Below are 57,671 nucleotides of genomic sequence, written 5' to 3'. Positions count from 1 at the left end.
ACTGATATGCTTTTTCGCTGACTAAGTCGATAAACCCGATGAGTTGTTCACCCTGCATTATCGGATATTGATGTGCTACGAGGGGACGGCTGGAAACAGCTTTAATTGCGTGCAGGGTATCTAGAACATTGATATTAGCCCGATCCATTTTATTCACAAAGACGATATGAGGAATTTCCCAATCGTCTAGGAATTTAAACAAGGGCGCTAAAGTGAGAACGCGCTCTGTAATGGGTTCGCAAACTACAATTGCTGCATCAACGCCTATGAGAGCGTTGTACGTTTCTTGGGAAAATTCCACACTTCCTGGACAGTCAATGAATGTGAAGCGAATGCCGTTATATTCGGTGCTAGCACTGCTGACTTCTACACTCATGTGGCGATCGCGCGATTCGATAGCGCTATCTCCGACTGTATTGTTATCTTTAGTACTGCCTTTGCGAGATATCGCTCCTGTCACAAATAACAAACTTTCCAGTAAGGTGGTTTTTCCACTTAAGTATGGACCTACAATTGCAACATTTCGCAAACCCAATTGTACTTTTTCGTTCATAAAACCTCCCTTGCGGTTGGTAAACCCTAACCGCATTGTCCTAAATTTATTAAGGGATAAAAATTGATTCCGATAATTGTCCCCTCTTTGTCTTGAGATTATCCCTCTTTTTAAGGGATCGCCAAACAATCGTATCTTGTTGTAAGATTTAGTTAAAAAAATTTTGCTAACTACAAAAATTAGTATATAAAATTAAACTTTTATGAATTAAAGATCCTAGTGTAACAAAATATTTGTGAAATAAATCGAACAAAAAAATGTTTCTTAACAGAAAATCCAAATTAAAAATTCACAGGGAACAGGAAAATCCAGTCTTTAAATCGTCGAAGAAAAAAAATAACTTTGTTTTCCTAGCACAAGCCAGTCTCAAAAAACAAACCCACTATTTTAAGCAGGCGCTACTCCCACAACTAAAGTTTTTTAACTCCCTGCTCCCCCGCTCAAGAGCTCCCCTGCTCCTCTGCTCCTCTGCTCCCCTGCTCCTCTTCTCCCCTGCTCAAGAGTTCCTCTCCGCAAGATCTCTACAACCGCCGCTGGTTCTAGCACAATATGCTGGTAAAAGTGCTACAGACTTTTTAAATGAAGGGTTACAAGCAATCACTTCGGGCAAAGTGCAAGATGGCATCGTTGCCTTTCGCAAAGCCACTGAACTTGATCCTAATTTAGCAGCAGCACACTATAATCTAGGGCTAGCACTGCGACAAACCGGGCAATTGCAACCAGCAGCCAATGCATTTTATAAAGCAACACAAGCGGATCCTGAGTTTGCCCTAGCTTTTGCTAATTTAGGTGGAGCTTTATTAGAAGGAAATAATTTACGACAGGCAAATGATTACTTGCAAAGGGCGTTAGAAATTGACCCACAATTGGGAGTTGCTCACTATAATTTAGGGCTCCTTCGAGAGCAGGAGCGAAAATGGGAGCAAGCGATCGCATCTTTTAAAAAAGCAATACAATACAGCCAAAATGCACCAGAACCAGCTTACCACCTAGGACTCTGTTATATCCAAGTAGGTAAACTAGATAAAGCAAAAGATGCATTTAATCAAGCACTAAAAATCAATCCTAGATATCCAGAAGCTTACTACAACCTAGGAACCATTTCATTTAATCAAGGGAAGTATCAAGAAGCCTTAGAAGCTTTTAGAAAATCAGCACAAGCTAACTCTAACTACCCCAACGCCTATTATGGTGCTGGGCTAGCTTTTATACAGCTACAAAATTATCGACAAGCAGCACAGGTATTACAGTATGCGAGAGCATTATACGATGCTCAGGGAAATCCTCAATGGGCGCGGAGTGCAGAAAATCTATTGCAACGATTACCAAAATGAATAGGTTGCTCATCTTGATTGTTACCAGCATCTCATTAGATTCATAGTTTCCAAGAGTTAAGCAAGGGTGGCATAATTAGAAGGAAGCCTGTGGTAGTGTTTAATTATCCGTTATGATTTTAACGTTTGTCCTAACCACAACGAAATCATAAGCTAGAGGAATGCCAAGATAGGTAGCACAAGCGTATTAAAAGTCCTATGCCAGAACTACGCCAATCCATAGCTCAGCACTACCACGAACGTACTAAGTACGACCCTCAAAGACTTGCTTCTAGAAATCAGGAGTTAGACTGGTCTAAGCAACCTGTGCCGTTTAAAGAGTATAAAATTGGCTCCGCGTTCGATCTTAGATCTTATCTCCAAGAACAGTCAGAACCAAATACCTCTGACTCAGATATTCAATGGTGGCAAAGATTATCTCGGTTGCTGTTTTGTAGCTATGGGCTAACCGCAAGAATGCCTTCTCTAGGAAGCGCAGTGTATTTAAGAGCTGCTCCTAGTGCTGGTGGATTGTACCCGGCGGAAGTTTATCTGGTTTCTCGCGGTATGCGATTATTGGCACCAGGATTATATAACTACCAGTGCCGGACTCATTCGCTGATGCATTATTGGGAATCTAACGTTTGGGACAAGCTGCAACAAGCTTGCTTTTCTCATCCTGCTTTAGAAAGTACCGAGCTTGCATTAATCATCACAGCGGTTTTTTATCGTTCTGCATGGCGGTACGAAGATCGAGCTTACCGAAGAATTTTTCTGGATACAGGACATTTATTAGGAAATATTGAGTTAGCTGGTGCTGCTAATTACTATCGTCCTCACTTGATCGGCGGGTTTGTGGACGAGATGATAAACGAATTGCTTTATATTGATGTGCAGCAGGAAGGAGCGCTCGTCGTCGTTCCTTTAGCAGACTTGCTAGATACTCAACAGCATTTACCAGCCGGACGAACGACTTTACCCTCCGCTACCGAAATTAACTATCCTTACATTCCTGATGGTGAATTATTGACATATTTTCATCAATGTACACAGATAAAGCCTGGTACAACTGGTAACCTCAATTTACCAGAGGTACAACAGGAAAAATCCATAGAAGATAAATATAACTTTCCTTTCTGTCAGAAAATTTCCATGGTCACCACACCGATTTTATGGGGAGAAAAGTTACAAGGGCTAAATGATACTATTCTCAAGCGACGCTCTACACGTGCTTATAGTGGTGATGATTTAAACTTGGATGAACTGAAAGCCTTACTTGATTTTACTTATCAACCTCAAAACTACGTTGATCAAGGCTTGGACGATTCAACTGATTACTTTGATCTGAATTTAATAGAAACATTTATTGCTGTTTCGGGGGTCAAAGGTCTTGATGCAGGCTGTTACTATTATGCTCCTAAAGCACAAGAATTGCGCCAAATTCGCTTTAAAAATTTCCGCCGAGAGTTACACTTTCTCTGCTTGGGTCAAGATTTAGGACGTGATGCAGCAGCAGTACTGTTCCATACGGCTGATTTAAAGTCAGCTGTCGCTCAATATGGCGATCGCGTTTACCGCTATCTTCACATGGATGCTGGTCATTTGGGGCAAAGATTAAACTTAGCAGCAATTCACCTTGGTTTAGGCGTCAGCGGTATCGGTGGTTTCTTTGATGACCAAGTCAATCAAGTTCTTGGTATCCCCGATGATGAAGCAGTGTTATATATTACAACATTAGGGCGACCTAGGTAATTTAAAGGGTTATGGGCATGGGGCATGGGGCATAGGGCATAGGGTATTATTTCCTTACTTCAAGATATACCGATATCATTCTTCTCCAGTACCCAATCCCCTAATTCCCGGAAAGCAGTTGGACTAGTCCGTAAAATAAAACATTCCTGATGAAGTCTTTTCAATCGGACTATCAAACTGATGAAGATACCCATGCCAACTTATCACAGCACTCAGCCAGTAAACGAGCCAAATATTTCTACTGACACTAAGACCTACACTTATATAGGCTCTACTATCATTGCTTTTCTAGTTTTCTTCTTATTAGGCATTGTCACTTATAAAAAGTACAAAGCTATTGTTTTCCGTCGCCAAGTTCTAATGTTGGAAAGAATTTGGTTAATGAATGTTAAAAATAATACTTATAAACAGGATTGATTCACTTGTTCTTGATTTCCAGTGCGATGTAATGCACTGGGTGAATTTTGGAATATCTGGGGAATCTCTATAGGGAATCTCTGTTAAGTGCGATACATTTATCAGGTAAACAGCGTGCTATCCACTTAAACGAAAAGTAATTACAAAATGTATCTCTAACAACATGAGTGTCTATGTTCTTAGAGATACATTCTAAAAAGAAAACATGTAACTCGCGATCGCGTACGAAGCAAAATCAAGAATCTTGTGTTAAAATTGCATAAACTGTAGCATACTTTTTAGTGAACGTTAGAGAAAAAGTATCGGTACTTCTTGAGTATTAAAAAGCAACTGCGTCAGCGTTGGTACAATTTAAGCTTTCGTGGCAAACTGACGCTCCTGCTAGTAATAGGAGCTGTTTTGCCAGTTATTGTCGCAACACAAGGGCTCGTGACTGTTTTGCAATCAGAGCTAATTCAAAATTTACAAAATAGGTTGCGCATTCAATCAAATATTCTCCAAGGTAAACTCGATCACCTTAGAAGCAACGAGGAGCGAGAAGCCCAAAATTTAGCAAGTATTGTGGAATCTCAACAATGGTCTTTGAATCGTCCCGAGCAGGTGGCAGTGCTTCGCAACCTGATCTCTAACTATATTGCCCTTAATTCTAAAGAAAGTTTTTATATAATTACGAATGCGCAAGGTGAAAGCGTTGCCCAGTATATTCAAAAGGTTCAAGAGGATTTTTCTACATATCCACCTCTACCAGGGGAGGATTTCAAAAAGACGGAATTTCGTTCTGTGTCTTTACCTACTGGCATTAAATTAGGAGATATTTCCATAGTTAAAGATGCTCTTTTGTATCAACGTCGATTCTCTGGAGTTGAACTGTTTAAAAGTGAGTGGTTAAAGCGCTTGGGCTTGGAGCAGCAAGCTGCTATTGGAGTGAGAACGCAGCCGATACAAGGATTGTCACAAGCTCAGCGACCTTTTCCTCGAGGGACTTACGATATTGACGATGGTAAGATGGGCTTAGTTACGTTAGCAGTTTACCCGATTCGGATTCAAGGCAAGCTGGAGGGGACGACGATTGTTGGTACAGTGCTCAATCGTAATTACGAACTTGTTGATCAGCTCCAGCAAGAAACCAAGACAGGTACTTCTGCTTTGTCTGCGCGAGACTGGCGCGTAAGTGCAACTACTCCTGCCGCTGATGGAAAAACTAGGGCTATCGGAACACGGATTTCGCGGGAAGTAGCCGAGAAGGTTTTGAATGACAAGCAAATTTTTAGTGGCTTCGTCAATGTTGCCGGACTCACACGTTTCAGTTTATACAAGCCACTGTATGACCATCAGCAAACTCTGGAGCCAAACGCAGTAAAACCCATTGGAATTTTGAGTGTCGGAGTATCTAATGCACAAGTGCAAACAACATTGAATACTCTTAGACTCGCGGGGTGGGGAATAGGTGTAGGTATTGGCATATTAGCGGGGTTAGCTGCTATTCCCATCGCACAAGCTGTTTCAAATCCTCTAAGGCGTTTGACAAATTATACCCAACAAGTCGGTAAGGGGGATCTGACAACAAAAGTGGAACTCACTGAGGCTCAAGATGAAATTGCAAAATTATTGGCTTCCTTCTACACCATGACGAAGAACCTGAATTCCTTAATCCGCCAAGTGCAGCAGTCTGGAGTTCAAATCACGACGTCCACCACCCATATCGCTAGTTCAGGTAAGGAACTAGAAGCGACATTAGATCAACAAATAGCTTCTACTAATCAAGTTGCAGCCACAGCTAAAAAAATTGCTGACACCTCGTTTCAACTCGTACAGACAATGGAAGCAGTGGAGCAAGCTTCGCAAGTAACTGCTGCTGCTGCTGGCACAAGCCAAATAGATTTGATGTATATGGGAAATAGTATAAGTCAGTTGGTAACTGGCACCAAGATCATTTCTACCAAATTAGCAATGATTGGTGAAGAAGCTGACAACATTAATAGTATTATCATTACCATTACCAAAGTAGCGGCTCAGACCAATTTACTCTCCTTAAATGCCGCAATAGAAGCAGAAAAAGCTGGAGAATATGGCAAGGGGTTTGCTGTCGTCGCCAGAGAAATCCGCAGTCTTGCTGACCAAACAGCAGTTGCCACCCTAGATATTGAAAATATGGTCAAGCAAATGCAAGCAGCAGTAAGCACGGGGGTGACGGAAATGGATAAGTTCACCACACAAGTGGAATACTACGCGGCAGATGTAAAAAATATCAGCACTAAACTGGAGACAATTATCGAGCAAGTACAAGCCCTTAGCCCTCAGTTTCAACAGGTGAGTGTAGGTATGGAAACACAGTCGGATGGAGCACAGCAGATTAGCGAGGCGATCCAGCAATTAACTGAAGTCTCCGAGAAAACCGCCACCTCTCTCGAATCGATTAACGCTGCGATTTGGCAGTTAAACGATGCGGTAGTTGACTTGCGCCAGGAAATTTCTCACTTTCAGGTAACGGATGGTTAAGAGCCGGGAAATAAATTTCCCGGCTCAAAGCCCAAACCCATTAAAATGGGTTAAAAGATTACCCAGTGAGCTAAAAGCTCAATGCCAGCTAAAGAGCCCGAACTTTAGTTCAGGGCGAATTTTCTTCGTTGAGGGTAGGGACTTTCGCCGAGTGTTAAAGTTGTCGTACTATAGGCTGACCATCCTTAACTTCGCCAATAAGAACTAAGTCTGCACAGTTCACAAATATTCCATTTTCTAAAACACCAGGAATATTATTTAATGTTTTTTCTAAGCTGACTGGGTCATCTATGGTATCAAATTTTACGTCTATGACCATATTGCCTTGATCGGTGATCACTGGGCCAGCTTTTTTGATACCCATACGTAATTCTGGTTTACCACCAAGCTTTGCAATTGCCTGTATCACAGGAGCGATCGCCATAGGGATAACTTCTACTGGTACAGCAAATACAGAACCTAATCGGTCAACCAATTTACCACTATCTACTACTACAATAAACTGATCTGCCAAGTAATCTACAACTTTTTCACGGGTATGAGCAGCACCGCCGCCTTTAATTAAATTCTTTTGGGGATCAACTTCATCCGCCCCATCAATAGCAATATCAATGTGGTCAATAGCGTCTAAGGTAGTTAGAGGAATGCTGTACTGTTTAGCGAGAACTTCTGCTTGAAACGAGGTAGGTACGCCTTTAATATCGTTAAGTTCCCCTGACTTAAGGCGATCGCCTATATACTGAATTGCATAGGCTGTGGTTGACCCTGTTCCTAACCCAACAATTGAACCAGATTTTACGTGAGCGGCTGCGGCTTTGCCAACTTCTTGCTTCATCAACTTTACGGGGTCTACTGCTGCGGTCATCCCAATGCTCCAAAAAATGTTGATATTGATATAGTCCATATCCTACTGTGAGTAGGATTTCATCTACAAGACCGCCCAGTGGTGCTATTGTTACTCTGTAAAGGGTTTATACCCAACAAAATAGACTTCTAAAGAAGATTGTGGGAAATTTCCACACAAGCAGTTTACCAACAACCTTTTGAGTCAAGAATTAGCTATGCACTTAAGTGAAATCACTCATCCTAATCAATTACATGGTTTATCGATTCGTCAGCTGCAACAAATTGCTCGTCAAATTCGAGACAAGCATTTACAAACCGTAGCAGCAACTGGGGGACACCTAGGACCGGGCTTGGGTGTTGTAGAATTAACCCTTGGGCTTTACCAAACATTGGATTTAGATCGTGATCAAGTTATTTGGGATGTAGGACACCAAGCATATCCTCACAAACTAATCACTGGGCGCTATAGTAATTTCCATACCTTGCGCCAACGAGAGGGCGTTGCAGGTTATCTCAAGCGCTGCGAAAGCAAGTTTGACCACTTCGGTGCGGGACACGCTTCTACTAGCATCTCAGCAGCGTTAGGTATGGCCTTAGCACGAGACATGAAAGGCGAAAAATTTAAGGTTGTTGCTATCATCGGTGATGGTGCCCTAACAGGTGGTATGGCCTTAGAAGCAATTAACCATGCAGGACATCTACCTAAAACTAACCTGCTGGTTGTCCTTAATGATAATGAAATGTCAATCTCTCCGAACGTTGGTGCGATTCCCCGCTATCTTAATAAAATGCGGTTAAGTCCACCAGTGCAGTTTCTGGCAGATAATATTGAAGAGCAGTTTAAACAAATCCCCTTTGTTGGCGAATCTCTATCGCCTGAGTTAGCACGTGTTAAAGAAGGGATGAAACGTTTAGCTGTTCCGAAAGTAGGGGCAGTGTTTGAAGAACTTGGTTTTACTTACTTTGGTCCAGTAGATGGGCATAATCTAGAAGAACTCATCACCACCTTTCAACAGGCACACAAAACACATGGACCAGTTTTGGTGCATGTAGCCACAGTGAAAGGTAAGGGCTATGAGATTGCAGAACAAGATAAAGTAGGTTATCATGCCCAATCTCCCTTCAACTTAGCTACTGGCAAAGCTATCCCTGCAAGCTCACCCAAGCCCCCCGGATACTCTAAAGTTTTTGCCCACACTCTTGTCAAACTTGCTGAACAAAACCCCAAAATAATTGGTATTACTGCAGCAATGGCAACAGGGACAGGCTTAGACAAGCTACAAGCAAAATTACCTAATCAATACATTGACGTAGGTATTGCCGAACAACATGCTGTTACCCTCGCGGCTGGACTTGCAACTCAAGGTATGCGACCAGTTGCTGCTATCTACTCCACGTTCTTACAACGTGCCTACGACCAAATCATTCATGATGTTTGCATTCAAAACTTGCCCGTGTTCTTTTGCCTAGATCGTGCAGGAATTGTTGGTGCTGATGGTCCAACACATCAAGGAATGTACGACATCGCCTATTTGCGTTGTGTTCCTAATATAGTGTTAATGGCACCAAAAGATGAGGCAGAACTCCAGCGTATGATAGTGACTGGTATTGACCATACTTCTGGTCCTATCGCTATGCGTTTTCCCCGTGGTAACGGCTATGGCGTTCCTTTAATGGAAGATGGTTGGGAGCCGTTAGAAATTGGCAAGGGTGAAATTGTTCGCAACGGCGACGATGTTTTAATGATAGGGTATGGCACGATGGTTAACCCTACTCTTCAAGCCGCTGAGATTCTTAGCGAACATGGAGTTGAAGCAACTGTGATTAATGCCCGCTTTGCTAAACCTTTGGACACAGAGTTAATTTTCCCCTTAGCTAAGAAGATAGGGCGTGTCATCACTGTAGAAGAAGGGTGTGTTATGGGTGGTTTTGGTAGTGCGATCGCAGAAGCACTGTTAGATGCTGATATCGTAGTTCCCATCAAACGCATTGGTATTCCAGATGTTTTAGTAGATCACGCTGAGCCAAATGAGTCTAAGACAGAATTAGGTTTAACTAGCCCTCAAATAGCCCAGAAAGTGCTGGACAGTTTCTTTAAACAACAATTAACTGCTGTGAGTTAGGAAAGAAGAAGAGTCCAGGGATCAGCGGCTAGGGAAAACGTTCTATCTCTTGCTACTGAACCCTGTGAATTCCACTCGTCTTGATCCTCACACTACTTATCATCCTTTTGTTATTTTTCCCCATGCCCCATGCCCCATGCCCTATGCCCTATGCCCATTTATAATTAGATGAGTTTTACGACCGCAACTTGAGACGGCGGGGATTGGAAAAAAGTAAATTGAAATACTATGGGTAGGCAACGAGTTCTTTCTGGAGTTCAACCAACTGGAGATTTGCATTTAGGTAACTACTTAGGTGCGATTCGCAATTGGGTAGAAGATCAAAGTCAGTACGAGAATTTCCTCTTTATAGCTGATTTGCACGCAATTACTGTACCTTATGAGCCAGCGTCACTGGCTGCTAATACCTACAGCTTAGCTGGTCTTTATCTGGCTTGTGGTCTTGATTTAAGCCACTCTACTATCTTTGTGCAATCTCATGTGTCTGCTCACAGTGAACTAACGTGGTTGTTCAATTGCATCACGCCTCTCAACTGGTTGCAAGATATGATCCAGTATAAAGAAAAAGCTGTTAAGCAAGGCGAAAATGTGAGTCTGGGGTTGTTGGACTACCCAGTACTCATGGCGTCTGATATCTTGCTTTATAAACCAGATAAAGTACCAGTCGGGGAAGATCAAAAACAACACATAGAGCTAGCGCGCGATATTGTCAATACTTTTAACTACAAATTTGCTAAACCAGAGCAGCCTGTGCTAAAGTTACCAGATCCTTTGATCCGCAAGGAAGGAGCAAGGGTGATGAGTTTGACGGATGGTACGAAGAAAATGTCAAAATCCGATCCGTCTGATATGAGCCGCATTAATTTACTTGATTCTCCAGATGAGATTGCAAAAAAAATTAAGCGCTGCAAAACAGATCCAGTTCGTGGTTTGGAGTTTGACAATCCAGAGCGTCCTGAGAGTAATAATCTGTTAACTCTATATATGTTGCTTTCTTCTAAGACGAAGCAAGATGTGGCTGCTGAGTGTCAAGATATGGGATGGGGGCAATTTAAGCCATTACTAACAGAGACAGTTATTGCTGCTCTTGCGCCTATTCAAGAGAAATACCAAACGGTAACTCAGGAAAAAGGCTACCTGGAGTCTGTCTTGAGAGATGGAAGACAAAAAGCGGAGGCGATCGCAAATCAGACTTTGGCACAAGTCAAAGCCGCAATGGGGTACTCCGTACCACTGTAGAATCTGAGATATTAGATTTTAGCGTGACGACTCCACACACCTCCCCTACGGGGTAGGTGTGGGCTTTTCAAAAACAAGCGCCTAAAATCCAAAATTCAACGTGAAATTTTATGTCCAATACCCACAACATCATCTCCTTGACTTCCTTCCGTCGCTCCGCACAGGCAGGTGAGTTTTTAGTTACGGCTGAAGTAGCGCCTCCTAAAGGGGGAGATCCAGAATTAATGATTAAAATGGCGCAAACCCTCAAAGGGCGAGTCCATGCAGTTAATGTTACTGATGGTAGTCGTGCTGTTCTACGGATGTGTTCGGTAGTGGCGTCAGCGATTTTGTTGCAAAATGGGATAGAGCCGATTTGTCAGCTTGCATGTCGCGATCGCAACCGGATTGGTTTACAAGCTGACTTAATGGGTGCTCATGCTTTGGGTATCCGCAATGTTTTAGCTTTAACTGGTGATCCAGTTAAAGCTGGCGATCACCCTGATGCGAAAAGCGTATTTGATTTAGAATCGGTGCGCTTACTCCAACTGATCCATAAACTAAATCAGGGAATAGATTGTAATGAGAAACCTTTAACAGATGGTGCGCTGGACTTATTTCCAGGAGCAGCAATTGACCCACAATTATCCAGTTGGTCAGGGTTACAAAGCCGATTTGAGCGTAAATTACAAGCAGGAGCGCAGTTTTTTCAAAGTCAGTTGATTACAGATTTTGAGCGGCTAGAAAAATTTATGGATCAAATTGCCGCCGGTTGTAACAAACCAATCTTAGCAGGAATTTTTCTCTTAAAATCAGCGAAAAATGCTCAGTTTATTAATCGTTGTGTACCAGGTGTCAATATTCCCGAATACATCATTGATAGATTAGCAAAAGCCGCAGATCCTCTGGAAGAAGGAATGAAAATTGCCGCCGAGCAAGTACAAGTAGCACGTCAATTGTGCCATGGTGTACACATGATGGCAGTAAAGCGCGAAGATTTGATCGCACCAATTTTGGATATGGCAGGGGTTGCACCGATTAATTGAGAGTAGGGAGCAGGGAGCAGGGAAGCAGAGGAGAGCAAAAAAGAAAAAAGAGAAATCTTACCCAGTTTTGACTTTTGACTTTTGACTTTTGACTTCCCCGGAGGGGTGCCCCATATTACTTACCTTTAGGTTGAAATATCAAATATGTTCCCCCTAAACCTTCCACAATTGTACGGGTATTAGCAATCATCATATTTTGGTAGGTATCTCCCTCGCTTCCTGCATCCCCTAAGTCATCGGCAAACAGTTGCCTTTTTGAAACTTTCACCTTTGCTTCTTTAGCTACAGTGTTAGTCAAATTAGGATCAATTGTATTTGCGGCAAAAATAGTCGGTACTTTAGCTTGTGTAATGTTTTTAACTAGTTTTTTAACAGAGGGATTGGTAGCTTTTTCCTCAACATTAATACCTTCAAAAGATCCTATAGACGAAAGCCCATAAGCTTGGACATAGTAATTCATTGTGTTGTCAGTAGTAACTAACTTGCGCTGTTTTGGTGGAATGCTGCTGATTCGGGACTTGATCCAACCATCTAGTTGAGTAAGTTCATTTTTGATTTTTTCGGCATTGGTACTATACAATGAGGCATTCTTAGGAAAGACTTTCTCTAAATACGTACTAATGACCTCTACCATCTTGATACCATGTTTTGCATTATGCCAAACATAAGGATCAGGTATTGTTCTGCCGTCTTTCCTCATTTGTAGGGGTTGAGGAACAGCACGATGAGCAACTCCAATGTTTGGCACAGGCTTTTTATTAGCCTTAATTAATTTCAATGCACCTTGTTCAAAATTATACCCATTAAAAAAAATCAGTTTAGCTTGCTCAATTGCTTTGCGATCTTCTGGTTTTGGTTGATAAGTGCGAGGGTTCGTATTAGGCGAAGTCAAACAAACGAGATTTATTGTCTCTTGTGCAATTTGTTTGGTTAAATCACATAATACACCTGTAGTTGCTATAACTCGAGGAAGATTATTGTTTGATCCATCCGAGGAGGTTGTTGTGTAAGAAGTGTTTGCGACATTAGCGAAATTATTACATCCAACTAATCCTACGGTAAAGACAACAAAAGCAGCACACAGGTTTCGATTTAATGATAATTTTTTAGACATAGGAATTCCTGGCGCTCGAATAGTTAAGATAGTATAGCGCTTCTCAATTGAATGTATTACAATTTTTGATCTATTGTAGAATGCTTGAGACGCCTATCTTACTACAAGATTTTCCCACATACCATATTAACAGCGATATGTGGGAGCTATAACCAGATTGCTAAGCCTGAGTTCCAGCGAGGATCATTCCTGGAAGGAACTGCGCCATGTATTTCTCAACACCTTTAGGATCTTGGAGTAATTGCCCACCAACTTCTGTTGCTTGTTGTCCTGGATAAACGATTATTGTTAAAACGTAAAGGAAGTTCGCATTAATCCAACCCAAACCGTGTCGTTTGCTGCATTATGCTCTGGATTGGTAATTAATACAAACCCAGGAGTGATAAAAATTCTATCAGTAAGTGGATAGCGATAAGATATTTCAAAGTGTAGAGAGGTATCCCGATCCGCTCGTGCGGCAATATCATTATTTGTCACTTTGGGAGGCATACCAAAGACCAAATTTAATTGGCTCCCTAATTTGCCTAAATCCGCCAAAACTCCTGTTAGAGCCCAACTCCAGATATCAGCATTAGAGCCTTTTGAACCATTGACACCACTTACAACAGGTGAAGCTTCTGCATGAGCATTAAAGTAGCTAACCCAACCGCCTAGAGTAAATAGTTTGTTCAACTTGTAAGTAAACTGTAAGCCATAAGCATTAGAGGAAGTTGGAGTACTTGAGCCAAAAGGAAACTGAGCAAATGAGCTACCCTTACCACCAGTTACATCTATACTTGAACCAGGCTCGGAAGCATAGTAGCGACCATAGGTAAAAGCGACGCCTAACTTATCAGATGGGGTATACGTTACCTGAGACAAAAGAGTATATTGACCACCAAATAGCCCCTCAAGTGGATTGCTAGCAGAAGTAGTTAAATAACTGACACCGCCAGCAATTTTATCGGTGAAGTTATAGTAGGCTACTGCACCACCACCAAAAGCAAATGAATAGATAGGACTTTCTCCCCCAAAATTTGAGATAGAATTCACAGGATTAAGCGCAGGAAAAATGCGAGTAGGAAAATCTGCGGCAGGTGCGATCGCTATCGTACCCTGTTTTCCTATGGGAAATTGATAAAACAACGACCCAAGCTTAAGATTGCCGTCAGTGTTACTGGTTCCGACGAGTTGAGTCATATTCGTACCAGTGACACTACTACCAAAACTGTTGCCGTTTCCAAAGAAAACATTAGTCCGTAAGAGATCTTTCCCTCTAAAACTGGTATCCAAGTTGAGAGAAGCTCTTGATGACAGAGTCAAATTGTCATCGATTTGTTCTCTAGGATTTTCACCTCTAGAAACTGCTTTTTTGTTTCCAAAAGCACCAATTAAGTTAAAATTTACTGAACCCCGGAGAACTGTAGTAGTGCTAAACTGATGAGCTTTTAGAAAGCTTACTTTTTCTTCTAAGTTATCTATTCGACTTGAAACTGCCTTCAGTTCTGTAGCAAATTCTGCTTGGAGTCTTTGCATAACCGCTAACTCTTCTTGAGTAGCAAATTTATTTGATAAGCTATAAATTCCACGTTGAAATTTTTGCAAACAATTATTCAGGGTATCTGCAAATTCGTAACGGTTCATCGCCCGATTACCGTCAAAAGTACCTGGAGGAGAAGCAGTAATACAACGATACTTGTCTACCAAGTTTCGCAACGCCTCATAAGCCCAATCTCCTGGACTGACATCTCGCAATTGTTCCACATCTATTACTTCATCGGTCTCTTCCTCCCAAGGATGTTGTGATTGACTTAGTGTAAAATCCCTCTTTAAGTCTCTCTGGGATGGGGAGAGAAGCTTAGAAACCTCAATTTGCTCGTCAGGAAGAGAAGTGATAGAATCATAGCCAAATATTTCCTGATTATTCAGTCTTAACTTGGTATTCGTTTGAGTTTCAGATGTCAGAATAGCAGTAGGATTTGTCTGTGCTAATACCGGATTCAATATTAACAAACAATAACCAAATATTGCTGATGTTAAAGGTAATAAAATACCCAAGTTTTTCATATCTGTAAAATTAACATATTCACAATAGACAATAATTTAAAAAGGACGAACCCTCATTTCACTCTTAGCTGTTTCCATAATTTTATTTGCAACATCTTTAGGGATTTTTGTGTACTCCGATTGTTGATTCAATTCTTGACCTTGAGTCAAAATCCATGTAACTAACTTCCTGTTTTTTTCTAAAATATCTTGATTTGCATACTCTTTAGAGAATAGTAACCAACTCAAACTCACTAATGGATAACCGTCTTCTGGATCAATAATATCTTCAGTGGTAAAGTCATCATTAAATTTGATTTTAGCTAAAGCTTTTTCTGTTTCCTTTAAAGTTGGTTTGACGTAACGTCGAGCCCGATTTTCAATTTGAGCTATACGTAGATCTCTCTGATGAGCAAAACTTGTTTGAACATAGCCAATAGCACCATCAACTCTGACAACTTCTCCCGCTATCGAACTATCTTCATCGAATGCTGAGAAGACTTGAAATCCCCAATTAGGGTTCCTACTAGCTTCTATTTTTCCACCAGTAATCTTTCGCAAATATTTAGTAAGAGTAAAGTTAGTACCGCTACTTTGAGAATTAACGACAACTTGAATCTTTTTATTAGGAAAGCGGGGATTGACTTGTTGCCAATTGCTAATCTGACCTGTAAATATTTTTGCCAATGTATCACGGGATAACTGGACTTCAGCGCTCACATCTTGAAGATTGTAAATAATAGCGATCGCTCCTCCTCCCGTCGGTATCATTAGCAAACCAGCTTTGAACTGATTTTGCTCTATTGGAGTAGGAATTAAGCTAGTACCTGCAAAATCTACAGACTTATTCGCAAATAACCGAATACCGCCTGCACTACCAACAACAGTATATCTAAACTTTTCACCTGTTTGTCGTTCGTATTCTTTGCTATAACCTTGATAGAGAGGTGCTGCAAAAGAATCACCAGTTCCCCTGAGTACTTGAGCGGCAGCAGGATTAGTGGTTAGAGTAATTGTTGTTAATGATAGTGCAGCAAAAACAGTCTGCCAATGAACGATTGTAAATGTCTTCACGAGTGTTGCTCAGAGTCGATGGTTAGATTTTTAATTGACTAATACTGAACTTGTTTTCGGTAAATGACTACTTTATTTCCATCATTCGGAATTTCTAACCAAACATCCTTAATCACAAATTGATAGTAAAATTCTCCAAGACGGGTACTCCGCCATGTGCTAATCAGTTTGTCATTTGGAGCCCATCGCTTAAAAACGCTCACAACACTTTCAGGTATTGCACTAGAATCTATTTCTTCGTCAACTTGAACAATAGTCCCACTGGAAGTAGATTGTACTTCAACTTTAAAACCCTGTTGGTTTTTCCCCCTAACTATATATATTAAGGAACCATCAGACTTTATTTGAGTTCTACCTTCGGTAAAATCAGCATTTGTCACTGTTTTTGCACCAGTTATTACTGTGGGTGGTACTTCTTGTATGCTAATTTTTCGGACTATTCCACCTAAACCTTCGGCTATTAGTATATTGCTTTTCCTAGGTAAAGATTTAGCTTGAACATTACAAGGATAGATATAGGAAGTACAAAGTGCTAGTCCTGTAATGATGAATATTTTCTGCCAATTATTTGTGAAAAACATTGTGTGATGTTAGTTAGGTTATATTTTTGTAATGAGAGAGGAACTTTTTTTAACTTTTCTGCTTCAAAAGTAAATCCTTGGTTACTCAGTTGTTTTGGCATGTCTCTTCAATCAACCTCGCGAGAAATTGCGAAGAGAATTCTTTTCCCTCCTTCAAACTTAAGCAGGCAGATCAAATTTTTTGTTACATTCAGATATTGAAATCAACTATAGGGGATTTCAGGGTTTTAAACAAGATTTTTTTTTCAAAAAAAATGACTTTTTATAGAAAAATTTAGAATAAAGTTGGGGATTTGCCTGGTCAATAAATCCCACCTTTACAAATCTTTTTTAAGTTTCTTAACAAAAAAACGTGCGTATTAGAATCAGCGATCGCTCGTTTTCTAGTTTAGGTTCAATTTACATTGCTTCCAATATAAGGTAATCTCAAGGCACCAGTTTATGCGCTTTTGCAGTTAGTAGGTTTAGAGCCAGCACAATTTGCTCTACGTTATCCCCATCAACTTTTTGGAGGACAAAGGCAAAGAGTGGGTGTTGCAAGAGCGTTAGCGACTGAGCCACCAACAACAATGGGACGACCTCCTTTTGTTGGATAATTGTGAGTTGTCATAGTTTAGAATAAGGTATAAAAGGAAGAAGTTATTGCAGGGATGTTAGGATTTTTTGATTGTAAGATATAAGCTTTACATATTTGAATTTTCATGACAATACTTTTTCTTGAAAAATTAACAAACCTTTTATAGTACTAAAAACCAATCGGATAAAAGTAATATATTAAGATTCAGATACACAAAACTCCAAGCCGCACTCAGAAAATTCTGAAACTCGCAGCTTGTATTGGCAACTTTTTTAATTTGGCTACCTTAGCAATTGTTTCCGAACAATCATTAGCTGATGCAGCGGATGCGTTGTGGAAAGCTTAGCAGTCAGGATTGATTTTACCACAAAGTGAAATATATAAAAGTGAAATATATAAAATTTCCCACATATCTACTTCTCGCTTCCGTCCACCTCGTTTAGCTTCTGGAATCAGGTCACTAATCAATTCGTATTGGTCGCGGGTTAGGTTGTACTTGGTAGCTTTACTCATGCTACTCTCTCGGTGCTGTTTATCATCTATTCACAGCGTATATACCAGAGAGCTTTTTTACAAACTGTCCGACTTTTCAAACACCCTCTAAGTAATGTCTTCCAGCGCGCTATTGTTCCTTGCACCTCGTATTATGGCTGGTTTATTCAATCAACTTGAAGCCCCATGGTTTCAGCGCTGCTAGAACTATTTCTATATCTATACCATCATAAGCCTCCCATTCCGACGGGTGATCTTTTGGATGTCCATCGCCTACATTACCTGCAACTTTTATAACTGGAAAGCCAGCCACGCGATCGCGCTCCATTCCTTTCGGTATGACTAGTTTGATTTTATGCCCGACAAACTTAGATGCACTCGAAATAGCTACAGACTCACGAATCAAACAGATATCGCCAGCAGTTCCCCAAGTCGTTGGGTAGATGTAAAGGAACGATATATAAGTTCGCGGTTTGATCGCTCTTTTTAGGACTTCCATTATTTCTAATCCTTATTTATCGTCCTTGATTTAAGAATTCATCCCGATCACATTTTATCTGAATTTTTAATTACGAATTTATAATTGGGAGTACAAAGCCCCCAACATAGACTAAGTTACATAATAATACAAGCTCCTCCTCTTGGAGCACAGCCAGGTAAAGTGAAAGAAAAGACTTGTCATCTTCCAGGGGAGGAGATGCATTATGACTCAAGCGTTGGAATCAACTACTGGCACTCAGCATTACGTAAGCGTTGCTCAAGTGGCGGAGGTTAAAGCGTCTGGTTATGTGGTAGTTTATGCTGAAGGACAGGCTATTGCTCTTTTCTATCAAGGTGATAAAATTTACGCTATAGATAATCGTTGCCCACATATGGGCTTTCCTTTACATAGAGGAACGGTCAAAGATTGTATTTTAACTTGTCACTGGCATCATGCCCGTTTCGATCTTGCAAGCGGTGGTACTTTTGATGCTTGGGCTGATGATGTGCGTGCATTTCCAGTAAAGATCCAAGATGGTCAAGTGTGGGTAGATTTAGCACCCCATACAGATCCTCTCACTTATCAGCGTCAACGCCTCCAAGATGGTTTAGAGCAAGGTATTTCCCTAGTTATTGCCAAATCAGTCATCGCGTTACTGGATGTGGGTGTTCCACCAAGTGAACCGTTTCGCATTGGGTTAGACTTCGGAGTACGTTATCGTAAAGCAGGCTGGGGATCAGGTTTGACTATCCACACTTGTATGATGAACTTACTACCATACCTCGACCCCGAAGATCGACCCCGCGCCCTTTATCATGGTCTTTCATCTGTTGCTCGTGATTGTGCAGGCGCACCACCGCGTTTTGGGGTTCATCCATTACCCAATGCTGCGCAAGATATAGACATACTACAAAGATGGTTCTGTCAGTTTGTCGAAGTACGGGATGGTGAAGGTGCAGAACGTTGTTTGGTATCAGCTGTTCATGGAGGTGCTGATCAGCAGCAAATAGCTGAAATGTTGTTTACCGCTGCAACTGATCATCGCTATATAGATGTTGGTCATGTGATAGATTTTACAAATAAAGCCTTAGAAGCTCTAGATGCTACAAATTGGCAAGATGCAGACTCAGTCTTATCTAGTCTGGTTGCTGAGTATGCTAGCGCCGAACGTATGGAAGAGTCTAATTCTTGGCGTTATCCAGTAGATTTGGTCGCGATTTTAAATGATGCTTTTGCAGAGTTACCAGCAGCGTTGGAAGTGGGACGAGATCACCGCTTAACGTGGGTTGGACGAGATGAACTGGTGACGGTGCTATTGGGTGATGATGCGAGAGCGATCGCCAACTCTTTGTTAGAAGCATTACGAACGGGTTGCACTGAAGAACAATTAGCCGGTACTGTAGCCTATGCAGCAGCACTAAGAATTGCCCGCTTCCACACTAACAACGACTTTAATGACTGGGATACAGCGCATCATACTTTTACCTTTGCAAATGCTGTCCATCAAGGATTACGCCGAGTCGGCTCACAAGCATTATTGCGGGGTGTCTTTGATGCTGCAATGAGCGTGTATCTTAACCGCTTTTTAAATATACCATCAGCACCGTTGCCAGAACCAAATGAAATTGTAGACAACCCAGAAAACTTACTTAATGAACTAAAAGAATTATTGGATCGGCAACAACAAGTCAATCAAGCAGGGACATTAGTCGCTCTATATCTTTATAGTGGTGGAAATCCGGATCAGCTTTTGGCTGTTCTTGGTAAAATGCTATTACGTGAAGACCGTAGCTTTCATGTTATTCAAGAAATAGAAGCTGCTTTTCGTCAGTATAGTTTGCTGCGTGGCACACAGGCAGGGGTTCACGTATTGATTGCAGCAGCTCGCTATTTGGCAGCTCATGCACCGACTATGCGATCGCAAGAACAAACTTACCAAATGGCGAACCGATTACATCGAGGCGATCGCTTATTTGATTGACACTCTCCGCTCTAAAGAGACGGAGATTCTTAAGACCATGAGCGTCTTAATATCCTGTTTTCACAGGTACGCGCGGCTCAATACGTTTGCCACTTAGGGCGTATACGCAACAATTCAATTTTGTATATAGCAATTCTCAATTAAGTGCAGTACATTTGTAGGGGCAGACAGCGTTTGCCCTCATAGCGAGGTGTATTTAACACAAATAAGAATTGCTATAAACGTATCATCGTCCATCTCAAATTTAAAAGGATACGCACGATTGCTTATCAGCACGTAACACGGACTCTTGTTGGAAGGTAGTTATATATGCTTGACGGATCTGTTGAATTCTCCTGTTACTTTCTTGGTCAAAAGGATAGAATAAGATCAACAGCTTCGATCCTTCTTGACGTACTTTTCCACTCGAATCCTTAAACTGACCTTTGCCAGTTAATAAGGTAAGCCCATCAGGAAAAAGGGGTGTAACGACGTCGTTGATAAAGGTCTGAAATTCTTCTTCACTTACTACTGAACCGTCTGATTTTGACAAACCAAAAAATAGCTCAGTTCTAGCGAAGATCTTCCCTTGAAGTTGATTCAAGCAGAGATTTTGTTCACTAAATGCCTCCACATCAGATCTTCGAGCAGAGACATTCAGTACGAATGCACAATTGAGGGCTAACGCAGTGACTAGAGAGATACTCACCACAATTCTACTCATTTTAATTTTCATAATAACTTCCCTGGATACGTAGTTAAAAAGAGTGCTAACTAACGATTTTCCGCCATAAAAATTGTAACAAAAAACGATCCTAAAACTGAAAAAATAGAGCTAATAGGAATTGGTTATTTATTGTTAATTACCCCAGATAAAGCAGGGCTTTAAAGTTCACGAGAGTTATAGTTTTAATATTTTTTTGTTTTAGATTAGCTATAAATAGCTGCTATAAATTGTCTATTTTTCTGGTAAATTTGACAAGTTCTATTAGTCAGAAATAGTCTGATATTATTAAGGAATAATTTCCAAAAATTTATGAAAAGTAAGTAAAAGTATGAAAATGTAATTACCACTCAACACTTGAAGAGGGAAATCCATCGCAATACTGCTGGGTTAAGCCGAAAATTTAAATTTAATGTAGGTTGGTTTGAGGAACAAAACCCAACATTTATAAGGATTTGTTGGGTTTCGCTTATGCGCTCTACCCAACCTACCATTTTGCTTAACCGAGCAGTATTGAAATCCATCGTGGGTGATTAACGGACAAATATGCCGTTAATCACCCACAACTTGAATAAGTTAAGAGCCGGGAAATTTATTTCCCGGCTCAAAGCCCAAACCCATTTTAATGTGTTAGAAGATTACCCAGTGAGCTTTTAGCTCACTTTAGCTCTTAGCCGGAACTTTAGTTCAGGACTAAATTTCGGGCAAAACCTATGCAGTATTGCCCTACCTCCTTGTTCAAAAATCAACCCCCTGTAAGATGCTTGAGAATTAGCTGACAAACATCGGTTGCTTGTATTGATTCAGAGTCAAGTAAATGAGTTTGTTTAGTAATAAATAAGGGTTGATCTGCGGGTTGCTCTGTTATACAGCCATGAGAGCCACGTACTAAAGAAGCATCTAAGGGAATAATATCCATTAAGTACCGAAAACCAAGCTTTTTTTTCAGTAGTGTTAAACCTATTTTGAGCTTAGAAAATTTGAGTTGAGGGTCAACGAACAGCTCTACAGGATCGTATCCCGGCTTACGATGGATATCAACTGTTCTAGCAAAATCAGGAGCATAATTATCATCAAGCCAATAGTAGTAAGTAAACCAGGCTTCTGGTTTAGCAATTGCTATCAACTCTCCTGATCTAGGGTGATTCAGATGGTGAGTAGATTTTTCGTTATTATCTAAGATGTAAGCAACTCCCTCTGTGGCTTCTAGGAGCGATCGCACTTTGGGTATATAGAAAGGATCTTGCACATAAACATGAGCAATCTGATGATCAGCAACAGCAAAAGCTTTACTTGCTCCAGGATCAAGGAGTTCTTTTCCTAGTTCTTCCCGTACATTCAGCAAACCTTGTTGGCGCAACATCCGGTTTAGGTGAACAGGTTGGGATACAGGCGTGATTCCATATTCTGATAAAACGATGACTTGCGCGCCGCGATTTTCGTAGTATGAAATCAAATCACCACAAACAGCATCAATTTCCTGTAAGTCTTTTGCAACTAAGTTTTGATCTGGGCCAAATTTTTGTAAGCAATAGTCTAAATGAGGCAGATAGATCAAGGTTAATGTGGGATTGCAAGACTCTTCAACCCACTTAGCTGAGTCAGCAATCCACTGAGAGCAACGAATGGATGTATTAGGACCCCAAAAATTGAACAAAGGAAACTGACCTAGTTCATCTTGAAGTCGCGATCGCCATTCTTGCGGCTGGGTATAAATATCAGGAATTTTCGTTCCATCAGCAGGGTACATTGGTCTGGGAGTGATTGCATAATCCGCAGACGAATACATGTTGTACCACCAGAACAAATTAGCACAGGTGAAAGATGAGTCTAGCGCTCGCGCCGTATCCCATACTTTAGGAGCCTGAACAAGTTTGTTAGACTGTCGCCAAAACTTAATTTCACAATCATCGCGGAAATACCAGCCATTACCAACAATCCCATGCTCATTAGGCAACTTCCCTGTTAGATAAGTTGCTTGTGCAGCACAAGTCACAGCAGGCAAAACAGGAGAAATTGATATAAGCTTTCCTCCCCCCATCCACCGAGACAAAAACGGTGTATGCTCACCCAACAGACTAGATGTTAATCCTACTACATTGAGAACAACAGTTTTATGCATAATAAAAAAGGAGTCAGGAGCCAGCAGTCAGAATCAAGGAAAAGGAGGCTGACCAATCGACAAAGAGGTTTAACTTCCTTATTGTCTTCAGTTTTATGAATAAGAATTCAGGAGTCAGGAGTCAGAAGTCAGAACGATAAATACAGGTTAAAACCTCGTGTCTTGTGGACGAGATAGGGGTTGAAACTTTTCCTAAAACACCATCCCTTTATGGGTGGTGCATTCTAACTCCTGACTCCTTTTTATTTCGATAAAAATCACCATTCTGACTCCTGAATTCTGACTCCTGAATTCTTCTTCAAAATCCAGTCATACTCTCGCTCAATTGATGCTAATAAATCCAGCTTCATTTGCTGAGGTAAGACATCCCAGGTATAAGTCTCAATTTCCAAATGCTTAGATATATTGTGGCTACGAACCAGTTGCAACATAGTTACAATATCGTCTTGAGTAGACTGCAATAGTTGGTAATCGTGAATGAAAATTGGAACATGAAAGTGAATCCGCCACTCACTATCTGTCGTATGCTCTAGATTAGGCAAAGCAATTTCCAAGTCTGGATAATGAAGCAGTTGTCCATTGCGATCGCGCGCAACAACTTGATGTAAATATGTAGATTCAGCGAAATCTTGTAACCGCTCTTTTATCTGAGTACGTTCTTTAATATTACTAGGTATGTTCACCCGCAATGCAGCACTAATTTGGATCTTCCCGATTTGAATTTGTGCTGCTTGAAATTCCCGAAAAACCGAGACTGGATCTTCATAACCAACCGCAAAATGGCAGGTGTCGTAACAAATTCGTACATGCTCTCGTAAAAGAGTTTGAGCTGCTTCCAGCGGAATAGCCAAATGTTCTGCTAAATAACTCCCACCTATGGGTAGTAAATGCGTTTCAAAATAATCAACCACTTCAGCAGCATTTTCAATCAATCCATCTGGTTCTGGTTCTAAATCTAGGTGCAGTAACTTCTCTGTATCAATGCGGATACGTACCATTTGAGCTACTACCTGCGCTATGTGTAGGCTAGCTGTATTGGCAATGGATTTTCGGAGAGTTTGATTTTCTTGAAGCCAAGGCTTGTATGACAACGGTAGTGTGGAAATGCTACCATCCATCCCAGCAGGTAATAACTTTGCTAAGATATCTACTAATCTTAGCGTGTAGTCTAATCGCTCCTGCTTAGACCAATCTGGTGCATAAACTTGGTCTTTAACAACTTGTCCATGAAATCCACCATAAGGGAAGCCATTCAAAGTAAAGACATATAAGTTATGTACCTTCAACCATAACTGAAACTCAGCTAAGGTATTTCCTTGTAAAAGTTCTCTTGTCGCTACGTCTGCTAGGCGTAATCCAATTCCGAAAGGTTTATCAGTTGTTAAGCGTGCTTTGAGTTCTGGAATATAGCGTTTTAAGTTAGTAAAGACTTGGCTCCACTCTTCACCAGGGTGAATATTTGTGCAATAAGTCAAGTGAAGATTCTTATCGATTTTCATTTCTTCTAATAATTAGCTAGTAGAGAAATTGCCTGTTTGTACAAAGATAAATTAACTACATGAACTTGAATACCTTTGCCTATATGTTGTAAAAGAGTTAGAGATAATTCTCCACCTAAGTGCTCTTGGAATTCTTTTAAACCTCGAAACAAAGAGCGAGGGTGTTCGATGTTTGATAGTTGTTCGGCAAGTTCTGGAGCGTATAATTTAAAGCCTAAGTCTAAAAGTGTATTGACTATGTGTAGCCACTCTACTTGAGAAATTAGTCCTACTAAGCACGAGTAGGTACTATCTAAAGCAATACCAATAGCTACTGCTTCTCCATGGCGTAATCTATAATTTGTTAAGTGTTCTAATCTATGAGCTGCCCAATGACCGAAATCTAGAGGACGTGATGAACCTTTTTCAAAGGGATCCCCAGAGTTACCAATGTGTTCCAAGTGTAGCTGAGCGCAACGATAGATTACCTCTTGCATAACATCTATATCTCGATTGGCAAGAGCTTTGGCGTTGCTAGAGATAAACCTAAAGAAGTTAGCATCCTTAATTAAAGCTACCTTAATTGCTTCTGCAACTCCGGAACGCCAGTCACGATCATCTAAAGAAATTAAAAATGCCGAGTCGTTTAAAACAGCATAAGGTGGAGCAAAAGTGCCAAGAAAATTCTTTTTACCAAAAGCATTGATGCTATTTTTGACTCCCACGCCAGAGTCATTTTGCGCCAAGACTGTTGTAGGAATACGGATCAGGCGAATTCCTCTATGGGCTGTTGCTGCTGCATATCCTACCAAGTCTAATACTGCACCGCCTCCAATTCCTAATATGTAAGAGTGACGACAAAGTCCAGCTTTGTCTATTAAGTGGTGAATTTGTTCTAATAAGTTTGGATCGTTTTTAGCTGCTTCTCCGCCTGGAACTATAAGCGGTTTTGCTACCAGCATCATTGTATCTGAATGATACTGAGTGTACATGTATAATTGCCTAAGCATATCTTTGTGAAACTTTAGCAATCCTCCATCGACGACTACTACAAATTTCTTAACTCCTATCTGTTGATCTGTGGCGATTGTTTGCACCAGCAGAGGATTTTTTACGTCAAACAAATAAGTTGTAAAGTAAACATTATATTCAAAAGTAACCGAGATGCTTTGATGAATCGGTTGTAGGTGATTTATAGTCTTTCTTGTGAAAGCAAGTACCATATTTTTATCTTCTCAATTTTTGTAGAAGTGAAAGCTTAGGATGAGGGAGTGCAAGAACCTTGCACGCTTATATCGCACTACCATTAGAAGATATTTCTTATTTGTTAAAGAAGCTTTGAGCCGTTTGAAATTCTTCGATTAATGCTGCTCTGTCTTTCTGTGCTACTAACTTTGCTAAGTAACTGTAAGTATTAGCTAACTTAGTGATGGCCTCACATCTTTCTTCTGAATTTAGCATAATATCCACGCACAAAAGTGGACTTTGCGCAAACAGGCGCTTTACAATATCGATTTCTTGACTGTAGTTAGTCGTTGATAATGATAAACTACGGTCTATATCAATTGTTTCTTGGGCTAAGAAAACACCCAGGCTAAATCGAGAAAAGTGCCGTGTTGCCTGAACAATCACCATCATTTGGTCATGTTCTTCAGGTGAACATAAGATCAGCTCTCCACCTTGGCTGCTCATGAAATCTAAGAACCATTGGAACGAATCATCATTTCGTCCTGAACAAACAATGACTTTTTGTCCAGTAAATGATGTAACATTTGGACCAAACATGGGATGTAGTCCCATAACTGGACCATTATGGTTATCCAACATTGCTTGGACTGGTTCAGTTTTGACACTTGTCAGATCAGCAAGAGCAGTGGTTGGTTTGAGGTATTTAGCTGCTTGCTTGATTACGTCTACCGTTCGCTCAATTGGGACACTCACTAAGACTAAATCAACATGGCTCAATAGTTGTTCTGCGTACTCCCAATCTGACGCTTGCAAAACACTAACGTGATGCCCGTCGGCAACTAGTTGATCGGTGAAAAATTTTCCCATCCTACCTCGTCCACCAATAATGGTAACTTTTCGAGATAGTCTTCGGTCATTTTGTTTATGTAAGTCTTGACTCATAACAAGGTGTTTGTTGGTTGTTAGTTGTCAGACAAACACTAACTACTAACAACAATTTAGATATCAGCAATTGATTTGCTGGAATACAGTTTTCTTAAAACATTTCCTTTGGACTTGGAACGAGCGAGTATTTCAGAAAATAGTGCTTCATATTGAGCGATCGCCTGCTCAAAACTATAGTGTTCTACAGCGTACTCTCTACCATTTTTACCCAGTTCACTTACCTTTTCTGGATTGTTATATAAATCTAGTACAGCCGCAGCTAAAGCTTTTGCTGATTCTGGTGGAACAACTATACCTCCGCCACTATTCCTGATCGCTCTTGCAGCAGTCCCATTAGGGGGAACTGAAGCTAATATCGCGCGACCACTTGCCAGTAATTGTGGTATTTTTGAAGGCATATTGAAGGAGATCACATTGCGCTTTTGCACAATCAATCCCACATCTGCTGCTGATAACATGTCAGGTAGCTTTTCTCGTGGCTGTAGTGGCAAAAGCAAAACATTAGCAGCCTTACAAACAAGACAATATTTTTCCAGAGCTTTGAGAGCTGTTGATTCACCTACAATGACAAACACAATTTCTGGAATGTGAGATAATAAACCCGCCGCTTCTGCTACTGTTTCCAACCCTTGTGTAAGAGCAATGTTACCTGAGTACATCACCACGAATTTTCCATCAAGTTGATAGGAAGCTTTCCAAGCATTGTTTTCTTTGGGGAAGGGACGGATAAAATTGACGTTCACCCAATTGGGAATACAAACTATTTTGTTCGCGGGGACGCCCTTGTTCACTAAATTTTCCACAAACCCATCAGCAATTACACTGATAGTACGTGCGTGCTTATAAGCAAACTTCTCTAAAGCTTCAAAAACGCGGATCATCAGCTTGTTTTTTATTAGCCCGATGCATACTGCAGCTTCCGGTAAAATGTCTTGGAGATTCAACACTACTGGGCAGTTATACAATCGACCCAATAAGGTTGCTGGTAGGGACACCAGTAAAGGAGGAACCGTAAGAAGAATAACATCAGGACGCCAACCGTTGAGGGCTTGCGGCAAACTCGTTGTGACAAAGCTCAACTCTAATAACAGCCGATCTATTAAGTTCGGTTTAGATTTGATTCGCAGGTAGCTACGCTGAATAGTAACCCCATTTTTTTGTTCGGTAACAAACCACTTACCGCGATACTCCTCGTAAATCTGACGCTGAGGATAATTGGGCATTCCTGTTATAACCCGCACTTGATGACCTCTCTCCACCAATCCTTCTGCCAATTCAGTCATTAGAGGAGCGATCCCAATTGGTTCTGGACTGTAGTTGTAGGAATAAATCAAAATTCGCATTATGTTTTCGGTGGAGATCGGCTGCAGGTGTGAGCTTTGTAGAGTTTGTACTCTATCTTCAGTTTGTAGTAGTACTACCTAGAAAGCTCTATTTTAAACACACCTGCTCATTATACATTTTTTGTCATAATTCTCACCTTCACACGATTTTCATATACAAGCTTTATGTGACACTGAATATTTGTGCGAGTAGCATCGAAATTGGTAACAGACTCAATACGAGTAGTCCGTAAAGTAGGCTCCCAAAACTTGCGGCAACTGTGGCGTCTACAACAATCAGTGAAAGCACCCCAGCCTTTACAGCTATCTGGATATTTTCTGGAGTGGGCTGATGCATAGCCTTAACAAAGGGTATCAAAACTCGCACGGATAATAAAGCGATAAATGGTAATACTGTCAGCAAGTGATTCTTATTTAACAAACAGAGTCCCAAAAGCCCCGCAATAACTATGCTGATTAGTAGTAGTGCTATAACACTATTATTACTGTCACCTCCATTTACCTCATTGCGGCTTAATGTAGTAATAGCAGCAATGTAAATAATAGGAAGCAAGGCTAAAAACCAGTACTCTGGTATTTTTGATGAAACTACGCTCACACCAAGTAATAGATTGCCACCGCGACAAATCCCCATATTGAGCGGACCAAAAACAGGGTGATGCTTGCTGTAAGCGTTGTAAATCATCGCCGCAGCCGCAATACTAAAAGCCAAAGTGCCACTTAACCAAGAAACTTGAACCGCTGCGAGTACTCCAAGAGTTAATAGTAGACTTCCTAACAACGTTGCTTTCCAATAAGATGCTTTGCCACTAGGAATAGGTCTGTTTGGTCGCTCTTTAGCGTCTATCTCAGCATCAAAAACATCATTAAATACAATACCACCGCCGTATAAACCAGTAGTAGATAGAAGCAACCATATTAATGGTATCAAATTAATAAGTGTTTCCCCACTATAGATTTCACTGCTAAATATAATGCTTCCTGAAGTGGCAAATCCTGCTAGAACATCTGCCCAAGCAGTAACAATGTTTGCCGGTCGCATTAATTGTAGATATGGCCAAAAAGAGGGAGTAGGGAGCAGGGTGTAGAGTGTAGGGTGTAGGGTGGGGAATAGAGAATATTCCTTCTTCATGCTTGACGGTGAAACTTGTTTCATTTTGACTGAGTTCTTTATTTACTCAATTAATACGTACTCGCGAGTAGACTCTACAATTGGATCTTGTCCGCGAAGTACAGAATTACCGCTGAACATCTGCCGCTGATCGATGGGTGAGGGATTGAGCCAGTCGGAGGCTTGCATTTGGCCAGTTTGGCTATAAGCTAAAAGTGCATTTTCGTAGCACACTGCTCGCACGTGATTTTCTGGAATTCCTCTGTCGAGCATTAGTTGAGCAGTCTTTGGTACCGCAAGAGGATCACTTATCCCCCAATCAGCACTACTATCTACAATGATGCGATCGCTCCCGTAATGGCGAACAATTTCGACCATCCGAGCATTTCCCATTTTTGTATGAGGATAAATAGTGAACGCAGCCCAAAAGCCTCGCTCTAAAACTTCTTTCACTGTCTCTTCATTATTATGATCGACAATCACTCGCGATGGTGATAACCCATGCTCAATGCAAACATCCATGCTGCGGCTTGTGCCAGCTTTTTTATTGCGGTGTGGTGTATGAATCAGTACTATACTATCCAGTAATCTTGCTAGTTCAATCTGTCGGCGAAAATACTTGTCTTCTGCTGGAGTCATATCATCATAGCCAATCTCACCAATAGCTACAACTCCCTCCTTAGAAGCGTACAGTGGCAAAAGTTCCATAACATCTTCTGCCAATGCCTCGTTATTAGCTTCTTTGGGATTTAATCCAATTGTACAGTAATGCTTTATACCAAACTGAGAAGCGCGAAATCGCTCCCATCCCACTATACTACTAAAATAGTCCTGAAATGAGCCTACGTTAGTACGGAGTTGTCCTAACCAAAAGGCAGGCTCAATCACAGCAACAATACCTGACTCTCGCATGATCAGGTAATCGTATGTGGTGCGAGCACTCATGTGAATGTGGGGATCAATAAATATCATATGCTAGTAATTAGTTATTGATGTTGTAGACTAAACTATTCCAGGAAAGAGAGCCTGCATGAATCTCGGCTTGTAAATCTGGATAGTTGCTAAGGAGTTTTTGAGCTTCTGGTAAAGGACATTCAGCACAAGCAAGAGCTGCTGCGGCTTGCTCGATTGAGCTTTTTCCTAACGATACTGTGCTTTGAGGATGAGGTTGTGCAAGTACTCGTTCCAGATCTGCTAGCATTCCAGTGTCAGCGAATTTCCCTACTCCTCTCCAAAGTTCGTAAGATATGGGACGGTTAGCGCGATCGCGTTCATGAGCATAATCAACAAGCATTCTTGCTAGTTCAGGATTTACGCGCTGATCAAATCCTTGAATTAAATGCAGAGGACTGCCTACAAATAAGGCTTTAAGCACTAGTTGATTCCATGCTAGATTGTCTAAAAAATCTTTCGGATAAGGATTTCGTAAAGCAATGGCGTTGAAAACCGCCGTCATATTGCTACGAACACCTTCAGCCGCACGACCACGTAATTGTTTTGGGTACCGCAAAAGTGGTAAAGCTTGATAAAGTGCTACTAATTCTCCTACATCAGCAGTGATGAAAACCTGCTCAAGCATCCGCAAATATTTTTCAGCATTCCGATGTGGTAAAGCAAGTACCAGGAGGGCGCGAGCAGCTTGATCTACACTCCAATGACTAGGACTCCAATCCCTTCGGATTGTTGAGGCTGCTTTCAAATCTTCAGATGTTAGCTTTAAATCATCTTTACCTGTATAACGAGGTACAGCACTAAAAGCAGTAAAGAACACTTGCGGGTTAGCACTGTTTCCTATTTGTTCTATCTTCTGTTCTAGCCAAGAAAGACTTTCTTGTATAACATGCCGTTTTAGCCAACAATGGAGTAGATCTACTACATCAAAAATATCTTTTTCTAAATAAGTTGCAGAATACATAGTTATTCATGCCTTTTCCGACTTGAAACGCTTGTAGTTACGCTAAGCTCCCGCCTACAGGACGATTGAACCAGCCCGATATCCCGCCCAGAACTGAAGTTCCGGGCTAATAGCGCGCATTCCATTGAAATGGACTGAAATCCTTGAGCAGTCCTCTTGAGAGGACTTTAGCTATCAGCCAGCGATTTAAATCGCTGGCTGGTTGACAGCCCAGGTACAAGATATCAGACCATTCATTCTCGAAGTAATAGTTGGCATTTTGCCCGCATTACTGGATATTTCGGTTTAGGCTTATCAACAAATTAGGTTCACGTGAGTGAAAACCCCGTTTTTTCGAGTTATTTTCCTTAGTACCTTCGAGAAGAAGAGGATTGTCTTAAATTCTTATTCTTAACCACGTTTAACACCTGAACACGACCTTGGTAGAAGTCTCCCACATATAGCTTGCCATTGGCGTAATGTTCACCACCAGTCCAGTTAAAGACACCAGGTGTGAGGTCAATAGGGTCGCCGTAGGGAGTAGGACCACCTATAGCCGGAGGTAGTACAAGTTCGCCAGACGCATTACGGGCTGGTTGACCATATGCAGTCAGGAAGTTACCCTTTTTATCGAAGACTTGTACACGGCTATTGATAGAATCAGTTACATAGATATTGTCATGCTCATCCAGTTCGATACCGATTGGCTGTTGAAACTGACCTGGTTGTTGACCCTCACTGCCAAAGGTATACAGAAACTTACCTTGTGGATTGAAGACCTGAACGCGGTTGTTATATTGGTCATTTATAAAGATGTTCCCAGTCCGCTTAGATATGTTTAATCCAGCCGGACCTTGGAACTCCCCAGGTCCAGTACCTGTACTACCAAAAGTTTTGATGAGATTACCGTCTATGTCATACACCTTAACGACATCAGCAGTAAAATCAGTGACGTACAAGTTACCCTTTTTGTCGAACTGCATACCCCCAGGTCCAAAGAAGAACCGCCCCTCTATAGGACCTTGAAAGGAACCAAAAGATTTAACAAAGTTACCGTTACGATCGAATACATCAATACGGTTGTTGAAACCATCGCCTACATAGAGGTTGCCATCAACAGGGCTGAATTTGACGTCTAATGGCTCGTCGATCTGTCCAGGTCCTTTACCACTACTGCCAATTCCTCTAATGTAGTTGCCTTGGCTGTCAAATACATCAACACGATCAATACCTCGACCATTACTAATGTATATGTTCCCACTTTCGTCGACAGCTATACCTTGGGGAACAGCAAGTGTTCCGGGTACACCTGGGAACTCACCTTGTTGTAAGTTAGCAGGTCTACCAATAGAGGTGTCGTACTGTAAAGATAAAGATCCAGCCTTTTCTGCCTTTGCGTTGGTTGCTAGTACAGTGACCATAAGGCTGGTGCTGACTAAGCCAATTGACAAGCTTTTTACTAATCCCATGTTTCCATACCGATAGTGGAAGTGATACTTGCTTGTAGCCTACTTGCGTTTTTAAGCTAAAAATTTTGATATGGTAGATGCGCTTTGTCTTCAGCGTTTAACTTTTTAGCCGTTTGTGAGCGAGAAAGCTTCTATCTGCTCTAGGAATTTTTTACCGACCTTTTGTTGGAGTTTGCGTAGCTTCTGGCGTTGGTGCAAACGAACTTTGATGATTTGTCCTTTTCCTGCAAATCGGGCATTGTTTGAGATATATAAATTGCCATCGGGTCCAAGAGTTATCCCAGACGCAGCTTCTAATCCTTTACCGCTCAGGATAGTTTTGCGAGTACCATCCGGGGCAATTTTGATTAACGAGCCGCTTGGGTCACCAATAATCTCACCACCCTGTTGAATTGCCTTCCATTCTGACTGATTCACGCTTTGCAATACATATGTATTGCCTTCGTTATCGTATGCTACGCCAGTCAGTTGGGTAAAGCCAGTAGCAATCTCTTTGCCGGTTAATGGGGTATTGTTAACACCTGTTCCTATTGTAGTTAAATTGTCGTCAACGCTCCACAGACGAGCTTTTCCTTCTGGATAGGGATAGTAAGTGTACTCTGTGACTGTTAGACTTCCATCAGGAGCGATCGCGATCGCTGTGGGTACTGATTGGCTTGATACAACATTACCATCTGGGGTGACTGTATAACCAGGAGGTAGTAAATCGCCGCTTGGGGGGGTTGAGCTTGCTTCTGAAGATGAAGTTCCATCCGATGGAGGTTTAGGAGGGAATACAAGTTGGTCTGCTGGTATAAGTTCTTGAGGAAAAGCTTTTACGTCTTTAATACCGCTACCATCCAGAGCTATCTTATATATAGCGTTTCCACCGCCATCAACGACGTAAGCATAATCGCCCTTAATGGCGAAACTATAAGGGTTAGAAATGATATCAGTGCCGTCAGGATTGTTTTTTGCTTCATAAGCTCCTATATCGGCAAGATCAGTTAAGTTCCCAGTATTTAAGTCTACTTTATACAGATGTCCTAGTTGCGGTTCTTTTAACGTTGAATCCCGTAGGTTCGGATCACCAGCTAAACCAGTTAATAGATAAGCATTGCCTTTAGAGTCAAACTTGATATCTGCAGGTCCAGCAGCTTGTTCTCCGAAAGGTGATAACGCTATCGATGGAAGATTAGATACTACGGTTGTTTTCGTTCCGTCTGGAGCGATTTTGACAACACTACCATTTTCAGCCGCACATAAAGGAATGTACCCTGCACTGGGTGATGGAATACATCTTCCATCACTACCGTCACCTCCACGACCACTTTCTGTTACATAAAGATTGCCATCAGCATCAAACGCTATACCACGTGGGTTATCAAGACCGTCAGCGACTACTTCATAAGAACTAGCTCGTGCAGCCTTTGCGCTCATAGCAGTAACAAGACCAACAGAAGCAATTATCAGGGCAAATGATTTGAGTTTCATACCTTTGGAGTTTGAGATTGAGTTTTGGTAATTTGTCTGCTTGAAAGGGAAAAGAGTCCCAATGGTGGGAACATGGAAATCAAGCATTTGGTGCGATCGCTTCTTCAGCAAGAGGCGTATGCATTAGTTGGCTTGAAATTCTGGAATTGATTGTCCAAAGTTTGGGTTTTGCGCGTAGAAGACCAGTTTTTAAGTTGGATTCTTAATTCTGATAACTTGCCCTTGTTTTGGACGACCTCCTCGGTTAATGACGTAGATAGCACCGTCAGCACCGATAGTTAAAGCAGTAGGTGACTCTAAGCCATTTCCACTCAGCACAGTTGTGCGAGTACCGTCAGCGGCTATCTTAATCAAAGTTCCATCTAGCTTACCTTTCCAGCCAGATTGATTAGCATGTTCTAAAGTATACAAGTTACCCTCTTCATCGAAAGCTAAATCAATCAGTTGAGTAAAGCCTTCTACATAAGTCTTCAGTTCTCCCTCAGAACTTAATCGATAAATTTTTGCCCCACCTTCTGGAAATGGAAATCCAGTGAATTCACTGATATAATAAGCACCATCATGACCTTTTGCGATTCCAGTGGGTACCGACTGGATTAGCATCTGCGACGGCTGTGCGTGTCGATAGGCGCTAGGAGGTGGTACGTGTCCTCGATCAAAAGATTGAGAGTCCAAAGTTGGAAAAATTGGATTGATCAATGTTTGTTTGGGGATCACAGCGATCGCGTGCAGATGGCTTCCGTCTGTATTCACCCTCAGCAGATCATTTGCACCAGCATCAACTACAATAATTTTGCCTTCATCTATCAACAAAGCTAAAGGATTGCTAACCACTTCAGCTTGATCAGGATTATTGGCAAGTTCATAATCTGCTAGATCAGCAATAGTTGTCCAAGAATTAGTATTAAAGTCAGGAGTAATGATTTTTCCTAGATCAGTCTCACCTAACTTGGCATCACGCAAAGCTGGATCAGCAGCATATCCAATTAGAACATAAGGCTTGCCTGTGGAATCAAATTTGATATCATGAGGCCCAGCAGCTCCAGTACCATCTGGAAATGCAACCGAAGGAAGTCCTGTTAATACACGCTCTGCTTTACCATTCTCAATTCTTGTTACGGAACCGCTCGTGCCATAATATAAAATACCTTGGCCACTTGGAGATGGAACACCAACCACCTCTCCTCCTCCACCAGCTTCTGTAACGTAGAGACTACCATCAGGAGCAAAGCATAAACCTTTCGGATTATCTAGATTATCAGCAAGTACTGCAAACATAATTCTTAGTTGCTCGCTGTTACTAGTAACTCCTGAGTTTGTGGCAAATAGCTCATTCCACGGTTAAATGACTCTAAATTACCAGCCTTAGCCTCAAGCATACGTTTAATATTCATAGCCTCAGCACCAAAATCTTCAATTTGGAGTTTACCGTGAGGCAAAGATTCTCCTGGTTTCCAGAATGTAATTTGGTGGAGGATGAAACCGGGTGCAGATGGATCACCAAAAGCGTAAGCAGTCGGAATCAACAGTGCGACAGAGCGTTGATAAAATTGATAATCAGGATAGAAATATTCTTGCTCAAGCAAATAATATTTACTCAGAGTGTGTAACCGCAGAGAAATATTTACTTTTTGGTCATACTCATCAAGAAACTCTCCGGACTCAGGAGAAATTTCACCAAATGGTCGTACCAAATGCGCCCACTCATCCATATTTCGGAGATTTGATAAATACTTAACACCTATTTCAACAGGTGCATCGACATAAATAGTGTCAGTATCGATAAAGTAGCGTCCTTTTGCTGCTTGTTTGTAACCAGCCTTACGCTCTAAAATAGCTTTAAGAGAACGACACTCCGAAGTATGTACGGTATGAATTCCTTGCATAATCATTTGGGTTTGTCGCCTTGGATCTACAAAGCTTAGCCAATGAAAATACACACCTTTTTCATCTGTTCCAGGCTCAATATAGTCGGGAGGAAAAAGCAGAACAGGATAAACTTGGAAATATTTTTGATACTCAAACCCACAATGCCACTCAATGCCAAAGAAAAGAGGATTTTCTAACTTCTTAACATGATAGTAAAGATTCTTGTGGTAACCAGACGCTGAGCCTATCCAAGTATCTTCGTCTACTTGCTCTTTCATTCGGCTAAAAAGCGTCCAATCATCCAAATTTTTTAAACTGCAAAGGTATTCAAACGCAGTCTCTGGTGATGTTGCAATATAAGCTGATGTTGCAAACGTATTTTTTTCCACTACTTACTCACTCCTTAAACACTTAAGTTTCGTTAGTCTCCCAGACTCACCGCACTGCTGACACTCCTTCGTCCCTACCGTTCACAGTCGCCCATAACTCATACTGAATTGTGAACGCCACGTGCTACCCTACGGAAAGCCTCCCTGCAGAACTGGCTCCCCAACGCAGTAGCTCCTCCTGAATTCTGACTCCTGACTCCTGAATTCTTTTTTGTTGATTCTTGAGGCTTCTAGCCATCATAATTCTTTGCTCTGCTAACTGTTTAGCAGCACCATTAGTGGTCACTCCCTGTTGTTGAGCTATCTCAAAAATTTCTATCAGGGTGTCATAAATATTATGCAGTTGCTGAAACGCTTTCTCTTCATTGTACCCTATCATCTCATTGTAAACGTTGATGAGTCCTCCTGCATTAATCACGTAATCAGGGCAATAAAGAATTCCTTTTTTAGCCAACATTTGGCTATGGATTTTTTCTTCTCCTAGTTGATTGTTAGCACAACCCGCAATAATTGGAGCTTGGATGAGAGGAATTGTTTCGCTGTTGATAATTCCACCTAAAGCACAAGGTGAAAATACCTCGACGTTAAGAGAGTAAATTTCATCAGGTTCTACAACAGTTGCACCAAAAAGTCTTTTGACTTCCTCAGTTTTTTCTTTACTAATATCAGTAACAAAAAGTTTAGCACCATTTTCATGCAACTGCTGACAAAGATTTTTGCCTACATTGCCTAAACCTTGAACTGCTACTTTAACCCCTTGTAGACTTTCACTCAAAAGGCCAAATTCTACCGCCGCTTGTATTCCAAGAAAAACGCCTAAAGCTGTTACTGGAGCAGGTCCACCTGATTTTTCTTCTACACCAACAACGTAACTAGTTTCTTGGCTAATTGTTCTTACATCTTCTGGTGTAAGATTCACATCTTGACCTGTTATAAAACGCCCGTTAAGACGCTCGATGAAGCGCCCATAGGCTCTGAACAGTTCATCAGTCTTGTCTTTAGGATGAGCAATAATTACTGCTTTTCCACCACCAACGGGAATGTTCGCGCAAGCAGCTTTGTAGGTCATTCCACGGCTTAGACGTAGAGCATCTTTTAAAGCAGCTTCTTCGCTCACATAGGGCCATAGTCTTGTCGCTCCCATCGCAGATCCGAGACTTGTATCATGAATAGCAATGATTGCCTTGATGTCTGGATTTTTGCTATGACAGAATAGAACTTGCTCGTGACCCATTTCTCCTACAGTTTCAAAAAGGTTCACTCTTGTCTCCTTAATTTTGTTGGTGGTAAACAGTTAAATATTTGGAAATGAAATCATTTCAGTCTTTTTAGCTGGTGTGGATTTGACGCCTTGTGCTGCTAGTAAACCTTGGTTACGTCCTTTAGATGGGGCACGCCTATTTGGATCTATCAATACATCGACAACAAATGGGCCATTTGCGGCGATCGCTTCTTCTAATGCTGCTCGAATATCAGACTCCTTATGAACACGTACACCGTCAGCCCCCATACCACGAGCAATGACAGCAAAATCAGCTTCAGGAATTGTTGCATCTGCTCCTGTCATTCCTAGCATGGCCATTCCTTGATGGCACATGTTGTAACGAGCATCGTTGAGTACAATCCAAATAGCAGGAATTTGATATTTGACGGCGGTGTTGATTTCATTATTCATCAACATTGCTCCATCTCCTACAATGGCGACGGCTTTACCTTTGTGTGTACAGGCTGCTCCTACAACTCCGGTGACAGCGTGACCCATTGCTCCCACTCCGGTGCTCACACGGTAACGGTTCGCTTGATTGAATCGCAGAAAATGCGTTGACCAAGTGAAAGAGTTACCACACTCCGCCATTACAATGGCATCACTGCTTTCAACAATCACCTCTTGAATGACTTGCATTAAGACTTCTGGTCTTACAACAGCGTCCTCATCTGCGTTCATTCGTTCTAGTTCAGGGTGAGGTAGTGATACAGATGTTGGTCTACTTGGTAGTAACTCTTCACAACTTAAGAGTGTTTGGAGAAATGCTTTGATATCAGATTGAATTGCTAACGTTTCCGCCTGTGGATACGCAACGCCTGGTACTGTTGGGTCAATATCCACATGCACAAAACCCCCTGGTGGAACCATCGTTCGATTCCAAAAAGATGTTGGTTCACCAAGGCGTGTGCCTAACACAAGTGTCCGTAATGGGGTTTGTTGCTGCATGTAACTCATAACTGAAGTATGACCACCCAAACCTGTAACACCCACAAACTGGGGGTGATCTTCAGGAAAAATGCCTTTACCACGAGGAGAACACATAACTGCTGCTCCAGTTTTTTCTGCAAGCTGACGAATCTCATCTGCAGCATCTCTAGCACCAAAACCTACCCAAATGGCAAAAGGTCCCTCAGAGAGTAGCTTTATTGTTTTGGCGATCGCTTCAGTATTAGTTGTCACGGGAAAGCGAGAAACACTTAGCTGAGGTAAAGTTACCTCATCTATTAAGCTTGTTTGCACCGCTGTGGGAATACTCAAATGAGCAACAAATCCTCCTGGCTGGGACAAGCCGAGTGCTAACGAGCGAAAAATTTGTGGCAGTTGAGCAGCGCATTCCACAGTGGTGGCATAGTTAAACAATGCTCCTGATGTAAAAATTCCTTCAACAGGTAGTGTGGTATGACTGGTTTCTTGAATTGCCCATCGCCCACGCTGTGGTGCTGAAGTACAAGCGGAGAGTAAAATCACTTTTGCACCCTCGCCACGTGCAGCAAATAATCCTGTCAAAGCATTTGTGATACCTGGTCCTGCTGTTGTGAATACTACAGTTGGGTTACCATTAGCAAAATAAGCCTCTACCGCCGCAAAGGCTGCACCTGATTCATGGCGAAAATTTAGCACTTGCAAGAGGCTGCTAGAGAGCGAACCCCAAATAGTCGCCATTGCACCGCCTGCTACCCCAAAAGCACAGCAAACTCCCAAATTTTCCAACATTTGGGCGATCGCATCAGCGACAGTGAGAGAATTTTCTACTTCTTCTTGTAAAACAGAGGTGCTTTTATCGCGATTGACTTCTTGTGTAGAACTTGTTGCAGATGCTACTAAACTATCGAGTTGAAGCTGTTGGTTTAACTTGCCATTAATTGCGTGGGTTGTTTCAGTATAGTTTTGACTCATTGTCGTATGCCCTAAAATCCTGAGAATATTGCCAAGTTGCTGCGTTAGTGTTTACAGTCTTACTCATGTTTATTGACAGGGACTGTTTTCTCTTCTACTTAATCAAGACTAGAACTAATTGAAGCTTTTACCTTTAATAAAAAACTTGTATATTCAGAAAGCGAGAATCGAAACCCTGCCTATGGACACAAGACTACAAAAGCTTAAGACAAAGGTGCAATGAAATTTTTTTTGATCGGTTTGTCTATTTTTTTGATATTAATTGTAGTCAAAATTACTCACACTTAAGGAGGATTTAAAAATCTATCTTTTGGTAGATTGAATGAATTCAAAAGGCATCGAATAGTGGATCTTGAAAAGAAAGCTAGAATTATGTATAACTTGCTATAAATAAAATATGAGTCCTAACAATTCGAGTAAAATTATCTATAAATTTTATGACCGCTCCAATTATATTCACTTTTATATTTTGCCTATTTCTATAAAACAATAAAATAAATTTCCACACGGATTTATCCAAGTCGAGCTTAATTCTTTATGAGAAAACTGAGAGTCAGTCCTTCCAATGACTGGACTTAGCCTTGATATTTTGCATACATTATTAGTAATAATTGTAACATTTTGAGTAGTGGATATTAAGTATAATCTGCCGCATTTAAAGGCAGTACATTTACTACGTTTATTTTTTTTGTGTTTGAATACACATAAGTATTATACTCCGTATGACAGATGAATAAAACAGCGTATATTATTTACAAAAGTTAAATGTATTGCTTTTAACTGATAGGCTTGGGATTATGAAAAATTAAGTTAAGAAAAATTAAATTTATGAGAACTTACCCTGATTCTCATAAGGTAAGCCAGGTACTAGTTTTACTAAATCCTGCGTCACGGCATGTAGCTAAATGAAAGTAGACAAGACCCTCAACAGAGCAAAGACTCAACCTTTAAAACTTCCTGTGTGAAGGGCTGAGAGCCGAAGAGTAAACCTTGAGACGATGCGTTGAAGTTGAAAAAGTCTTTATGCTCCTCAATTGCTCATGTAATATAGTTTGATACAGAAAGTATCAGACCACTGAAAACACATTTCCTAAAGTTCCGCAAATTTGTGTAAAGTTTAGTAAAAATATGATAAATTAATGTACAGGATAAGCTAGTCACTAACTTGACAGTAAAAAATTTGGGAAGCTTTGATAGTAAGCCCGTTGACTTCTGTAAAGCCGACTTATAGCAAAGGGTGGTGGAGAGGCAATGACTTCTTGCGAAGATATGTTTGTTGAATCTAAATCTCAGTTGATCTTACAGCTAGAAGAATTGAAATTTTCTCAAATCTTGATCAACTCTACTGTAGAAGCAGCTTTTTGTTTAGACAAGAATGCACGGTTTCTATTTGTCAATCAAGCAATGTGCAATATTAGCGAGTATCCTCGCGAAGAATTACTTTCCATGACATTGCAGGAACTAGATATAAATTTTTCGCTACAAGACTGGTCAAATCAATGGGAAAGTTTGAAGGAAAGCTTTTGTAAATCTACTCTTAAACAAGAGCATTTGATTACTTATCAATCAAGCTATAGAACCAAGCAAAATCGGAGATTTTTTGGAGAGATCACTATCACTTATAGAAAAAATCAAGATCAAGAGTTGATTTGTGGTTTTCTTCGTGAGAAGAATGAGCAAAGCGGAAGCTTAAATTCAACAAAAGAGTTGACAAAAGAGCAAGATATAAATCAAACTCTAAATCTGGCAGAGGGTTTTTTACTGGAAGTTGATGAATATCACTATTCAGAGTTTGAGCTAGTAAGAACCCTTTGTCTTCTTCGTTCTGCTCTTAACTCTACAGCAAATGGTGTACTCGCAGTAAATTTTGAAGGAGAAATTCTTTACTGCAATCAGAAATTTTTAGATATGTGGCAATTACCCAAATCGCTTGCAATATCGAGAAAGTGTAATCAAACTAAAGATTTTTTAGAAAACCAAGTTAAAGAGCCAGAGGTTTTTCATCAAGTTATTTGGGAAGCACCCAGTCAGTCGGATTGTGAAAGCTATGATTTAATAGAATTAAAAGATGGAAGGATTTTTGCACACTACTCTGAGCCGCACCGTTTAGGTGACAAAGTTATTGGCAGAGTTTGGAGTATTTGGGATATTACTGAAGCTAAGAGAACAGAAGAAGCACTAAAACTAAATGCAACTAGATTCCGTATTTTAGCAGAAAATACAGATGCCAGCATTTTCTTAATTAGAGAAAGTTGTATTTGCTATGTAAACCGCGCAGCAGAAGTTTTGACTGGTTACACCAGGCATGAACTAACTCATAACTTTAATATTGACAAATTAATTGCCAAGAAGAGGCTGAGGCAAGTACATAAGCAAGATGGTACTGCCTGTTGTGAATATCAGGAAATCCAAATTCATACGAAGAATGGTACAGCTCGCTGGTTAGCTTGTACAGTGCAATTACTCGATGGAGTTGTGGATTTTGCAAATAATCAAGTTCGAATGATCACAGCAATCGATATCACTGATTACAAGCAAGCAGAGACAGAGCTGCGGCAAGCTCTTGATCAGGCAAAACGGTTGAGTGAACTAAGAGAACGTTTTGTTTCCATGCTGTGTCATCAATTCCGAACTCCGCTTAATGTTGTTGCATTTTCTGCTGACTTACTTAGGCGTCATACACATCAATGGACTGAGGAGAAAAACCGATCTTATCTCGATTTAATTCAAGCGGCGGTTAATCAAATCAGTGATTTACTCGATGAGCTTTTGCTATTTGGTAGAGCAGAAGCAGCAAAATTAAAATGCGAGCCGAGATTGCTTGACATTAATCAGTTTTGTCGCGATATCGTAGCACAAATGCAGCTAGCAAGCGGCAACCAAAAGATAATCGATTTTATTAGTGAAGGTGACTGCACCACAATATACCTAGATCCAAAACTGCTTCAGCATATCCTTACCAATTTACTTTCAAATGCAATAAAGTTTTCTCCTGCAACCAGCGCAGTTACTTTAGAACTTTCTTGCCAAAAACCAGACTTGGTCTTTAAAGTTAAAGATGTAGGAATTGGCATTCCATTAGTAGATAAACAACAAATATTTGAACCATTTTATCGAGGTAGTAATATCGACAATATACCTGGTACTGGTCTAGGCTTATCGATTGTTAAAATCTTAGTTGAGTTGCATCAAGGGCAAATTGATGTCGAAAGTGAAGTTGGATTAGGTACTACTTTTACTGTAAAACTTCCATCAACTAATGTTCAGCCATTGAATATACTTCAAAATTCATAATTTAGAGTGTTCATGAAGAAGAATTCAGGAGTCAGGAGTCAGAATGATAAATACTAGTTAAAACCTCGTCTATGAGTGGACGAGATAGGTGTTGAAACTTTTCCTACAACATCATCCCTTGATGGGTGGTGCATTCTGAACGCCACATTCCTACAGAGGGAAACCCTCCTGCAGAAGTGGCTCCTCCTGTATTCTGATTTCTGACTCCTTTTTATTACATAAGTCCTAATGCTTGTTGAATATATACGCGAAAAATTATTAGCTACTCGCTCTCGCAAATTCTGGGAATTTTACAATGGTACATGAATTGTCGAAAAAAATCTTAGTAATTGAAGATGATGCTACAACCCGCAACATTTTCTTAGATGGTCTTCAAGCCGAAGGTTTTGATACTATAGGCGCAGAGAATGGCGTGATTGGTATCCAACAAGCGCAAGAACATTTACCTGACTTAGTGATTTGTGATATTTTCATGCCAGATATGAGCGGTTTTAATGTTCTGACTGCACTCCGGCAAGATCCAGTCACAGCAATCACGCCGTTTATTTTTCTGACTGGCAGTAATACTAAGGCGGATATTCGTAAAGGGATGGATTTAGGTGCAGATGACTATCTAACGAAGCCTGCTACGGTAGAGGAATTGCTAAGAGCGATCGCAACCCGATTAGAAAAGCAAGCTAAAGTCATGCAGTACTGGTATGCCGCGTGCTGTCAGCAACCCCAGTCTGAAACCAGAACTCAATCCACTGACTCTGAGTCATTTTTTCCATCCCTTCCTCAACTTAAAGAAGTTTTCGATTTTATTGAAGCTAATTATCATCAAGGAATTACCTTATGTGACGTAGCTGAAGCAGTTGGTTACTCATCAGCCTACTTGACAAACCGAGTTGCAAAGCAGACAGGAGAAACTGTAAACGCTTGGATTGTTAAACGCCGAATGGCAGCAGCACGTTCCTTGCTTCAAGAAACCAGTCAAACAATCGAACAAATCGCCACAATAGTAGGATATCAAAACGCCTGCCATTTCTCCCGCCAGTTTCGCCAACACCACGGAGTACCCCCCCAAACGTGGAGAAAGGAAAATCAATTATATTCCAAGTCAGCGTAGGGTGTGTTAGCGTAGCGTAACGCACCGAAAAGAGTAATAATACCAATTGTCTAAAACAAAACAACAGATACGATGCGTAGGGGCGAATGGCATTCGCCCTTATATTCGGGAACCGAAGGATTGAAACGGTGCGTTACTCCTCTGCCTATTGGAAAAAAATAGAGAACGCGTGGGAAACCTAAGCTTACCCTTCAACGTCTCAAGATCTGAGCCTCTAACTTCTGCCCAAGGTTCATCTACGAGTCGCAAAAGTTGCTAAATACCTTAGTCTCTTACAAAGAGTCCTCAAAAAGGGGACGAGTTTTAGGTAAGATAAGAAAGCTATCTTTACTGCGAGTAGCAGATAGAGAAGCTTTTCATACTATATAGGAGCTCTCCCAATGCTGACTTTAAAAATCGCTGTTTATATTGTTGTTGGTTTCTTCGTGACTATATTTATCTTTGGATTTTTGTCAAACGATCCAGCTCGTAACCCAGGTCGTCGTGATTTAGAGTAAAAACGTGATAAATTAACCGGAGTTGCCGGATAGGCAGAAGGTATGCATTCGGAAGGCAAAGTAAATGATCCTTCCAAACGGGTGCTTTCATGCTTTGGTTTACACAGCATGAGAGTGTCCTACCCTTTATTAGCTATTCGTTAGCTTGATTTTGCTGAAATATGCTTCATCCAATTCTGCCACCTGTACCGCGTCCAAACCTAAAACCTGTACAAAGTGAAAATTTTGTCTCAACTACTGCCAAACAGGATTTACAATCAGTAGTCAAGTTAACCTTAGCAACTCCTCAAGAAAATTCAGCAGAGAATGATTTAGTAACCTCCCAGGTATTATCAACACCAAGTAAACCGGAAACGTTCCCGCCGGAGTTTTCACCGATCCCCACTAATAAAAGTGCAGCTTCGTTAGGTCAAGATCTGAATGTTGGTTATCCTTTAAAAGAGGGTAGCAACTCAGAAATTTCGCCTCAAAACTCATCAAATAAAAAGCAGATTGATCTAACACTGGCAAAAAGCAACAACTTATCTAAAACCAAAGCACAACTCTTAGTTGAGAAATTAGCCCAAGCGAAAAACCAGAATGATACGGCTACGGCAAAACAGCCAAATGCAATAGAATTTAACTCAGCGCCAACACCCTCCACAATAGAATTTAAAGCACGCAATCAGGTAAATCAAACACAAACGCCAAATCCAACTTCTCAACAACAGTCTCTACCACCATCACAAAGCAGTACCCCAAAAGCTCAGTCTTCACCTACAAACACGCCTCCACAAACAAGGAGAGTTATTGAAGTTGTTGCAGATAGGCAAGAGTATGACGAGCAAAGGGGAATTATCACTGCTGAAGGTAAAGTCGTAGTGAGATTTGACGGTTCAATAGTAGATGCCGATCGCCTGCAAGTAAACATAAATAACTTGATCGCTGTAGGTGAAGGAAATGTTGTATTGACCCGGGGTGATCAAGTAATACGTGGACAACGCTTTACATACAACTTTATTCAGGATAGCGGGCAGTTGAAATCTGCCAGAGGGGATATTAATATACGCTCTGCCCAAAGAGATTTATCTTTCTTACCTACCGATATAACTACAGGTGGTGTTCCTCAAAGTCCATTGAGCGATCGCATCAGTTCTAATCAACCACTACAAGTTAGTAACCGTGGGGGTATCAACGTTACAGTAGGGGGTTCAAGAACTGCAAGCAATCTTCCAAACCCAAAACAGGGTGGTCAAGTTAGGCGCTTACGCTTTGAAGCTGCAAACGTTGATTTTTATCCTAGAGGTTGGCAAGCTAGAAACGTTAGTATTACCAATGACCCTTTTTCTCCCCCAGAACTGGTATTAAGAGCAGATAAAGTCACGCTAACACGAGAGTCTCCCTTACAAGACAAGATCAAAACACAGCGACAAAGGTTGGTATTTGATCAACGAACTAGTATACCCATTCCCAAGGATGAGCAGACAATTGACCGTAGTGAACGTAATGTAACTCCCACAATAGCTGCTGCTGGCTACGATGGCACCGACAGGAGAGGTTTGTTTATTGAGCGTGGTTTTAAAGTTATTAATCAACCAGGAGCTAGCTTTAGTGTAACGCCCCAGTTTTTAGTCCAAAAAGCAGTACAAAATCCTGGTAATGTTGGAGAACTATTTGGTTTAAAAACAAAGGTAAACGCGGTTCTAAGTCCACAAACTACAATTAAAGGCTCTGCACAGTTAACCAGTTTAGATTTAGGTAACGTAGAAAATACTTTACGGGCAAGCTTACGATTACGTCAGAGTTTTGGCGATGATCGCAATCCACACACGCTAGCTTTAGAATATAGCTACCGAGACCGTCTTTACAACGGTAGTCTTGGCTTTCAAACTGTCCAAAGTAGTCTTGGTGGTATCGTCACCTCTCCAATAATCCCTTTAGCAAAGAGTGGGATTAACCTTAGTTATCAAGGTGGAGCGCAGTACATTAATGCTAACACTGACCGCCAAGACTTACTAAAACAACAGGGAAGTAATAATACTCGCATCTCTCTAGGTCGTCTTCAAGGTAGCGTTGCTTTGAGTGGCACTATACCGTTATGGGGTGGTAAGCCACTGCCATCCACCCCGACTGGAGGATTGCGATACACACCATACTTGGTGGTTCCTTACTTGAACTTGAATGCTGGGGTGACTGGAACAAACAGTTATTATACCAGTGGTGATAATCAATCTACCCTAACTGGGACTATTGGTCTGGCAGGACAGTTTGGGCATTTTTCTCGTCCTTTTCTAGACTACACCGGCTTTACTCTCAGTTACTCCCAAGGCTTAAACAATGGCTCGTCGCCTTTTTTGTTTGATCGCGTTGTTGATACCAAAGTTTTAACTGCTGGAATTACGCAGCAAATATATGGTCCATTCCGGTTCGGTTTTCAAACCTCGATTAACCTAGAAACAGGACGAAGCACGAGTACAGATTATGTTTTAGAATATAGTCGCCGCACGTATGGCATTACCTTACGCTACAACCCAGATTTACAATTAGGTGGTATTAGTTTCCGTATCAGTGATTTCAACTGGACTGGTGGAACTGATCCATTTTCTGACACTTCTGAAGTTAAGCCAATTGTCAATGGTGTTCGTCGGGATTATTAAGTTAATAGTGTTTATACATTCATCGATTCCAACACATTATCCGGAAAAATCGCAAAGTTTTTATATTGACTATGTATTAAATACCCATATTTTTGAGGGTTAATTGACAGATATTTTTTTTACTATCTCCACTAATTATTTATACCGAACTTAACTGGTGTATAATCTACATATTGCACTATAGACTGATAAGGTAATTACGAGAAATACAATGTAAAAAAATCCTCACGAGATACCGTTGCTTATTGCTTTAGAGTAGCTATTTCGGCTAAACTTTAGTCAAGTAGTAAAACTTGTCAACTTTAAAAATTAAACGTATATCTCTAAATTTACTTGGGAAAATGATAGAAAACATCACCGACGAGTGCAACCAGCTTCTTGCGGTAATTGTATCGAAAGATTTTAATAAACCAGGAATTCACTTTTTTACTCCTAATGACCTTTCTCAGCAGCTGGCGTATATGCGTCATCCTGTAGGGAAGGTTATAGAACCTCATATTCATAACCCTGTTGTTAGAGAAGTTGTCTATACACAAGAAGTTCTTCTGATTAAGAGCGGTAAGCTTCGAGTAGACTTTTATAACAATCAACAGAGCTATCTAGAAAGCCGTATTTTACAAGCGGGTGATGTTATTTTACTAGTCTCTGGTGGTCACGGGTTTGAGGTTCTTGAAGAAGTAGAAATGATTGAGGTAAAGCAAGGTCCCTATCTTGGTGAACATGACAAAATCAGGTTTACTGGTGTCACTTCTGAACAAGGAAAGATATTGGAGTTAAAAAAGGTTTGAACTCACCTATTCCTGTTAATGAACCATTACTTAATGGTAATGAGAAGAAGTATTTAGCCGAAAGTATTGACACGGGTTGGATTTCTTCAGAAGGACCATTTGTTAAACAATTTGAGCAGCAACTAGCAGAGCGTGTACAGCGAAAATATGGTATTGCTGTCAGCAACGGTTCTGTCGCTCTTGATGCAGCAGTTGCAGCATTAGAAATTAGTAAAGGGGATGAGGTAATTGTGCCAACTTTCACAATTATCTCGTGTGCAGCGGCGATTATTCGTGCGGGTGGTATTCCTGTTTTGATAGATTGTGACCCCCACACATGGAATATGGATGTTAGCCAAATTGAGGCAAAACTCACACCCCGAACTAAAGCAATTATGGTAGTGCATATCTACGGGCTACCTGTCGACTTAGACCCGATTTTGGCGATCGCAGACAAGCATGGCCTAAAGATCATTGAAGACGCAGCAGAAATGCACGGTCAGACATACAAAAACCGTCCTTGTGGGAGTTTTGGTGATATTAGTACCTTTAGTTTTTACCCCAACAAGCATATTACCACAGGCGAAGGAGGAATGCTGCTGACTAATGATGAAGAGTTAGCAAAAAAATGCACTAGTTTGCGAAATCTCTGCTTTCAAGCCCAAAAACGTTTTGTACATGAAGAACTAGGTTGGAATATGCGGATGAGTAATCTGCAGGCAGCTATTGGAGTTGCTCAATTAGAGCGTTTAGATGAGTTTATTGTACGTAAGCGTAGGATGGGTCAACTCTATACAGAGTTACTAGCAGATATTCCAGGGATACAGTTACCATTACCGCAAACAGAATATGCAGACAATATCTATTGGGTATATGGTTTAGTCTTGAAAGACGAAGTTCCATTTGACGCCGGAGCAGCAATGCAATATCTGCGAGAACTTCACATTGGAACTCGTCCCTTCTTTTGGTGTATGCATGAGCAACCTGTACTCAAAAAAATGGGTTTATTTGAAGGGGAATCTTATCCAGTAGCGGAAAAAATTGCTCGTCGAGGATTTTATATACCAAGTGGGTTAGCGATTACAGAGGAACAAATAGAACGGGTAGCCATAGCAATTAAGGAGTTACTGAAATGAGCGTATTTCACAGCTATGCCCGTTATTACGATCTTCTCTATCGAGACAAAGATTACTATGGGGAATCAAACTTTATTCACCAGCTGATTCAAACCCATGCATCCAATGCACACGATATTTTAGAGTTAGGGTGTGGGACAGGTATTCACGCAATTGAGCTAGCAAAGCAGGGATACAAAATTCAAGGCGTAGATTTCAGCGACCGAATGCTGGAACGAGCTTATGATCGTCTTGGTGAGCTACCGCCTGATTTAGCATCTAGATTGAAATTTTACCACGGCGATATTCGTCATCTGCGAATTAATCAAACATTTGATGTTATCATCTCGCTTTTTCATGTCATTTGTTACCAAACAACAAATGAGGATTTATTAGCGGCTTTTGCGACTGTCAAGGAACATCTCAAGCCGGGGGGTATATTTATATTTGATGTATGGTACGGACCAGCCGTGTTAAGCGATCGCCCGACGGTTAGAGTAAAGCGTCTGGAAGATGAAGAAATTCAAGTCACTAGAATTGCTGAACCTGTGATGTATGCCAATGAAAATTGGGTCGATGTTAATTATCAAGTATTCATTAAGGATAAAAGTAATCATGCTGTAGAGGAACTTTGGGAAACGCATCGAATGCGTTACTTATTTAAACCAGAGATTGAACTACTCTTTCAGAGATTTCAAATGGAAATTATCGACTTCCGGGAATGGATGAGCGATCACAAAGCCGGTTTTGATACCTGGAGTACTTACTTTGTGGGGAGAGGATAGATGAGAGTTGGTATAATTTTTAGGGGAGGATTACCAGAAGTTGGTGGTGGCTATACATTTAGCCATGAAATTTTGGAATCAATAGCAAATTTTTGTTCCCATAGTTCCCATAGTTTTATTATATTTAGCACTAATAAACAATCTCCTAACGCGTTATCCAAATGGACAAATATCGAACACATATCTCTTTATACTTCCTTTAAAATACGCTGGAAATATCGTTTTTTAGCAATACGAGATGCTGTCTTAAAAAAATTAAATAACTATAAAAAAGTAAAATTCAACATAGAGAATTGGCATCGAAAATTTATCCTAACTTCTCTTAAAAACAACAACATTGATATTATTTGGGAGACAGGACCAGATTGCTTGACAATGGAAGTGCCCTACATCATGACAGTTTGGGATTTACAACACCGTATGCAGCCATATTTCCCAGAAGTTAGTGTAAAAGGAGAATGGGATATGCGCGAGCAGAGTTACGCAACACAGTTAAAAAGAGCAGCATTTGTTCTGACAGGTACAGAAGCAGGAAAAGCTGAAATCAATCAATTATATCAAGTCCCAGCACAGCGTATTAAGGTATTGCCTTTTCCCACGCCAGGGTTTGCCTTGGATAGTGTCGTAGATGATGGAGAACACATACTTAAAAAGTATAACCTTCCCAACAACTATCTATTTTATCCTGCTCAGTTTTGGCCACACAAAAATCATGTTGGGTTGCTACTAGCTGTAAAATGGTTAAAAGATAAGTATGGTATTAATTTTCCAGTTGTCTTTACTGGTTCTGATCACGGAAACGAAAAATACGTTAGGCAAACAGTTTGTGATCTCGATTTATCTAAACAGGTATACTTTCTTGGGTTCGTTCCTAAAAAAGACTTGACTCTTCTTTACTATCATGCATTTTCCCTTACCTTTTTAACATTCTTCGGTCCCGATAATTTACCTCCATTAGAAGCATTTGCTTTAGGTTGTCCTGTAGTTGCTTCCAGAGTCTCGGGTGCTGAAGAACAATTAGGTGACGCAGCTTTGTTAGTTGATCCTAAAGATACAGAAGAGATTGCTCTTGCGATTAAGTCTCTTTGGGATGATATGACTTTACGTCAGTCTCTGATCGAACGTGGATTTGTAAGAGCAAATAAATGGATTGGAAAAGATTATATTAAAGGTATATTTTCACTGTTGGATGAATTTACAGCTGTTCGACGCTGTTGGAGTAATACAATAGATTATGTAACCACAAGATAGATTATCTTTTTTGCCATAGCTTCTGCAAACGTTGAAAAATTTTCAACAATATCTCTTCTAAGAAAAGCATCATACGATCAAGCCATTCCAGGATTAACTCCAAGGGGTGCTTCTCGTAGCCAATGATCTCTGCTTGAGTTTCTATCCAGTCTGGTTTTGCTTCTCTTTCAGTGGTGTGAAAGCCCTGCTGAAAAAGTTCTCCTTTGTTGCTGTCTGTGCGAGACTGATTAATTAGCGATGCAGCTATGGAAAAACGGGAACCAAGTTTTTTAAGCCTTCCTTGCTTGTTTACATCTGTTAATGGAGCTAACTCATTAACTTTTGTTGTTACTTGAGATAAACCAAAACTTGACTTCGATTTTTGGAAAAACTTTTGGTATGTTTTAATTAAATTTCTTGGACTAGAAGGAAACTGAGGGTTTGTTTGTGGAGATGGTAACAATAACTCTTCATTATTGCCTCGTTCACTGGTAGGTTTGGATTCACCAAAAAAATCCTTCTGGGAGAGCCAAGGAGATTCCACCAACGCCAAGCTTCGCATTTGTGGACTTTCCAAAAGTCTTTTCATGAAACTACCTAGCCCAAGCTCAGTAAGATCTGCAGAATGCCGTAGTGTTAGTCCTTCCTGTGATGTTGAATCATTCCCATGGGTAGCTGCGCTTACGAGGTTTGGGTAGCTATTTATCTTATTGCCTTCAACGTGTCCTTGAGAAGATTTGCCAAAAAAGAAATTGATCGCTTGCCAAATCAAAAGTTGTATATTCAACCCTTGATTTTCTCTCGTACGTTCTACTGTGCTTAATTGTTCTTGTCTCTCAACAAAAATATTCAGTTGAGTTTGTACTGTCTGGTAAAGGGAGGAAATTTGTTGTTGCACTGGTACTAGTGCATTTGATTCTAACTTGGCAACGGCGGTATCTAGTAACGCTACTATCGGATAAGCGTTCGGCGCGGATATCTCATACCCTGTGGTTTGACTTACTAGCGCTGGTGTATTTTTGGGCTTAGGAGAACTTAGCTTTGTTAATAAGCGATCAATTTCGGTTAACAATTTGGTCTCGTTTTTTTCCGCCGTCAATCGCGACTCGCGCCAGTATTTAGCAATTTCTGTAAGGATTCTGTCTTGTAATTTTGTTTGCTGCTCTTGTGTTAAGATATTGAGGATTTGATTGTCAGTACTGACTAACACCAAATTGCGGCTGACAAGCTCTGAAGCAATTCCTTGGACTACAACCTTTCGTTGCAGATCCTCGACTGCATGTAATACTTGTTGAATAGGGGCGTCACCTGATGGGATAGTCTGGGTTCCGAAGTTGCTGGAACTTTCTTGTAGATATTGCTTGGTTGTTTGTTCCTTTCGGTTGAGTTGTCTAGCTGGTGAATCGATTGTTCTTTGGAGAAGCAAGTGGACTGGGTGAAGTAATGCTTCTAAAGACCAACTTGCTGCAACCTGCAAATGACGAAAGGAACTCTGTAGGCGATCGCCTAAACGCCGAGATTGCTGATTGACAAAGTTAAACAGTCTGCTTTGATAACGACTAGAGTAGGCGTAAGGCATGTTACAAAAGAAACCTTTGGGTAGGAAACGTTATAGCCTGTAAATATAAGTATAAAGAAAAGATATCACTAAAAACAGTAAAAAGCTTATGTGATAAGCTTTTTTTTACTTTACTTCTTAAAGCCGTACTAGTACTCTGAACCTAGAGTACAACCCTTTTGACTTTTGACTTTTGACTTTCCCGTAGGGGGGCTAGTCGTCATGATCCTCGAACGGATCACTTAAGTTTTTACTAGGAGGACCAAAAGAGGTGTAAATAGACACCGCAGTAATGGCGATGACAATAGCAGCAACGGAAACGACTAAAACTGTTGTAGACTCCATACCTGGTTGATGAAATATTAATTTCTTAATGTTAAGTATTTTTAATATTTTACAACAATTCGAGTAAAAAGCCCACAAAGTTGAGGGTTTTCTGAGTCCAGACAACCCTCAACTATCTTAAAGCACGTAACATTAATTCATTAACAGCATTTTTTCCCTACGATCTTAAGGATCGCAAGTGGGCGGGTTTGTTGATGTGTTAGGCTTGAGGCATAAGGGCCCGAGATTGGTTTGAGCATTAGGTCGAGTAATAAATCCCAAGGGACCAGCCTTGTGTTCCCCATTAAAGGGAGTAGGTTTACTAACATCAAATCCACACGCAGCAGCATCTTGAGGGTTATTAAACCAAAATCAACTTCACTAAAATGACTAGATTTCTCTGCTGCATTCCACCATGTAGAAAAGTCATTCTGATGATGTTGTAACAACTTAGCAACTAAATTCGAGTCAAATTCTTTTTGATGGTGAGAATCAAAAATGATATTCAGCGTTTGTTGTGTTAAATATGGATGACATCCAGACCATTCCAGAATAGAAGCTATTCTTTCTTCACTTAAAGAAACTTCTTCTTGCTCAGCGCGATCGCCAATCAACTCTTTTGCTTCTTGCTCACTCAAAGGAGCCAACCATTCAACTTCTGCTATATTCAGCAAAGGAGATCCCACACGCTGCTGATACTCCTTCAAATCTCGATAGCCAGATAATAGCAGACCCAAAAAAGAATTTATCGCTGTACCCGTTTCTTTCAATCCCCGCAGGTATGACCAAGCATCGCTCGCCCAGTTTTGACGTACAATAAACTCAGCCCCATCAATCAAAAAACAGACACCTTCAAATTTCAAATTACGCAGTTCGTCTAAAGTTTTGAGGAATGCTGATTGAAAGCTATCGTTATCCAACCGTCTTTCATAATCAGGATTATTGATATTAAGCTTAATATTTATCTGTTTTAGAAAGCTGATTGTAACTTCCCCACCCTTCACGCGACTTAGAAAGTCACGGTACATTTGCTGTATCCCAGCCGTAGGAACTTCTTTCCAGCGTTCTATTCCTTCCCGTAATCTAGCAATGAGGAGATAACGTAAATTGTCTAAATCCTTGGGCTGTTCTAATTGTAAATTGATCAAAACGGGAAATGCTCGCCGGGAAAAATTAGTATTTGGGTTCAGTAAATTCCATTCAATAGCACGCAAAGCACTCGTCTTACCTAACCGCCGTCCGGCTAAAAGTATTCTCACTTGGAATGGGGACTGAAGTATTGTATCAAGTAAGGCGGTGCGCCCAAAGAAGTGAGAAGGGTCTGTAATTGCCACTCGAAAGTTATCAAACGGACGTTCTACTGGCAAATTCGCCATTCTTCAATCTCCTCCTGTGTCATTCGCATTTGAATCCAACGTGATAAAAGTGGCACCCGGATATAGTAACAATCCTCATTATTCACTTCACCGTGATACAATAATCCCACATTTGTAAGCAACGTACAGGCATCTAAGCATTGATCGTCTGTAAATTTACCTTGAAGTTTCTTCAGCAACGCTTTTGCTGTGACTTTCTCAGGAGAGTTTTCGTTGCATGCTAAGACTTGGAGAACTGAAATCGCCACTTCAGATTGGCGTTTTTCTAAATCTTCCCAAATGCTCCGCTCAAAATAATTCCTCAACTCTCCCTTTTGGCTAAAAACCTTGTCTACAAAACGCTCTACCATTGCCCATTCAATCAGAATATGACCACCTTGAGAAGAGTTTGTATTTTTATCGTTGATTTTTTGGGTTAAAAAGCGAGTAAGTTGGCGAGATACAAAAGGGTGTCCACCGCTTTGCTGATGGATTTGTGTAAGGGTTGTTTCGTCAAACTCTAAACCCATCAACTCACCAATATTAGTCAGCATGTCTGTTGTTTCCTCTGTTGAAAAAGGAGACAAAAAGACTTCTTTGAAAAACTCAAAAACTGGATTAGTCGCTACCCCTTGTTGATTCCAGTTATTAATTCGATTGCAATCTGGGTGTACGTCAGCAACGAGGAGTGACATCTGACGGTGTTTTTGAATCAAGACGCGCAGTGCTTCAAAGCAAGCATTAAATTCTTCAGCTTTCTCCCGTGAGTCTTCTTGATGGGGAATGATTCTTTCTACTTCGTCTACAAAGCAAAGGATGGGTAACTTATACTTTTTACTTTTCTCGATCGCAAGAGCAAAGTCATTGATTCTCCGGATAAACTCTGCTTTTAACTCTGCTGCTGGCTGATTTTTTGGTAATGGCTCACTATAGGCCATAGTATCACTTTCTAGGCTATACAAACTCTGGAGGATATGATTGAATAGCTCAGCGCCATAGCGTGACCCTCCATACTGTTGCAGATCTATGTGTACAACTGGATGCTCCCGCAACAAAAAGCCTAGCTGGAATAGTACAGATGTTTTACCCGACTTGCGCAATCCAAATAGCCCAATTCCTTGATATCTAATGAGTTCTTCTCGAAGACGCTCCAATAGTTCGGTTCTACCAAAGAAAGAGAATGTGTCACTAATGGCGTTCCTGTCATCGAAGAAGTCAGCACGCTGGAGATAGCGATCAACATATTCTTCCAGCAATCCTCTACACTTGTTTTGGTCTGGTAGTGCTTTTTCTACCGATGTTAAAGGAATGGGAATCAAAACAAAGCGATCGCGTAACCTCACTTTTGCCATTTCTATTCTAGCTGTGGTGTCAGGAGAAACTTTGTAGAAAAGAATCGCAACCCTCTGAGGATAGTCTAATGGTAATTTTTCAGAGACTTGAACAAGCTGGTTCACATCTCGATCAGTTGGTGTGTCTATAGTTAGCACTACTGGTAAAGGAGTGTAGGTACTAAGCCGACCTTCAATAGTTTCAATTGTAAGGTAGAGTCCTTCCTTACGTTTTACTTTTGCACCAAGGAGTTCTAAAAACTGAACTGCTAGATCCAAACTTTTCGTTTTCTGTTCCTGGTTGCGTAATAACTGCTGTATGTCGTCTTGTTTCCACTGAGGCGATCGCAACGTTAGCAACTGGACAAATGTTCCAACCAATGTATAGTCCTTGGTATTAACAGCGTGTTGGATTAATTTTTCTCTCAGTTCTAAAGCAACTTCTAAAGGGAGTAAGTTTGCTAACAATAGATAGACACCACGAAACCGGGGGTCGCCTAAGTGTTCATTTATACGTGATTCGACTTCTTCACTTTTGCCAAGAAAGTTTTGCACAAGGAAGAATTCCATAATTTTATCATGGCGAAAGTACCAGCTTTTCTGTGGTTCTCCATCTAGATTCTTCCACTGACGGCTCACGACCATTTTATATTTTTCATCTTCCATACTTATGAGTTCTTGCTCGAATTCATCTTTAGGTATGGCGCTTTCGTCGTTAAGCCGCATCTGGTATACTAATTGTGAGAATTTTGGTAGTGGAAATTCGTGTTTCCATTTTTGCTGATATTCTGCCGCCATGAGCCGATATTGTTGTGCTTGCAAGCGAAATAGATCTGGTTGTTCGCCTTGTGCGAGCATAAGACCGACCAGAGTTAAATCCATTGGGTTGGAAAGAATCCGCTTAGCAGCTTCTAAATCTTCTGGTGGTTGTTGGTCATTGAAAACTTCTGCGATGTAGCGGATGCAGGCTTGCTGGTAATCAGTTTTTTTAGACTGGTTTTCTTGAAGAAGTGATGGCTGACGAGAAATCAAAAACTCCTGTATTTCTTGTGCATCGTTTAGCGGTTGCAATTCATAAGTCTTTGCTGTTGACGGGGGTATCCATTCTAGAGGCTGGGTAGTCATAATAATGTTACCCTGAAATGAGTTTTCTACAAACTGGGAAATTTTTGCCCGTGTGTCAGCAGTAACTTCGTTAAGTCCGTCAATGCAGATATCTATCGCCCCCAAGCAAATTAGTTTTTTTAGAAATTTTGTATCTTGTACCTGTTCCTTTAGCTTTGCCTGGATTGCTTCAATAACACCTTGATCGCATTTTTGAGCGGGTAGGTAAACAACCGTTCGCTGAGAATTTTTCACCAAATGACGCAAAAACATCGACTTGCCTAAACCAGAATCACCTTCTAGGACAATTTGTCCCTTGAGAGTTGGTAGTGCTTGGGTGATTGGTTGAATTTCTGGTGGGGGAGTTCCTGGGGGAACCTTGGTAAAAGATTTTTTAAAGTAGTCTTGGTCATTAAAATTATCTAATCGTGCATCTACCAGTAGAGAACGCTTGAATGGTGCAAATAATCTTTGACGCAACCAAGGAACACAGATCAAGAGTAAGCCGATGTAACCAAAACCGACAATACGACGTAACCAAAGGTTCCAGAAAAAGATTGCCAGAACTTGAGGAAATTTGGGATAGGTTAGGATCAGCGTTAGCCAAATAGCAAAGTGAATGAGGAGAATAGTTTTGGCTAGGAAAAACCACTTCCAAAACTCGAGATTATTAATGACTGCTACTACGGTGTTAGCGTCATTGTATCCACCTTTTTTGAGGTTTTCGTAGTGGGTTTGAAGTAAAGTAATGTCCTGCAGTTTCCAATCTGGAACTTTGTTAGCAACTTCAGCAATTTGCTGAGCTAGGTTTTTTTGTAGTCTCAGTCCTTTACTAATATCCCAGATCTTAAGAAACAATTCTAGTGTTTTTACGCCTTCGCCTCGTGCATTTGTAAGTTTATGAGGAGTTTCTTTAGGATTGCCAAGCCATGTGAGCAGCGTTTTCACCTCATCAGTACCACCCCCAAGAAAATAGGTTAAAAATCGCCAATACTCAAAGTTTCCGTGGTCTAACGAAAACTCTCCTTGATTTGGCTCCTCAGTATAATTGAGGATAATGATAACCTCTTGCAAGTCTAACTGTCTAACATTTTTTAATGCAGAAGCCGCTTCGCCCCGAATGTTGGCATCAGCCTTGTCATCCTTGAGAATAGTGAGGATATCAGGAATGTATTTTGTCCCTGCTGTGCCGAAGCTGCTCAATGCAGAAGCCGCATAGCGCCGAAGGTTGGCATCAGCCTTGTCATCCTTGAGAATAGAGAGGATATCAGGAATGTATTTTGCCCCTGCTGTGCCAAAGCTGCTTAATGCAGAATTCGCATAGCGCC

At 40.9% G+C, this 57,671-nt stretch carries 44 protein-coding genes and 1 pseudogene (1 of these 45 running past the window's edge); 17 read left to right on the top strand and 28 right to left on the bottom strand.

Annotated elements, in window-relative coordinates; all coding sequences use genetic code 11:
- A protein-coding gene (locus G4P69_RS09705; protein WP_208338972.1) for an elongation factor G crosses the window boundary here: on the bottom strand, window positions 1–553 show its 5' portion. The gene continues 1,505 nt to the left of window position 1, outside the view; 553 of the gene's 2,058 nt are visible here — the first part of the coding sequence; it begins with the start codon at window positions 551–553; the stop codon falls past the left edge of the window.
- A 257-nt stretch (window positions 554–810) separates the two neighbouring features.
- Here G4P69_RS09705 and G4P69_RS09700 point away from each other — a divergent pair, with 257 nt between their 5' ends.
- From G4P69_RS09700 to G4P69_RS39120, 4 genes are all read left to right on the top strand, one after another.
- Entirely contained in the window at window positions 811–1,887 is a 1,077-nt protein-coding gene (locus G4P69_RS09700; RefSeq protein WP_208338973.1) for a tetratricopeptide repeat protein, read from the top strand.
- Window positions 1,888–2,085: 198 nt separating this feature from the next.
- A complete protein-coding gene (locus G4P69_RS09695) occupies window positions 2,086–3,618 on the top strand; it encodes a SagB/ThcOx family dehydrogenase (RefSeq protein ID WP_208338974.1) in 1,533 nt (510 codons plus the stop codon).
- A gap of 192 nt (window positions 3,619–3,810) precedes the next feature.
- A complete protein-coding gene (locus G4P69_RS09690; RefSeq protein ID WP_208338975.1) occupies window positions 3,811–4,035 on the top strand; it encodes a hypothetical protein in 225 nt (74 codons plus the stop codon).
- 312 nt (window positions 4,036–4,347) lie between these two features.
- The gene (locus G4P69_RS39120; protein ID WP_243902105.1) at window positions 4,348–6,534 is read left to right on the top strand and encodes a methyl-accepting chemotaxis protein; all 2,187 of its coding nucleotides are present in this window, start codon (window positions 4,348–4,350) and stop codon (window positions 6,532–6,534) included.
- Window positions 6,535–6,688: 154 nt separating this feature from the next.
- Here G4P69_RS39120 and rpiA read toward each other — a convergent pair whose 3' ends face one another.
- Complete coding sequence (rpiA, locus tag G4P69_RS09680; protein WP_208339028.1) at window positions 6,689–7,399, bottom strand: ribose-5-phosphate isomerase RpiA; 711 nt, start codon at window positions 7,397–7,399, stop codon at window positions 6,689–6,691.
- A gap of 196 nt (window positions 7,400–7,595) precedes the next feature.
- Here rpiA and dxs point away from each other — a divergent pair, with 196 nt between their 5' ends.
- From dxs to G4P69_RS09665, 3 genes are all read left to right on the top strand, one after another.
- Window positions 7,596–9,503 (top strand): 1-deoxy-D-xylulose-5-phosphate synthase, encoded by a 1,908-nt coding sequence (gene dxs, locus G4P69_RS09675; protein WP_208338976.1) that lies wholly within the window; start codon window positions 7,596–7,598, stop codon window positions 9,501–9,503.
- A 228-nt stretch (window positions 9,504–9,731) separates the two neighbouring features.
- The gene (trpS, locus tag G4P69_RS09670) at window positions 9,732–10,742 is read left to right on the top strand and encodes a tryptophan--tRNA ligase (protein ID WP_208338977.1); all 1,011 of its coding nucleotides are present in this window, start codon (window positions 9,732–9,734) and stop codon (window positions 10,740–10,742) included.
- A gap of 110 nt (window positions 10,743–10,852) precedes the next feature.
- Window positions 10,853–11,767: a methylenetetrahydrofolate reductase gene (locus G4P69_RS09665; protein WP_208338978.1), complete on the top strand. Its 915-nt coding sequence runs from the start codon at window positions 10,853–10,855 to the stop codon at window positions 11,765–11,767.
- A 115-nt stretch (window positions 11,768–11,882) separates the two neighbouring features.
- On the opposite strand, the gene G4P69_RS09660 is transcribed toward G4P69_RS09665, so the two are convergent.
- The 5 genes from G4P69_RS09660 to G4P69_RS09640 form a co-directional block, all read right to left on the bottom strand.
- Complete coding sequence (locus G4P69_RS09660) at window positions 11,883–12,881, bottom strand: metal ABC transporter solute-binding protein, Zn/Mn family (protein WP_208338979.1); 999 nt, start codon at window positions 12,879–12,881, stop codon at window positions 11,883–11,885.
- A gap of 160 nt (window positions 12,882–13,041) precedes the next feature.
- Window positions 13,042–13,206 carry a hypothetical protein gene (locus tag G4P69_RS09655; RefSeq protein ID WP_208338980.1) on the bottom strand — a complete coding sequence of 55 codons (165 nt, stop codon included), beginning with the start codon at window positions 13,204–13,206 and terminating at the stop codon, window positions 13,042–13,044.
- Window positions 13,170–14,927 (bottom strand): iron uptake porin, encoded by a 1,758-nt coding sequence (locus tag G4P69_RS09650; protein ID WP_208338981.1) that lies wholly within the window; start codon window positions 14,925–14,927, stop codon window positions 13,170–13,172. Before G4P69_RS09650 ends, G4P69_RS09655 begins: the two co-directional genes overlap by 37 nt.
- A 36-nt stretch (window positions 14,928–14,963) precedes the next feature.
- Window positions 14,964–15,980 carry a substrate-binding domain-containing protein gene (locus G4P69_RS09645; RefSeq protein WP_208338982.1) on the bottom strand — a complete coding sequence of 339 codons (1,017 nt, stop codon included), beginning with the start codon at window positions 15,978–15,980 and terminating at the stop codon, window positions 14,964–14,966.
- 38 nt (window positions 15,981–16,018) lie between these two features.
- Window positions 16,019–16,561, bottom strand: a complete 543-nt coding sequence (locus G4P69_RS09640; RefSeq protein WP_208338983.1) for a hypothetical protein — start codon at window positions 16,559–16,561, stop codon at window positions 16,019–16,021.
- 425 nt (window positions 16,562–16,986) lie between these two features.
- Here G4P69_RS09640 and G4P69_RS09635 point away from each other — a divergent pair.
- Window positions 16,987–17,148: pseudogene (locus tag G4P69_RS09635) on the top strand (ATP-binding cassette domain-containing protein); the annotation flags it as partial.
- 332 nt (window positions 17,149–17,480) lie between these two features.
- Here G4P69_RS09635 and G4P69_RS09630 read toward each other — a convergent pair.
- Both G4P69_RS09630 and G4P69_RS09625 read right to left on the bottom strand, forming a co-directional pair.
- Entirely contained in the window at window positions 17,481–17,651 is a 171-nt protein-coding gene (locus tag G4P69_RS09630; RefSeq protein ID WP_208338984.1) for a hypothetical protein, read from the bottom strand.
- Between the two features lie 142 nt (window positions 17,652–17,793).
- Window positions 17,794–18,129, bottom strand: a complete 336-nt coding sequence (locus G4P69_RS09625) for a hypothetical protein (RefSeq protein ID WP_208338985.1) — start codon at window positions 18,127–18,129, stop codon at window positions 17,794–17,796.
- A 205-nt stretch (window positions 18,130–18,334) separates the two neighbouring features.
- On the opposite strand from G4P69_RS09625, the gene G4P69_RS09620 reads away from it, so the two are divergent.
- A complete protein-coding gene (locus tag G4P69_RS09620; protein ID WP_208338986.1) occupies window positions 18,335–20,092 on the top strand; it encodes a Rieske (2Fe-2S) protein in 1,758 nt (585 codons plus the stop codon).
- A gap of 244 nt (window positions 20,093–20,336) precedes the next feature.
- Here the strand turns inward: G4P69_RS09620 and G4P69_RS09615 are convergent, their stop codons facing one another.
- The 15 genes from G4P69_RS09615 to scyA all read right to left on the bottom strand — a co-directional run bounded on the left by G4P69_RS09615 (window position 20,337) and on the right by scyA (window position 39,239).
- A complete protein-coding gene (locus G4P69_RS09615; protein WP_208338987.1) occupies window positions 20,337–20,807 on the bottom strand; it encodes a DUF3574 domain-containing protein in 471 nt (156 codons plus the stop codon).
- A 733-nt stretch (window positions 20,808–21,540) separates the two neighbouring features.
- Entirely contained in the window at window positions 21,541–22,917 is a 1,377-nt protein-coding gene (locus G4P69_RS09610) for an alkaline phosphatase family protein (protein WP_208338988.1), read from the bottom strand.
- A gap of 257 nt (window positions 22,918–23,174) precedes the next feature.
- A complete protein-coding gene (gene eboE, locus G4P69_RS09605; RefSeq protein ID WP_208338989.1) occupies window positions 23,175–24,416 on the bottom strand; it encodes a metabolite traffic protein EboE in 1,242 nt (413 codons plus the stop codon).
- Window positions 24,417–24,421: 5 nt separating this feature from the next.
- Window positions 24,422–25,618: a 3-dehydroquinate synthase gene (locus G4P69_RS09600; RefSeq protein WP_208338990.1), complete on the bottom strand. Its 1,197-nt coding sequence runs from the start codon at window positions 25,616–25,618 to the stop codon at window positions 24,422–24,424.
- Between the two features lie 97 nt (window positions 25,619–25,715).
- Window positions 25,716–26,525: a bifunctional chorismate mutase/prephenate dehydrogenase gene (gene tyrA / locus G4P69_RS09595; protein ID WP_208338991.1), complete on the bottom strand. Its 810-nt coding sequence runs from the start codon at window positions 26,523–26,525 to the stop codon at window positions 25,716–25,718.
- Between the two features lie 56 nt (window positions 26,526–26,581).
- Complete coding sequence (locus G4P69_RS09590) at window positions 26,582–27,871, bottom strand: glycosyltransferase family 4 protein (RefSeq protein ID WP_208338992.1); 1,290 nt, start codon at window positions 27,869–27,871, stop codon at window positions 26,582–26,584.
- Window positions 27,872–28,034: 163 nt separating this feature from the next.
- Window positions 28,035–29,027 (bottom strand): UbiA-like protein EboC, encoded by a 993-nt coding sequence (gene eboC / locus G4P69_RS09585; protein WP_310833765.1) that lies wholly within the window; start codon window positions 29,025–29,027, stop codon window positions 28,035–28,037.
- 18 nt (window positions 29,028–29,045) lie between these two features.
- Window positions 29,046–29,954, bottom strand: coding sequence for a TatD family hydrolase (locus G4P69_RS09580; protein ID WP_243902106.1), 909 nt, complete (start codon window positions 29,952–29,954; stop codon window positions 29,046–29,048).
- Window positions 29,955–29,964: 10 nt separating this feature from the next.
- A complete protein-coding gene (locus G4P69_RS09575; protein WP_208338993.1) occupies window positions 29,965–30,897 on the bottom strand; it encodes an EboA family metabolite traffic protein in 933 nt (310 codons plus the stop codon).
- 347 nt (window positions 30,898–31,244) lie between these two features.
- Window positions 31,245–32,345 (bottom strand): scytonemin biosynthesis PEP-CTERM protein ScyF, encoded by a 1,101-nt coding sequence (gene scyF, locus G4P69_RS09570; RefSeq protein ID WP_208338994.1) that lies wholly within the window; start codon window positions 32,343–32,345, stop codon window positions 31,245–31,247.
- A gap of 105 nt (window positions 32,346–32,450) precedes the next feature.
- Window positions 32,451–33,818, bottom strand: coding sequence for a ScyD/ScyE family protein (locus G4P69_RS09565; RefSeq protein ID WP_208338995.1), 1,368 nt, complete (start codon window positions 33,816–33,818; stop codon window positions 32,451–32,453).
- A gap of 189 nt (window positions 33,819–34,007) precedes the next feature.
- Window positions 34,008–35,096: a ScyD/ScyE family protein gene (locus tag G4P69_RS09560; protein WP_208338996.1), complete on the bottom strand. Its 1,089-nt coding sequence runs from the start codon at window positions 35,094–35,096 to the stop codon at window positions 34,008–34,010.
- A 5-nt stretch (window positions 35,097–35,101) separates the two neighbouring features.
- Window positions 35,102–36,076, bottom strand: a complete 975-nt coding sequence (scyC, locus tag G4P69_RS09555) for a scytonemin biosynthesis cyclase/decarboxylase ScyC (protein ID WP_208338997.1) — start codon at window positions 36,074–36,076, stop codon at window positions 35,102–35,104.
- A 124-nt stretch (window positions 36,077–36,200) separates the two neighbouring features.
- A complete protein-coding gene (scyB, locus tag G4P69_RS09550) occupies window positions 36,201–37,337 on the bottom strand; it encodes a tryptophan dehydrogenase ScyB (protein WP_208338998.1) in 1,137 nt (378 codons plus the stop codon).
- Window positions 37,338–37,370: 33 nt separating this feature from the next.
- A complete protein-coding gene (gene scyA / locus G4P69_RS09545) occupies window positions 37,371–39,239 on the bottom strand; it encodes a scytonemin biosynthesis protein ScyA (RefSeq protein WP_208338999.1) in 1,869 nt (622 codons plus the stop codon).
- A gap of 1,251 nt (window positions 39,240–40,490) precedes the next feature.
- Between scyA and G4P69_RS09540 the strand changes: the two genes are divergently transcribed.
- The 8 genes from G4P69_RS09540 to G4P69_RS09505 all read left to right on the top strand — a co-directional run bounded on the left by G4P69_RS09540 (window position 40,491) and on the right by G4P69_RS09505 (window position 50,692).
- Window positions 40,491–42,533 carry a scytonemin biosynthesis sensor histidine kinase gene (locus G4P69_RS09540; RefSeq protein WP_208339000.1) on the top strand — a complete coding sequence of 681 codons (2,043 nt, stop codon included), beginning with the start codon at window positions 40,491–40,493 and terminating at the stop codon, window positions 42,531–42,533.
- Window positions 42,534–42,828: 295 nt separating this feature from the next.
- Window positions 42,829–43,641: a response regulator transcription factor gene (locus G4P69_RS09535; protein ID WP_208339001.1), complete on the top strand. Its 813-nt coding sequence runs from the start codon at window positions 42,829–42,831 to the stop codon at window positions 43,639–43,641.
- A 380-nt stretch (window positions 43,642–44,021) separates the two neighbouring features.
- Window positions 44,022–44,138, top strand: a complete 117-nt coding sequence (locus tag G4P69_RS09530; RefSeq protein WP_208339002.1) for a photosystem II reaction center protein I — start codon at window positions 44,022–44,024, stop codon at window positions 44,136–44,138.
- A 161-nt stretch (window positions 44,139–44,299) separates the two neighbouring features.
- Window positions 44,300–46,774, top strand: coding sequence for a DUF3769 domain-containing protein (locus tag G4P69_RS09525; protein ID WP_208339003.1), 2,475 nt, complete (start codon window positions 44,300–44,302; stop codon window positions 46,772–46,774).
- A gap of 341 nt (window positions 46,775–47,115) precedes the next feature.
- A complete protein-coding gene (locus G4P69_RS09520; protein WP_208339004.1) occupies window positions 47,116–47,562 on the top strand; it encodes a cupin domain-containing protein in 447 nt (148 codons plus the stop codon).
- Window positions 47,559–48,677 carry a DegT/DnrJ/EryC1/StrS family aminotransferase gene (locus tag G4P69_RS09515; protein ID WP_208339005.1) on the top strand — a complete coding sequence of 373 codons (1,119 nt, stop codon included), beginning with the start codon at window positions 47,559–47,561 and terminating at the stop codon, window positions 48,675–48,677. Before G4P69_RS09520 ends, G4P69_RS09515 begins: the two co-directional genes overlap by 4 nt.
- Window positions 48,674–49,441, top strand: coding sequence for a class I SAM-dependent DNA methyltransferase (locus G4P69_RS09510; protein ID WP_208339006.1), 768 nt, complete (start codon window positions 48,674–48,676; stop codon window positions 49,439–49,441). The genes G4P69_RS09515 and G4P69_RS09510 overlap by 4 nt, the downstream gene beginning before the upstream one ends.
- On the top strand, window positions 49,442–50,692 hold the full coding sequence (locus G4P69_RS09505) for a glycosyltransferase family 4 protein (protein WP_208339007.1): 1,251 nt from the start codon (window positions 49,442–49,444) through the stop codon (window positions 50,690–50,692).
- A 1-nt stretch (window position 50,693) separates the two neighbouring features.
- Here G4P69_RS09505 and G4P69_RS09500 read toward each other — a convergent pair whose 3' ends face one another.
- The 4 genes from G4P69_RS09500 to G4P69_RS09485 all read right to left on the bottom strand — a co-directional run.
- On the bottom strand, window positions 50,694–52,250 hold the full coding sequence (locus G4P69_RS09500) for a hypothetical protein (protein WP_208339008.1): 1,557 nt from the start codon (window positions 52,248–52,250) through the stop codon (window positions 50,694–50,696).
- A gap of 192 nt (window positions 52,251–52,442) precedes the next feature.
- The gene (gene psbN, locus G4P69_RS09495) at window positions 52,443–52,574 is read right to left on the bottom strand and encodes a photosystem II reaction center protein PsbN (protein WP_208339009.1); all 132 of its coding nucleotides are present in this window, start codon (window positions 52,572–52,574) and stop codon (window positions 52,443–52,445) included.
- 140 nt (window positions 52,575–52,714) lie between these two features.
- Window positions 52,715–53,929, bottom strand: a complete 1,215-nt coding sequence (locus G4P69_RS09490; protein ID WP_208339010.1) for an ATP-binding protein — start codon at window positions 53,927–53,929, stop codon at window positions 52,715–52,717.
- A partial coding sequence (locus tag G4P69_RS09485; protein ID WP_208349543.1) for a HEAT repeat domain-containing protein occupies window positions 53,911–57,671 on the bottom strand: 3,761 nt, incomplete at its 5' end. The genes G4P69_RS09485 and G4P69_RS09490, both read right to left, overlap by 19 nt.

The organism is Aetokthonos hydrillicola CCALA 1050 (genome assembly GCF_017591665.1).
Classification (GTDB): domain Bacteria; phylum Cyanobacteriota; class Cyanobacteriia; order Cyanobacteriales; family Nostocaceae; genus Aetokthonos; species Aetokthonos hydrillicola.
The sequence above is the reverse complement of the archived record's forward strand: the minus strand, read 5'-3'. Positions and strand labels throughout refer to the sequence as shown.

Coding starts and splice junctions, on each gene's coding strand:
- G4P69_RS09700 (WP_208338973.1), top strand. CDS start 811: ATGTTTCTTAACAGAAAATCCAAATTAAAAATTCACAGGGAACAGGAA.
- G4P69_RS09695 (WP_208338974.1), top strand. CDS start 2,086: ATGCCAGAACTACGCCAATCCATAGCTCAGCACTACCACGAACGTACT.
- G4P69_RS09690 (WP_208338975.1), top strand. CDS start 3,811: ATGCCAACTTATCACAGCACTCAGCCAGTAAACGAGCCAAATATTTCT.
- rpiA (WP_208339028.1), bottom strand. CDS start 7,399: ATGACCGCAGCAGTAGACCCCGTAAAGTTGATGAAGCAAGAAGTTGGC.
- dxs (WP_208338976.1), top strand. CDS start 7,596: ATGCACTTAAGTGAAATCACTCATCCTAATCAATTACATGGTTTATCG.
- trpS (WP_208338977.1), top strand. CDS start 9,732: ATGGGTAGGCAACGAGTTCTTTCTGGAGTTCAACCAACTGGAGATTTG.
- G4P69_RS09665 (WP_208338978.1), top strand. CDS start 10,853: ATGTCCAATACCCACAACATCATCTCCTTGACTTCCTTCCGTCGCTCC.
- G4P69_RS09660 (WP_208338979.1), bottom strand. CDS start 12,881: ATGTCTAAAAAATTATCATTAAATCGAAACCTGTGTGCTGCTTTTGTT.
- G4P69_RS09650 (WP_208338981.1), bottom strand. CDS start 14,927: ATGAAAAACTTGGGTATTTTATTACCTTTAACATCAGCAATATTTGGT.
- G4P69_RS09640 (WP_208338983.1), bottom strand. CDS start 16,561: ATGTTTTTCACAAATAATTGGCAGAAAATATTCATCATTACAGGACTA.
- G4P69_RS09630 (WP_208338984.1), bottom strand. CDS start 17,651: ATGAGTAAAGCTACCAAGTACAACCTAACCCGCGACCAATACGAATTG.
- G4P69_RS09625 (WP_208338985.1), bottom strand. CDS start 18,129: ATGGAAGTCCTAAAAAGAGCGATCAAACCGCGAACTTATATATCGTTC.
- G4P69_RS09620 (WP_208338986.1), top strand. CDS start 18,335: ATGACTCAAGCGTTGGAATCAACTACTGGCACTCAGCATTACGTAAGC.
- G4P69_RS09615 (WP_208338987.1), bottom strand. CDS start 20,807: ATGAAAATTAAAATGAGTAGAATTGTGGTGAGTATCTCTCTAGTCACT.
- G4P69_RS09610 (WP_208338988.1), bottom strand. CDS start 22,917: ATGCATAAAACTGTTGTTCTCAATGTAGTAGGATTAACATCTAGTCTG.
- eboE (WP_208338989.1), bottom strand. CDS start 24,416: ATGAAAATCGATAAGAATCTTCACTTGACTTATTGCACAAATATTCAC.
- G4P69_RS09600 (WP_208338990.1), bottom strand. CDS start 25,618: ATGGTACTTGCTTTCACAAGAAAGACTATAAATCACCTACAACCGATT.
- tyrA (WP_208338991.1), bottom strand. CDS start 26,525: ATGAGTCAAGACTTACATAAACAAAATGACCGAAGACTATCTCGAAAA.
- G4P69_RS09590 (WP_208338992.1), bottom strand. CDS start 27,871: ATGCGAATTTTGATTTATTCCTACAACTACAGTCCAGAACCAATTGGG.
- eboC (WP_310833765.1), bottom strand. CDS start 29,027: ATGAAACAAGTTTCACCGTCAAGCATGAAGAAGGAATATTCTCTATTC.
- G4P69_RS09580 (WP_243902106.1), bottom strand. CDS start 29,954: ATGATATTTATTGATCCCCACATTCACATGAGTGCTCGCACCACATAC.
- G4P69_RS09575 (WP_208338993.1), bottom strand. CDS start 30,897: ATGTATTCTGCAACTTATTTAGAAAAAGATATTTTTGATGTAGTAGAT.
- scyF (WP_208338994.1), bottom strand. CDS start 32,345: ATGGGATTAGTAAAAAGCTTGTCAATTGGCTTAGTCAGCACCAGCCTT.
- G4P69_RS09565 (WP_208338995.1), bottom strand. CDS start 33,818: ATGAAACTCAAATCATTTGCCCTGATAATTGCTTCTGTTGGTCTTGTT.
- G4P69_RS09560 (WP_208338996.1), bottom strand. CDS start 35,096: ATGTTTGCAGTACTTGCTGATAATCTAGATAATCCGAAAGGTTTATGC.
- scyA (WP_208338999.1), bottom strand. CDS start 39,239: ATGAGTCAAAACTATACTGAAACAACCCACGCAATTAATGGCAAGTTA.
- G4P69_RS09540 (WP_208339000.1), top strand. CDS start 40,491: ATGACTTCTTGCGAAGATATGTTTGTTGAATCTAAATCTCAGTTGATC.
- G4P69_RS09535 (WP_208339001.1), top strand. CDS start 42,829: ATGGTACATGAATTGTCGAAAAAAATCTTAGTAATTGAAGATGATGCT.
- G4P69_RS09530 (WP_208339002.1), top strand. CDS start 44,022: ATGCTGACTTTAAAAATCGCTGTTTATATTGTTGTTGGTTTCTTCGTG.
- G4P69_RS09525 (WP_208339003.1), top strand. CDS start 44,300: ATGCTTCATCCAATTCTGCCACCTGTACCGCGTCCAAACCTAAAACCT.
- G4P69_RS09520 (WP_208339004.1), top strand. CDS start 47,116: ATGATAGAAAACATCACCGACGAGTGCAACCAGCTTCTTGCGGTAATT.
- G4P69_RS09510 (WP_208339006.1), top strand. CDS start 48,674: ATGAGCGTATTTCACAGCTATGCCCGTTATTACGATCTTCTCTATCGA.
- G4P69_RS09505 (WP_208339007.1), top strand. CDS start 49,442: ATGAGAGTTGGTATAATTTTTAGGGGAGGATTACCAGAAGTTGGTGGT.
- G4P69_RS09500 (WP_208339008.1), bottom strand. CDS start 52,250: ATGCCTTACGCCTACTCTAGTCGTTATCAAAGCAGACTGTTTAACTTT.
- psbN (WP_208339009.1), bottom strand. CDS start 52,574: ATGGAGTCTACAACAGTTTTAGTCGTTTCCGTTGCTGCTATTGTCATC.
- G4P69_RS09490 (WP_208339010.1), bottom strand. CDS start 53,929: ATGGCGAATTTGCCAGTAGAACGTCCGTTTGATAACTTTCGAGTGGCA.